Consider the following 57671-nt stretch of genomic DNA (forward strand, 5'->3'; position numbering starts at 1 on the left):
GGGCAGGTTGGAGGCCAGTTGCAGGTCGAGCCGGATCGAACTGCGGATCGCGCGCCGCAGCACCGCCTCGAAGCTGTTGATGGCGCGGTTGACGCCCACCCGTTCCGGTTTCAACGGCTGCTGGCGCGCGAACGCCAGCAGCTGCTGGGTGAGGCTGGCGCCACGCTTGGTGGCACGCTCCATGCTGTCGATGGTCTTGTTCTGCACTTGCCGGTCGTTGACCACGCGCAGCAGGTCGAGGCCATTGCTGATCACGTTGAGCAGATTGTTGAAGTCGTGGGCGATGCCGCCGGTGAGTTTGCCGATGGCTTCGAGCTTTTGCGACTGGAACAGCGCATCCTTGGCCTGCGCCAAAGTTTCGTCGGCGCGGCGCCGCTCGGTGACGTCGCGCGTGATCTTGGCAAAGCCGATCAGCGTGCCGTCGCTGCCGCGCACCGGGTCGATCACCACGCTGGCCCAGAACCGCGTGCCGTCCTTGCGCACGCGCCAGCCCTCGTCCGCGAAGCGTGCCTGCGCGGCCTGGTGCAGCACCTGCGCCGGGCGCCCGGCGGCGCGGTCCTCATCCGTGTAAAAGCAGGAAAAATGGCGCCCCAGGATTTCCGCTTCCGTATATCCCTTGAAGCGCTGGGCGCCGGCATTCCAGCTGCACACGATGCCGTCGGGCGAGAGCATGTAGATGGCGTAGTCGCTGACGCTGGAGATGAACAGCTTGAACTGTTCGGCCTCGGCGGTAATGGGGAGAGGGAGCGCGGTGGTCATAAGCAGCAGTATATTTTTTTTGCAGCCGCACGGCGAACATTATCCAGACGTAATTGATAATGATTCCTATTACCTATAGAATGTCGGTATCCCCCTTTTTGTCTGCCTTCCATGCACCAGCCGCTCCGCCTGATCCTCGCCCTTTCCGCCGCTTTTCCTGTTGCTGCCATGGCACAGCAAGGTGCGGATACTGCCCTGCAAACCGTGCTGGTAACTGCCGCCCGCGCCGACGGCTTCGTGCCTGCCACGGTGGAAGCGGGCAGCTTCCGTGGCGCCGACATCATGGACGTGCCGTCCACCGTCAACGTCATCACGCGCGAGGTGCTCGATTTGCAGGCCGCCGCCGGCCTGTACGACGCGGTGCGCAACACGGCCGGCGTCACGCGCCAGCAAAACGGCGGCGAGACCTGGGACCAACTGGTCATCCGTGGCATCGCGGTGGAAAACCGCACCAATTATCGCTTGAACGGCGCGCTGCCGATCATGAACTTCGGCCAGGTGTCGCTGGAAGACAAGGAGCGGGTGGAAGTGCTCAAGGGCGCCACCGCGCTGTACTACGGCTTCACGTCGCCGGCCGGCGTGGTCAATTTTGTTACCAAGCGCGCCGGCGCCACGCCGGTGACCACGGTGGGCATGACGGTGGACCAGAACGGCACGGCCGTGGCCAGCGCCGACGTCGGCCGCCGCTTCGGCGAGAACCAGCAAGTGGGCGTGCGCGTCAACGCCGCCGGCGGCACCCTGGGCACGTATCTCGATGACGTCGGCAACGGCAATCGCGCGTTTGTCTCGGCCGCGCTGGACTGGCGCGTGAACGCGCGTTTGCGCCTGGCCGCCGACCTCGAATTCGACCGCCGCCGCGTGACCGAGCAGGTCGGCATCCAGCTGCCCACGGCGGTGAACGGCGTGATCACGCTGCCGGCCACGGTGGACCCCAAGCGCCTGGTGGGCCCGGACTGGGCCACCTTCCGCACCGAATCGAAAAACGCGCTGCTGCGCGCCGACTATGCGCTGGCCGACAACTGGGCGCTGACGGTCGAAGGCGGCCACGCCGAAACCGCGCGCGACCGCGCCCTGCCGATCTTCCGCTTCACCAACAACGCCGCGATCGCCTCCGGCGCCGGCCGCATCACCGGCAACTTGCAGCACAGCGTGGTCGATTCGACCATGCTGCGCGCCGAGCTGGCCGGCGTGTTCAACACCGGCAGCATCAAGCACGACGTGACGCTGGGCGCCAACCGCACCGACAAGGGGCAAGACCCGATCTACCAGTCCACGTACACCATCGCCGCACAAAACCTGTACAACCCGGTGCCGGTGACCAGCTACACCGTCTCGGCGCAGCCGACCACGCCCACCACGGCGGGCCTCGATACGCGCGACACCGGCCTGTATGCGATCGACCGCCTGACGTTCTCGCCGCAATGGCAGGCGATTGCCGGCGTGCGCCGCGTGAAGTACAAGAGCGACCAGGGCGCCGCCCACTACGACGTGAGCAAGACCACGCCGATGGCCGCGCTGATCTACAAGTACACCGACGACCTGTCGTTCTACGTCTCCGGCTCGCAGGGGCTGGAAGAGGGCGAAACCGCGCCGCTCACCACCGCCAATGCCAGCGAGCGGCTGGCGCCCGGCGTCAGCCACCAGCAGGAAATCGGCGCGCGTTGGCGCGTCCCTGGCGGTGCCGGGATGCTGGTGCAGGCGGCGGTGTTCGACATCGACCGCCCCGGCTACTACACCAACGCCGCCAACGTCTACACCGCTGACGGCGAGCAGCATTTCAGAGGGCTGGAACTGTCCGCCCAGGGCAAGCTCACGCGCCAGCTGTCGTGGCAGGCCTCGGCCCAGTTCATCGATCCCGAGTTCCGCGACATCGGCGCCGCCTACAACGGCAAGCTGCCCGAGAACGCCGCGCGCCGCACCGGCAGCGCCTTCCTGTCGTACGACGTGGCGGCGGTGCCGGGCCTGTCGGTCAACGGCGGCGCGTACTACACCGGTGAGCGCCCGGTCAACGATCTCAACCAGGCCATGCTGGGCGGCGTGACGCTGTTCAGCGCCGGCGCGCGCTACGTCACCCGCGTGATGGGCCAGCGCACCAGCTTCCAGCTCAACGTGGAAAACGCCGGCGACAAGCAGTACTGGGCCGGCGCCGGCACGCGCCTCAGCTCCGGCATGCCGCGCCTGGTCAAATTGGGCGTGAAGGTCGACCTGTGAAAAAGCTCTGGTTCCAGCTGCACTGGTTTGTCGGCATCACCGCCGGCACCATCCTGATCCTGATCGGACTGACCGGCTCGATCCTGTCGTTCCGCGAAGAGCTGCTGGACTTTCTGAACCCCGGCGTGCGCAACATCGCGGTGCAGGATGCACCAGTACTGACGCCACCGCAGATCGCTGCCGCCGCCAAGGTGCTGCACCCGGAGGCGCGCATCGCCAGCATCATCATTTATTCGGAGCCGGGCAGCACCGCGCGCGTGGGCCTGGCGCCCGCCAAGGGCGAAACCCGCGGCGAAGCGATCTTCCTCAATCCGTACACCGGCGCCTTGCTGCCGCCGCTGCACTACGACGAAGTGTTCGAGTGGGTCGATTCGCTGCACCGCCACCTGCTGCTGCCGCGCGACGCCGGCCGCATCGCGCTCGGCATCCTGGCCCTGTGCTTGCTGGGACTGTCGCTGAGCGGCTTGTACCTGCGCTGGCCGCGCCGCGTCGGCGACTGGCGCGCCTGGCTCAAGCTCGACTTCCGGCTCAAGGGCCGCTCGTTCCTGTGGGGCCTGCACTCGGTGGTGGGCACCTGGGTGATGCTTGGCTACGTGATCTTCACGCTCACCGGCATTTACTGGAGTTTCGACGTGGTGCGCAGCACGGTCGATGGCTGGCTCGGCGTCTCGCGCGTGGTGCGCGAAGCGCCTGCCCCCAAGCTGCCCAAGGGTGTCAAGCCGCCACCGGTGGACCTGGCCGCCAGCTGGGCCACCTTTGAAGGCGCCGCGCCCAACTGGCGCATGGCGTTCCTGCGCATCCCCGAGCGCGCCACCGCGCCGCTGCAAATCGTGTGGACCGCGAAAGATGCGCCGCACGTACGCGCGCGCGGCCGCATGTCCATCAACCAGCAGACCGGCGCCATGCTCAAGAACGAGCCGTATGCGCAGATGACGGTGGGCGGCCAGGCGCAGGCGTCGTTCTACGCGCTGCACGTGGGCAGCTTCTTCGGCATGCCGGGCCGGATCGTGATGTTCCTCTGCAGCCTGGCCTTGCCCGGCTTTGCGATTACCGGCTGGATGTTGTACCTGAACCGGCGCAAACAAAAACGCAGCGCCGCGGCCGAGCGCAAGAAGTTTGCCGCAAGCGGCGCGGTGACTGCGGATGCCGACCCCGTGCTGCTGGCCTACGCCAGCCAGACCGGTTCGGCCGAACGGCTGGCGCTGCAAAGCGCGGCCGCCTTGCAGGCGGCCGGCGTGCCGGTGCACGTGCACTCGCTGGAAAAACTCACGCCGCCGCAGCTGGTCAAGTATCGCCGTGCGCTATTCGTGGCCAGCAGTTTCGGCGAAGGCGAACCGCCCGACGCCGCACGCCGCTTCAACCGCCTGCTGCACACGGCGGCCGAAGAGCTGCAGCACATGCAGTACGCGGTGCTGGCGCTGGGCGACCGCAACTACGCGCAGTTCTGCGGCTTCGGCCACGCGCTCGACGCGCGCCTGCGCACCATGGGCGCGCAGGCGCTGCATCCGACTATCGAGGTCGATAATGGCGATACGGGCGCGCTGGCGCGCTGGTCGGGCACGCTGCACGCACTGATTGGCGGCGACGCTGCCAGCGCCCCGGAAATGGCCCTGTCGGCCGCCGTGGCCGATAACGACTACACCAACTGGCGCATCGTCGGCCGCACACTGCTCAACCCGGGCAGCGTGGGCGATGGTTTGTACGAGATTACCTTGTCCGGCGACCCGGCTGCCGACTGGCGCCCCGGCGCGCTGGCCGATATCTGGCCCGGCCATTACACGCCGGCCGACGCACCGCCGGCGGCGCAGACACCGTCGGTGCCCGCCGCGCCGCCACGGACGCAGGCAACGCTGGCACCCGCTGTCATATCGCTTGCGCCGCGCCGTTATTCACTGGCCTCGCTGCCTGGCGACGGCGGGTTGCAGTTGCTGGTGCGCCAGGTGCGTTACGAGAGCGCTTCCGGTCCGGCACTGGGCCTGGCGTCAGGCTGGCTCACCAACGATGCGCAGGTCGGCGACGAAGTGCGGGTGCGGCTGATCGCCAATCCGGCGTTCGACATGTACACCGAGGCGCGGCCATCGATTTACATCGGCAACGGCTCCGGCATGGCCGGCTTGCGTTCGCACCTGCGGGCGCGGGTACGGGCCGGTGAACGGCGTAACTGGCTGATTTTCGGCGAGCGCCAGCGCGACTTCGACAGCATCTGTGCGCAGGAGATTGCCGGCTGGCGCGCGGCAGGCATGTTACCGGAACTGGACCTGGTGTTTTCGCGCGACGTGACCGGCGGCGAATATGTGCAGGACCGCATGCGCGTGCGCGCCGACGTGCTGCGCGACTGGATCGCCGACGGCGCGGTGCTGTACGTGTGCGGCAGCTTGCAGGGCATGGCCGCTGGCGTGGATGCGGCGCTGGAAGAGATGATCGGGCGGGCCGCGCTCGATGACCTGATCGAAACCGGTCGATATCGTCGCGACGTATATTGACACCATTGACATAAATTCCGTCATCCCCGCGTGCGCGAGGATGACGGATCGGGCGGTGGGTTCACAGCGCCGTCTCGAACCCTTCGAGCACGTTGACCACGTTCACGCCCAGTTCCTTGACCGCATAGCCGCCTTCGAAAATGAACGCGGTGGGCAGATTCAGGTAAGCGAGCCGGGCGCCGATCTTCAGGTAATCCGCGCTCTGCAACGCAAAGTGCGACAGCGGGTCGCCCGCAAACGTATCGACTCCCAGCGACACCACCAGCGCATCGGCGCCAAAGCTGCCCAGGCGGATGCAGGCCGTTTCCAGCGCCGCGAACCACGCGTGCGCCGAGCTGCCCTGCGCCAGCGGCAGGTTCATGTTGAAACCGTGGCCGGCGCCTTCGCCGCGTTCGTCGGCGTGGCCCAGGTAGAACGGGTAGTCGCTGCGCGGGTCGGCGTGGATCGAGATGAACAGCACGTCGCTGCGGTCGTAGAAAATGCTCTGGGTGCCGTTGCCGTGGTGGTAGTCGATGTCGAGGATGGCCACCTTGCGCGCGCCGTCATCGAGCATGTGCTGCGCCGCCAGCGCAGCGTTGTTGAGGAAGCAGTAGCCGCCGAAAAAATCCTTGCCGGCGTGGTGGCCGGGCGGGCGGCTCAAGACAAAAGCGCCGCGTTCGCCCAGGCGCAGCGCGTGGGCGGCGTTGACGGCGCAGTCGGCGCCGGTCTTGGCGGCGGTCCAGGTGCCGGCCGTGAGCGGCGTGCCGCTGTCCATCGAATACAGGCCCATGCGGGCCGTGAAATTGTCGGGCTCGATGTCGTGGCGCAGCGAGCGCACCGGCCACACCGACGGCAAGGCGTCGCGCCCGGCGTTGGCCGGGTCGAGCGCGATCCACTCGCTCCAGGCGGTGCGCAGGAAATGCAGGTAGCGCGGGGTGTGGATGCGTTCGAGCGACATCAGCGGCACGCCCTGCGGCGTGACGATGCGGCCCAGCCCGCGCCGGCCCAGTTCGGCCAGCACCGAGTCGGCCCGTTCCGGCTTTTCGAAGCATGGCACCAAAGCGCCCCGGAAAAATTCGTGGCGACCGCGGTGCTGGGCGTGCAGCTCGTTGTAGAAAGTTAGCACGCGCAGGCCTCGTGGCGGTTCAGTCGCAGGTGGGGGTGGAGTGGCACAGGTTGCTGTTGCGGTAGGCGGCCACGTAGTCGTCGAAACTGGTGCGCGGCGCCGCTTCCATGGCGGCCTGCTCGGCCAGCGATTCGGCCGCCATCCGGTCCAGCGCGGCGGCATCGGCGGCGCTCGGAGGCGCGCTGCGGAAGTACGCCGCGTGTTTTTCGCTTTGCGCGAGACCAAAAGCGGCAAACGAGTTGCCGTGCTGGCGCAAGGCCAGCAGCACCTGCGCCGACGGCGTGAGCGACGGGTCGGCCAGCTTGGCCGCCTGCCCGCGCAGGGTGTCGGCGTGGACGGTGTCGCCACGCAGGCTGTCGAGCAGCTCGGCGGCCGGGCGGATGCGTTCCAGCAGATCCGCACCCAGTTGCGTCAGCGCGACCGGGCCGTTGTCGCCGTCGAGCAGCAAACCGGGGCGGCGGCCTTCCTTGACCGTGCGGGCAAAATTGGCGGTGTGGCGCGCGCCTTCTTCCGGCGTGATGGCGGGGCTGTCGTCCAGCGCGCAGAACAGCAGGAAGGCGTCGAGCAGGCGACCGGCCGCCACGCTGATGCCGACCGGTTCGAACGGATCGACATCCATGCACCGCACTTCGATGTATTGCACGCCGCGCGCGCACAGCGCCTGGATCGGCCGCTCGCCGGTCTGGATCACGCGCTTGGGGCGGATGGTGGCGTAGTACTCGTTTTCGATCTGCAGCACGTTGGTGGAGAGCTGTATCCATTCGCCGTCGCGCTTGGTACCGAGCTCGGCATATGGTGCGTAAGGCTGGTTGACCGCCCGGGTCAGGGCCGCCACGTAGCTGTCGAGGCAGTTCTCGTGCGGCTGCAGGCCGGACTGGGCGTCGTTCTGGTAGCCGAGGTCGCTCATGCGCAGGCTGGTGGCGTACGGCAAGTACAGGGTATCGTCCGACAGTTGTTCGAGCTGGTGCGGGCGGCCGCGCAGGAAGCCGGCGGCCAGCGCCGGCGAGGCGCCGAACAAGTACATCAGCAGCCAGCTGTGGCGGCGGAAGTTGCGGATCGTCGCCAGGTAGGCTTCCGACTGGTAGGCTTTCGCCCCCAGCTGCTTCGGGTTCGGTTCGTTCTCGGCCAGCACGCGCCACAGCCGCTCGTCGAGCGAGTAGTTGTAGTGGATGCCGGCGATGCATTGCATGGCCTTGCCATAGCGCAGCGCCAGGCCGCGCCGGTAGACGTGCTTGAGCGTGCCCAGGTTGGACGTGCCATACCAGGCGATCTCGATATCTTTTTCCGCCGGCAGCGCGCACGGCATCGACTGGCTCCACAGCAGTTCGTCGCCGAGCTTGCTGTAGGCGTAGCGGTGGATGCCGTCGAGGCTGGCGATCGTGGTGCCGATGTCGGACTGGGCCGGGGTGATGAATTCCAGCAGGGTTTCAGCGTAGTCGGTGGTGATTTGCGGGTGCGTCAGGGCCGCGCCGAGGGCGACCGGGTGGCGCGTTCGGGCCAGCTGGCCGGCGCTGTCCACGCGCAAGGTTTCCCGCTCGATGCCGCGCAAACCACCAGCGAGCACGGCGCGGTGCTTTTCATCGGCCAGCAGGGCCAGGCGTCGTGTCAGTTGGGTTGCCAATTTGTAATCCTTTTAAGCAGTGCGATGCGCTATTTGGGTGCTGAGAGTAACCGAAATTGGCCAAACCCGCCGAAGCCACCGAAAACCCCGGGAAAAGAAGAGCATTTTAACAAAATGCGTAATAGAAATGATGTGCGCCAGCGGACGCTGACATTTGCTGCACCGGACAAAGTGTTTGGCAAACAGGAAAATTTCGTGATCGCCATGAAGCTACCCATAATCGTTCCTGTAGCGTAACTTTTTGGAGCAGCATCATGAGCCAGCGTCAGTACCATTCGGTCCTTTTCATCGATGCCCGCGTCGCCGACGCCGGGGTTTTGCTGGCCGCAGCAGCCGACGGGGTGCTGGTGGTGCAACTGGCGCCGGACGGCGACGGCGTGCAGCAGATCGCCGCCGCGCTGGCAGGACTCGAGGGCCTTGACAGCATCCAGATTGTCTCGCACGGCGCCAGTGGCCAGTTGCAGGTCGGCGCCACCGTGCTTGACGCCGCCGGCCTGGCTATCCATGCGGCCGCGCTGGCCCAATGGGGCGGGGCGCTGCGCGAGGGCGGCGACCTGCTGTTGTACGGCTGCGACGTGGGCCAGGGCGACGCCGGCATGGCCTTCATCGATGCGCTGGCCGACCTCACCGGCGCCGACGTGGCCGCCTCGACCGATGTGACCGGCAGCGACCTGCTGGGCGCCAACTGGGTGCTGGAAGCGGCCACCGGCAGCATCGAAGCGGCCAGCGCCGTCTCGGTGCAGGCGCAGCAGGACTACGCGCACACGCTGGCGCTGGTCAACAATGGCAATCCCGGCACGTTCAACTTCGGCACCAACAGCAATGTCACCCTGCTCAACGCTACCGGTCTTGCCGCCGGCACCGTGGTCAATGTCGTCAATATCCTGAATACCGGCCTCGACCTGTACGCCCAGAGCGGCGTCCTCAACAACAGCAGTGTCGTGGTTGTCAACGCCAACGGTACCAGCGTGCTCGGCATTCCGGTCAACGACGACCGCCTGACCGTCAACGGTTCGCTGCTCGCCCCGGTGAGTTACGTCGACCTGCGCGCCAACAACGGCGTGTTCGACCTCACCAGCATCAAGATCGGTACCGGCAACGCGGTCGGCAACTTGCTCGGCAACGTGGTGTTTACGGTGTATGCGCTCGACGCCAACTTCCAGCCCACCGGCGGCGGCCAGTCGGTCACCGGCCTGATCATCAACGAAGATGGCTTGCTCAACCTGGGGGCGGCGGCCAACTTCAAGGGCATCTTTGGCGTGCGCATCGTCAATCCGCTCGGTTTCGAGATCAGCATCGACGACATCACCGTGGCCAATCCGCGCGTGGCGCCATCGATCACGTCGGCCACGTACGATGCCGCCACCGGTACGCTGCTGGTAACCGCCGCCGGCATCAACGCCGGCGACAGCATCGATACATCCAAGCTCAGCATCACCGGCCAGGGCGGCAGCTACACGCTTACCTCGCCGCAGGTGACCGCCGCCAGCGGCACCGCGTTTTCAATCAGCCTGAATGCCGCCGACAAGCTGGCCCTCGGTGGCGTGCTCAACAACAACGGCGCCAGCGCCGTCAGCGGCGCCGCCTTCAACCTGTCGGCCGCGCTGAACTGGGACGCCAGCCGTCCGAGCGGCCAGGACCTGGCCGGCAACCCGGTCACCGTCAGCAATGTGCAAGCGCCCAGCATCACCGGCGCCACCTACGACGCCACCACCCATGTGCTCACCGTTACCGGCAGCAACCTGGTGGCCACGCTGGGCGCGGCCAACGACATTACCGTCGCCAAGCTCGCGCTGCGCGGCGAGGGCGGCGTCAGCCACACGCTGGTTACCACCGGCAACGTCGAAGTGACCAGCGCCACCTCGTTCTCGGTCACCCTGGCCGGCGCCGACGTGGCGGCAATTGCCGCGCTGTTCAATCGCAACGGCACGGCCTCGAGCGGCGGCGCAACGTACCAGCTGACCGCCGGCGACGACTGGAACAGCGTCATCGGCAACACCAACACCGGCGTGGCCGGCGTCGCCGTGGCGGTGTCCAACGTGGCCAACAGCCCGCCGTCGATCACCGGTGTGGCGGCTGGCGCCGTCAACGACAACGCCACCATCAACCCGTTCGCCAACGTCACCGTGGCCGACGTCAATGGCGACAACGTCAGCCTCACCATCAGCTACACCGCTGCCAACGGCGTGCTCTCGGGCGCCGGCCTGTCCGGCAGCGCCGGCAACTACACCTTGAGCGCAACGTCGCCGGCGGCGCTGAGCGCGCAACTGAAAGCGCTCACCTTTACGCCGACCGACAACCAGGCCGTGGTGGGCGCCACCGTCAACACCACGTTCTCGCTCACCGCCGTCGATGCCAACGGTCTGGCCAGCGCGGTCAACACCGGCACCGTGGTCAGCGCGCTGTCGGTCAACGATGTGCCCATCGTCAGCGGCACGGTCGGCGGCCAGGCGGTGGCGGCCGGCGGCACCGTGCGCCCGTTCGCCAATGTCGTCATTGCCGACCCCGACGTGGGCGGCTCGGTGATCCTGACCATCACGATCACCAACACCAACAGCAGCCTCGGTTCCTTTACCGCCGCCTCGGCCGCTGCGGCCGGCTTTGTCACCCTCGATGGCGGCCTGACCTATACCCTGACGTCGTCCGCGCCCGGCGCCGCCCAGGCGGCCTTGCAGGCGCTGGTGTTCCAGTCCGCTTCCGGCCAGGCCGGCGCCACCACGCTGGCCATTGGCGTCAACGACGGCCACGTCATCGTCAGCAACAGCGCCACCACGATCCAGGCCACCGTGCCCAGCGCCACCACCGCGCTGTCGGTGGCGTTCTCCAACGATAGCGGCATTAGCAATACCGACCTGGTCACCAACGTGGCCGCGCAAACCATCAGCGGCACCCTCTCCTCCGCTCTGCAAAGCGGTGAGCAGGTGCAGATCTCGCTCGACAACGGCGCCACCTGGACCAATGCCGCCGCCAGCGTGGGCGGCTCCGCCTTCAGCCTGGCCGGCCAGACCCTCACCGCGGCCGGCGTGCTGCAAGTACGGGTGACCAATCCCGGCGGCAGCAACACGCCGTACAGCGTGAATTACAAGCTCGACACCAGCGCGCCCGCCACCACCGGTGGTGCCGTGGTGTTCTCGTCCGACAGCGGCGCCAGCAGCACCGACCTGGTCACCCGCACCGCCCAGCAGACTGTCAGCGGCACGCTCACCGCCGGCCTCGGGGCCGACGAGCACGTGGAAGTCTCGTTCAACAACGGCATTACCTGGACCACCGCCAGTTCCAGCGCCGGCAGCAGCGCCTGGAGCCTGGCCGGCGTCACACTGGCCGGCAGCAACACCATGCAGGTGCGCGTGGTCGATGCCTCTGGCAACACGGGCGCCGCCCACGGCACCGCCTATGTGCTTGACGTGACGGGACCGACCGCCACCCTGAGCACCAGCGTCAACGTGATGGGCGCCGGCCAGACCAGCGCCATCACGGTGTCGTTCTCGGAGGCGCCGTCCGGCCTGTCGCTGGCCAGTTTCAGCGCCGTCAACGGCACCGTGTCGAACCTGCAGGCGACCAGCGATCCGCGCGTATACACCGTGGACTTCTCACCCAACGGCGGCCTCGGCGGCGTGCAGGGCGGCGTGCAACTGGTGGCTGGCACCTACACCGACATCGCCGGCAACGCCGGCGCGGCAGCGGCTGCCACCGGCATTTCCATCACGCTCGGACCGACGGTGGTGATCGCTAGCGACAAGGCCAGCCTGAACGCCAGCGAGTCTGCCAACCTGACCTTCACCTTCAGCAGCGTGCCGTTCGGCTTTACCAGCAGCGACATCGTCGCCAGCGGCGGCACCGTCAGCAACCTGGTCAACCTGGGCGGCGGCGTGTACACGGCCTTGTTTACACCCGGCGCCAACGTCAGCGGACCGGCCTCGGTGACGGTGGCCGGCGGCAGTTACACCGATTTCCTGGGGCTGGCCGGCGGCAGCGGCATCACGCCGGTGATCGCGGTCGATACCGTGGCGCCCACGCTGGCCATCACCACCCAGTCCACCGCGCTCAAGCTCGGCGACGCCACCGTCGTGGTGTTTACGTTCAGCGAAGCACCGCTGGGCTTTGCGGTCGGCGACGTGCAGGTCACCAACGGGGTGCTCAGCAATTTTGCCGCCACCGCCAACCCGCTGCTGTACACGGCCCTGCTCACGCCCGCCAGCGGCGTGGCTGCGGGCGCGGCCACCGTGAGCGTCAACGCCGGCACCTGGACCGACGCGGTCGGCAACGCCGGCGTGGCTGCCGTCTCGGCGCCAGTCGCCATCGACACCGTGGTGCCGCTCACCACCGGCGCCGGCGTGTCGTTCTCGGCCGACAATGGCGCCAGCAGCACCGACCTGGTCACCAACGTCGCGGCGCAAACCGTCAGCGGTACCTTGAGCGCCGCGCTGGCCGCCGGCGAGACCGTGCAGGTCTCGTTCGATAACGGCGTTAGCTGGGTCAACGCCGCCGGCACCGCTGGCAGCAACGGCTGGAGCCTGGCTGGCGTCAACCTGGCCGGCAGCGGCGTGGTACAGGTGCGGGTGGCTGATGCCGCCGGCAACCACGGCCTGGCAACCGGCACCGCGTATGTGCTCGACACCACCGCGCCTGCCGTGACGGTGACCAGCAGCACGGGCACGCTGGCGCTGGGCCAGACCGCCCTGCTGACCTTTACGTTTACCGAGGCGCCGTTCAACTTCACGGCGGCCTCGCTGGCCGTGGCAGGCGGCGCGGTGTCGGGCTTTACCGCCACCGCCAATCCGCTGGTGTACACGGCGGTGTTTACGCCGGTGGCCGGCCAGTCGGGCGCGGTGGCCAGCGTGGCGGTCAACGCCGGCAGCTACATCGACAATGCCGGCAACCCTGGTCAGGCCGGCACCCCGGCCACGTTTGCGGTCAACACCAGCGTGCCCACGCTGGCCATCACCAGCACCGACAGCGCCCTGGCGCTGGGCGAAACCGCGCTGATCACGTTTACCTTCAGCAGCGCGCCTGCCGGCTTTACGGCAGCCAGCGTGGCGGCTGGCAACGGCACGCTGACCAACTTCACCGCCACCGCCAATCCGCTGGTCTACACCGCCCTGCTGACGCCGGTGGCTGGCCTGGCAGCGGCCACCGCTTCGGTGGTGGTGGCCGCTGGCGCCTACGCGGACGCTTTCGGCAACCTCGGCAGCGGCGCCGTGTCGGCGCCGATGGCGGTCGATACGCTGGCGCCCACGCTGGTCATCAGCAGCGGCAGCGCCGCCCTTGGCGTCGGCGAGACCACGCACGTCACGTTCACCTTCAGCGAGGTGCCGGTCGGCTTCAACGCCGGCGCCATCATCGCCAGCGGCGGCACCTTGAGCGGCCTGGCCGCCACCGCCAACCCGCTGGTGTATACCGCACTGTTTACCCCCACTGCCGGCATCCAGGGCGTGGCTGCCAGCTTCGCGCTCACCGGCGCCGTCACCGACGCCGCCGGCAATGCGGTTGCCGCGCCGGTGCAGCCTACCCTTGCCATCGATACCTTGGCTCCGGTGGCCGTGGCCGACAGCGTGGTGTTCTCGACCGATAACGGCGCCAGCGCCACCGACCTGCTCACCAACGTTGCCGCGCAAACCATCAGCGGCACGCTGGGACAAATCCTGGGCGCAGGCGAGACGGTGGAAGTCTCGCTCGACAATGGCAATACCTGGAGCGCTGCCACCGCCGCCGGCGCCGCCTGGACCCTCGCCGGCCAGACCCTCGCTGGCAGCAATGTGCTGCAAGTGCGCGTGATCGACGCCGCCGGCAACCATGGCCCCGCCTATGCCCGCTCGTACGTGCTCGACACCAGCGCCCCTGCCGCCAGCGTCGGCACCAGCGCCACCGCACTGAAGGCCGGCGAGACCGCCACCATCACGCTCAGCTTTACCGAAGCGCCGGTAGGCCTGACCAACGCCAGCCTGGCCGTGACCGGCGGCACCCTGGGCGCGCTGACCGCCACTGCCGATCCGCTGGTCTACACGGTGGTGTTGACGCCCCTGCCCGGTGTGAACGGCGGCAGCGGCGTGGTGCAGATCATCGCCGGCAGCTATACCGACAGCGCCGGCAATGCCGGCCAGGGCTCCAGCATGGCGGCGATCGCCATCGACACCCTGCCACCGACCACCATCGGCAGCGCGGTGATCTTCTCGAACGATACCGGCGCCAGCGCCAGCGACCTGGTGACCAGCGTGGCCGCGCAGGACATCAGCGGCAACCTGAACGCCAGCCTGGCTGCCGGCGAGACGGTGCAAGTCTCGCTCGACAACGGCGCCACCTGGGTGGCGGCCAACGCGGTTGGCGCGAACGGCTGGAGCCTGGCCGGTCAGACCTTGTCGGCTGGCCCCGGCCAGCAGGTGCAGGTGCGCGTGTCTGACGCCGCCGGCAACCACGGCGCTGTGACCGGCTTCGGCTACACGCTCGACCAGTCCGCGCCGACGGTGCAGATCACCAGCAGCCTGACCGCGCTCAACAGCGCCGACCGGCCATTGATCACGTTTACCTTCAGCGAAGCGCCGGTCGGTTTCAGCAATGCCAGCCTGGCCGTCACCGGCGGCGTGCTGGGCACGCTGACGCCCACCGCCAATCCGCTGGTGTTTACGGCGGTGTTGACGCCCACCGCCGGCCAGGCCGCCGGCACGGCCTCGGTCGCGCTGGCCGCAGGCAGTTATACCGACGCCGCCGGCAACAGCGGCATCGGCGCCAGCACCCCGACCATCAGCTACAACACGCTGGCGCCCGGCGTGGCGATCAGCAGCAGCGCCGCCACCCTCAAGGCTGGCGAGACCGCGCTGATCACCTTCAAGTTCAGCACCGTGCCCACCGGTTTTACCGACGGCGACCTGGTGGTCACCGGCGGCGCCTTGGGTTTGCTGACCGCCACCGCCGATCCGTTGGTGTTTACCGCCGAGTTTACTCCCGCCGTGGGCGTCACCGAGGGCGCGGTGGCGATTGCCAACGGCGCCTATACCGATGTCTCGAACACGCCCGGCCTGGGCGGCAGCCTGGCGCCTATCGTCATCGACAACCTGGTGCCCACCCTGGCCATCACCAGCAGCGCTACCACGCTCAACGCCGGCGCCACCGCGCTGATCACGTTCACCTTCAGCGAAGCGCCGCTCGGCTTTACCCTGGCCAGCCTGGGCGCGGCCAACGGCGCCTTTGCCAACCTGGTGCAGACTGCCGATCCGCTGGTATTCACGGCAGTGTTTACCCCCGCCGCCAACGTGGCGGGCGACAGCGCCCAGATCACGGTGGCGCCGTTTAGCGACCTGGCGGGCAATGCCGGCGCGGTCGGCGCCGTGCCGGCCATTGCCATCGACACCGTCGCGCCGCTGCTCACCGGTGGCAGCGTGCAGTTCTCTGCCGACCATGGCGCCAGCAGCACCGACCTGGTGACCGACACCGCGCTGCAGGACATCGCCGGCACCCTGTCCGGACCGCTCGCGGCAGGCGACGTGGTGCAAGTGTCGCTCGATAACGGCGCCACCTGGCAGGATGCAGTAGCCGCGCCGGGTGCCAGCACCTGGCTGCTGGCCGGCCAGACCCTCGGCGCCGGCAGCGGCGCCGTGCAGGTGCGCGTGACCGACGCCGCCGGCAACCACGGCGCCGTGACCGCGCGCGCCTATACCATCGACACCACCGCCCCCACGGTCACCATCGCCACCGCCGACACCAGCCTGCGCGACGGCCAGTCGGCGCTGGTCACCTTCACGTTTACCGAGGCACCCAGCGGCTTCACCCAGGCCGACCTGGTAGCCACCGGCGGTACCTTGAGCAACTTCACCGCCACCGCCAACCCGCTGGTCTACACCATGTTGCTGACGCCGGTGACCGGCCAGCTGGGCGGCGCCAGCGTGAGCCTGGCCAATGGCCTGTACACGGACGCCGCCGGCAACCTGGGCACCGGTGGCGGCCTGGCGTCGATCGCGGTCGATACGGTGGTGCCGGTGCTGACCATCGACACCAGCGCCAGCAGCCTCAAGGTGGGCGAGACCGCCACCATTACCTTCACGTTTACCGAAGTGCCGGCCGGCTTCACGCTGGCCGATATCAGCGCGCTCAACGGCACGCTGGGCAACTTCACCGCCAGCGCCGACCTGCTGGTGTACACCGCCACCCTCACGCCGCAGCCGGGCCTGGCCGGTGGCAACGCGGTGGTCAGCGTGGCCGCCAGTGCGGTCGCCGACGCCGCCGGCAACCTGGGCGTTGGCGCCAGCAGCGCGCCGATTGCCATCGATACGCTGGCGCCGGCCATTACCGGTGCCTCGATCGCCTTCTCGACCGACAATGGCGTCAGCAATACCGACCTGGTCACCAACGTCGCCGCCCAGGTCATCAGCGGCACGCTGAACGGCGCGCTGGGCGCCGGCGAACAGGTCGAAGTCTCGCTCGACAGCGGCGCCACCTGGCTCACCGCCGTGCCGACGTCGGCCACGCAGTGGGCGCTGGCGCTGCAGGTATTGCCCGACAGCGGCGGCGCCGTGCAGGTGCGGGTGCGGGTGGCCGATACGGCCGGCAACACCGGTCCGGTATTCTCGGCCAGCTATGCGCTCGACGTCACCGCGCCGACCGTCGCGGTGACCAGCAGCGCCACCAGCCTGCGCGCCGGTGAAGCGGCCACGCTCACGTTCACCTTCAGCGAAGTGCCCACCGGCTTCGACCTGGCCGACCTGGTGGCCGTCAACGGCACCCTGGGCGGTTTTGCCGCCACCGGCGACGCGCGCGTGTTCACGGTACAACTGACCCCGGCCGCCGGCCTGGCCGGCGCCAGCGCCTTTGTCACCCTGGCGCCGGGCGCCTACACCGACGCCGCCGGCAACGCTGGCGCCGGCTTCACGTCGCCGTCGATCACGGTCGACAGCGCGCCGCCGGTGCTGCAAATTACCAGCAGTGCCGGTAGCGGCGGCGTGCTGGCGCTGGGCGAGCAGGCGGTGATCCGCTTCAGCTTCAGCGAACTGCCGGTGGGCTTCGATGCCGCCGACATCGTGGTGGCCGGCGGCGTCCTCAGCGGCTTTGCCCAGACCGCCAACCCGCTCGAATACACTGCCATCCTGACCCCAGACCAGTCGGTGGCCAACGGTGTGGCCACCGTCAGCGTGGCCGGTGGCTACGTTGACGCTGCCGGCAACCCTGGAGCGCCGGCGTCGATGGCGCCGATCAGCTACAGCACCCAGGCGCCCACCACCACCGGCGCGACGCTGGTGTTTTCCAACGATACCGGCATCAGCAGCAGCGACCACCTCACCAATAATCCGGTGCAGACCATTGGCGGTACCCTCACCGCCAACCTGGCCGTGGGCGAGACGGTCGAAGTGTCGCAGGACGATGGCGTGACCTGGAGCACCGCCGTGGCGCCCGCCGGCGGCGCCATCTGGGCGCTGCCCACGCCCGTGGTGCTGGCCTTCCAGGGCTTGCTGCTGGTACGCGTGACCGATGCCGCCGGCAACCACGGCCCGATCGCGTCAACCGCCTACGCGGTCGATTCACTCGCACCGGCCGTGACCATGACCAGCGACGCCGCCACGCTGGCGGCCGGCCAGAGCGCCAACCTGACCTTTACCTTCAGCGAAGCGCCGCAGGGCTTTACCGCTGCCAGCCTGACGGTGGCCGGCGGCATCGTCAGCGGCCTGGCCGTCACCGCCAATCCGAACGTCTATACCGCCGTGTTCACCCCCGCCGCCGGCTACCTGGGCGCAGCCGGCGTGTCGCTGGCGCCGGGTAGCTACAGCGATGCCGCCGGCAACGCCGGCCTCGGTGGCGCCCTGCCAGCCATCTCGGTCGATGCGCAGGCCCCGGGTTTGGCGATCACCAGCAGCAGCACCCAGCTCAAGGCCGGCGACACGGCGGTGATCACCTTCACCTTCAGCGAGGCGCCGGTGGGCTTCGATCTGGGCGCCATCAACGTCTCCAACGGCGTGCTGTCGAACCTGGTCGCCAGCGCCGATCCGCTGGTGTACACGGCGCTGTTTACCCCGAGCGCCGGCGTGGCCGGCGCCAGCGCGGCCATCGGCGTGGCGACCGGCGGCTACCGCGACCTGGCCGGCAATGCCGGCGTGGCCGTGGCCGGCCCGCAAATTGCGCTCGACACCCTGGCGCCGGCCGCCTCGACCGTCGGCTTCCCGCGCTTCTCGGCCGACACCGGCGTCAGCAACGCCGACCTGGTGACTGCAGTAGCGGCGCAGACCGTGAGCGGCGTACTGTCGCTGCCGCTGGCCACCGGCGAAAGCGTGCAGGTCTCGTTCGACAACGGCGCCACCTGGGAGGTTGCCACCGTCAATAACCTGACCTGGTCGCTGGCCCACACCCTGACCGGCAGCGGCGTGCTGCGGGTGCGGGTGGCCGACGCCTTTGGCAATCTCAGCGCGGAAACTTTCAACACCTACGCGCTCGACCAGAGTGCGCCCACGGTGGTCATCAGCAGCAATGTGGCGGTGGCCAACGGCACCGATGGCGCCATCATCACGTTCACCTTCTCCGAGCCGCCCACCAGCTTCTCGGCGGCCAATCTCACCGTGAGCGGCGGCGTGCTGGGCGCGCTCACCGCCACCGCCGATCCGCTGGTGTACACCGCCGTCTTCACGCCGCAGGCCGGCGTGGCGGCAGGCACTGCCAGCATTGCCGTCACCGGCGGCTACGCGGACGCCGCCGGCAACAGCGGCCTGCCCGGCAGCATCCCGGCGCTGCAGATCGACACCGTGCCACCAGTGGCCAGCGTCACCGGTGGCGTGCTGTTGTCCAACGATACCGGCACCCCGGGCGACCTGATTACCAACAATCCGCAGCAGACCCTGAGCGGCACGCTGTCGGCGCCGCTCGCTGCCGGCGAGTTCGTGCAGGTGTCGGTCGATGGCGGCCAGACCTTTACCGCCGCCACCGTCAACGGCACCGGCTGGACCCTGGCAGGCCAGACCCTGGCCGCTGCCGGCAACCTGGTGGTGCGCGTGGCCGACGCCGCCGGCAACGCCACGGCAGCCATCACCACGCCCTACACGGTTGATACGGTGGCGCCCACGGTGGCTATCGCCAGCAGCAGCGCGGCGCTGTTGCCGGGCCAGAGCACCACGCTCACCTTCACTTTCAGCGAGGCGCCGCAAGGCGTGTCGGCCGCCAGCCTGGCGGTCACCGGCGGCGCCCTGAGTAACTTTGCTGCCACCGCCAATCCGAATGTCTATAGCGCCGTCTTCACGTCCGATCCGGGTTATACCGGCGCCGTCGGCGTGACCCTGGCTGCCGGCAGCTACAGCGACAATGCCGGCAATGCCGGCATCGGCGGTGCGCTGGCCGGGCTGGTGGTGGACGGCACGCCGCCCACCCTGGCCATCACCAGCGACCTGGCCGCGCTCAAAGCCGGCGACACCGCGCTGATCACATTTACCTTCAGCGAGGCGCCGCAGGGCTTTAGCGACGCCGACGTCGTGGTCATCAACGGCGCGCTGTCCGGCTTTGCCGCCACCGCCAATCCGCTGGTGTACACGGCGTTGTTTTCCCCTGGCGCCGGCGTGGCGGCGGGCGTGGCTGGCATCAGCGTGGCTGCCGGCGTCTATACCGATCTGGCCGGCAACGGCGGTCTGGCCGCCGTTGGCCCGCAAATCGCCATCGATACCGTGGCGCCGCTGGCCGTTGCCAGCGGTGCGCCCGGCTTCTCGGCCGACACCGGGGTCAGCAGTACCGACCTGGTGACATCGGTTGCCGCGCAAACCGTACGCGGCAACCTGTCGCAGCCGCTCGACGCCGGCGACCGCGTGGAAGTCTCGTTCGACAATGGCTTCAACTGGCAAACCGCCGCCGTCGACAACACCGGCGCCGCCTGGACGCTGGACCATGTGCTCACCGGCAGTGGCGTGCTGCAAGTGCGCGTGGTCGATGCTGCCGGCAACACCGGCATCGCCAGCACCACCGCCTACGCGCTCGACCAGGGCGCGCCGACCGTCACCATCAGCAGCGATGTGGCTGCCGTCAGCGTCGCCCGCCCGGCCGTGATCACGTTCACCTTCTCCGAAGCGCCTGCCGGCTTTGGCGCCGCCAGCCTGACGGCCACCGGCGGCAGCCTTGGCGCCGTGGCCGCCACCGCCAATCCGAACGTATACACCGCCACCTTTACGCCGGTAGCCGGCTACGAAGGCGCCGCTGGCGTGGTGCTGGCCGCCGGCAGTTACACCGACCTGGCCGGCAATGCCGGCACCGGCGCCGTGCTGGCCGGCCTGGTGGCCGATGCAACAGCGCCCACGCTGGTCATCGCCAGCAGCACCGCCGCCGTCAAGAGCGGCGACACTGCCCTGATCACCTTCACCTTCAGCGAGGCGCCGCAAGGCTTTGGCGCCGATGATGTGACGGTGGCCAACGGCGCTCTGTCCGGCTTTGCCGCCACCGCCAATCCGCTGGTGTACACGGCGCTGTTCACCCCCGCCGCCGGCGTGGCGGCGGGCGTGGCCGGCATCGGCGTGGCTGCTGGCGTCTACACCGACCTGGCCGGCAATGGCGGCCAGGCCGCCGTTGGTCCGCAAATCGCCATCGATACGCTGCCGCCCCTTGCTGTTGCGACCGGCAGCCCGCGCTTCTCGGCGGACACCGGCATCAGCAGCACCGACCTGGTCACGGCGGTGGCGCAGCAGACCGTCAGCGGCAACCTGTCGCAGCCGCTGGCTGCTGGTGAAACGGTGCAGGTCTCGTTCGACAACGGCGCCACCTGGCAGGCTGCCGTTATCGACAACACCGGCGCCGGCTGGTCGCTCGACCACACGCTGGCCGGTAGCGGCGTGCTGCAAGTGCGCGTGATCGACGCCGTGGGCAACGCCAGCGCCGCCACTGCGAACGCTTACGTGCTCGCGCAGGAAACGCCCACCGTCGCCATCACCAGCAACGTGGCGGTGGCCAATGGCGTGGCGCCGGCCACCATCACCTTCACCTTCTCGAGCGCCCCGGCCGACTTTACGCCGGCCAACGTGGCCGTCACCGGCGGCACCCTGGGTCCGCTCACGGCAACCGCCGACCCGCTGGTGTACACCGCCACCTTCACGCCCCCAGCCGACGTACCGGCCGGCACCGCCACCATTGCCGTCGCGGGATTCAGCGATGTCGCCGGCAACACCGGCGCCAGCGCCAGCCTGCCGGCGCTGCAAATCGACACCGTGGCGCCGCCGGCACCCACCGGCGCCGTGCTGTTTTCCACCGATACCGGCACCCCCGGCGACCTGGTCACCAACAACCCGCGCCAGTCGCTCAGCGGCACGCTGTCGGCGCCGCCGGCCAGCGGCGACGTGGTGCAGGTCTCGATCGACAATGGCCTGACCTTTATCCCGGCCATCCTGCGCGGCCAGGCCTGGAGCCTGGACGGCCTGACCCTGCCCGCCAACGCCAGCGGCGCCTTGCTGGTGCGCGTGGTCGACGCTGCCGGCAATGTCAGCGCCGCCCAGAGCGTGCCCTACGTCGTCGATACCATTGCACCCACCGTGACCATCGCCAGCAGCGCCGCGCTGGTGGAGGGACAAAGCGCCACGCTGACCTTCACCCTCAGCGACCCAGGTGTGCTCAACCTGTCGAACATCGTGGTCAGCGGCGGCACGCTGTCCAATTTCAGCGGCAGCGGCACCACCTACACCGCCACGCTCACCCCGACCGGCGCCGCGTCGGTCTCGATCGGCGTACCGGGCCAGCTGTTTACCGACGCAGCCGGCAATGCCAACAGCGCCACCGCACCGCTGGTGCTGCCGGTCGGCAGCGGCCAGCTGGGCACGGTCGATGGTGTCGGCATCGTCACCGAGACCGGCGTTGACGATCGCACCGGCCTGGTCTCGCGCACGGTGACCGTGCCGCTGGTGGCGATTGGTCGCGACGACGTGGCGGGCACGCCTCACCCCACGCTGGCCGATATTCCGCTCGGCATCGCTGCCAATGCCGACGGCGTAGGCAGCACCCTGACCGTCAGCTTGCCGGCGGGCACGGGTTTCCAGTCCACCGGCCCCTCGGCGCTGCTGGGCGGCGCCATGGCGGCTACCGACCTGATCGGCCGGATCGACGACCACACCATCGTCAGCGATACCCGCACCGCGATGGAAGCCCAGGCGCGCGAATTCCTGGCGACGCAGGATGCCAATGAGCTGCAACAGAACGGCACCCTGCGCGTCTCCGGCAACAGCACCATCGACAATACCTTGCTGCTGATCGCCGGCGACACGTCGGTGCAGGCCGGTACCCTGGTCACCGCGCAGGGGCTGCGTGCCAGCGCCCTGGCCGGCGTGACTGCCGCAGTCGATCCCGATACCGAGATCGCGCTGGTGATCGACACCCGCAGCCTGTCCGGCGTGGGCCTGCAGATCGACAACCTCGACTTCGGCGCCATCATCGGGACGGCGCGGGTGCAGGGCGGGCAGGGCAGCAACTTCCTGATCGGCGACGACGCCGCCCAGCACATCACGCTCACCGTCGGCCTCGACAACGACACCCTGTACGGCAACGGCGGCAACGACATCCTAGGCACGGCCGGCGGCAACGACCACCTCGACGGCGGCGACGGCGACGATATCCTGTTTGCCGGCGCCGGCAACGACGTGCTGGTGGCAGGCGCTGGCAACGACGTGCTGCAGGGCGGCCGCACCGACAGCGGCCAGTGGCGCTTCATGCTCAAGGCCGACGGCACGGTGCAGGGCACTCACCAGGCGGCCCTGCTTGGCGCCACGCAAACCATCGCCACGTCCGAGCTCAACCTGAATATCGACCGGCTCGGCTTTGTGGCCGCCGACGCGGTGCGCCTGGAAACGCTGTCGCTGCTGTACCACGCCGCGTTCGACCGCGCGCCCGACCTGGACGGCCTGACCAACTGGAGCAAGCTCGCCCTGACGGCGCCGCAGTATGCCGCCGGCTTCCTGGGTGAGGTCGAGGCGCGCAATGGCGTGATGAAGCTCGGCAATGCCGACTTCGTCGCCACGCTGCTGCGCAACACCCTCGATCGCGAACCGACCGCCAGCGAACTGTCGGGCTTCGTGGCGCGGCTGGACGCCGCGCCTGGCGACCTCAACCTGCGCGCCGCGGTGTTGTCCGATATCGCCCAGAGCGCCGCCCACAAGGCCGCCTGGTGGACCGCCGACGGCATGGCGCTGGGGGGCCAGATGCTGACCGCCGAGCAGGGCTGGATCGCCGGTTCCGGCAACGACCGGCTGGTGGCCGGCACCGGCGCCAACCTGCTGGTGGGCGGCGACGGCACCGATACCGCCGTGTTTACCGGCACCGCCGCCAGCTACAAGGTGGTGCTGGGCAACCAGGTCAGCGCTGGCGCCAACGGCGCCGACGTGATGGTGGGCCAGGGCGCCGGCAGCATGAACACCGTGCGCCAGGTCGAGCTCGGCGAGTTCGACGGCAAGGTGGTGGACCTCGGCTTTACCCAGGCCGCCACCGCGAACCTGCGCGAAATCGGCATGTTGTACCAGCTCACGCTCGACCGCGCGGGCGACTTGCGCGGCTTCCAGGAGTGGCTGGGCACCAACCTTACCGGCGCGGCGCTGGCCAGGGGCTTTACCGAGTCGGTCGAGTTCAAGCAGCTGTATGGCGCCCTCGACGATGCCGCATTCGTGACCCGGATCTTCCTCAATGCCACCGACAAGGCGCCCGACGCCGCCACGCTGGCGCGCTGGGACACCTACCTGGACAACCACAGCCGCAGCGACATGGTGGCGCAACTGGTGGTCGATGCGACCCTGGTCGGCGTCCAGAGCGGTGGCGACGGACTGACCCTGGTCGGTTACTGGTAGCTTGATATTTTGAACCAGGAGACAAAACTTTTGCTGGAAGAGACAGACGCGATAAATGCGACAACGCTGGTGAAATTCGCCAGGCAGGCTGTGTATAATCGGCGCGTATTCCCCACCGGGAGCGCGCCATCTACTCCGTTACCGCCTCAGAAAAAGTACGGCCTAGTATCCTGATCGTCGACGACGAGCGGGAGGAACTACGCGTACTGACCGACCTGCTGCGGCGCCAGTCTTACCACGTGCGCAGCGCGGCCGATGGCGCTGCCGGCTACCAGAGCGCGCTGGCCCAGCCGCCCGACCTGATCCTGCTCGACGTGCGCATGCCGGTGGTGGACGGCTTTGCCGCGTGCCGCCTGCTCAAGGCCGACCCGGTCACGCGCGATATCCCGGTGCTGTTCCTCAGCGCCCTCGACGATCCCGACGAACGGGTGGCCGGGCTGGCCATCGGCGGCGTCGATTTCATCACCAAGCCCTATCATCCGGCCGAGGTGTTCGCGCGTGTGCGCATCCACCTCGAGCTGGCCGGCATGCGCGCCGCCGCCGCCGTGGCCGTGGTGGCCGCCACGACGGTCCAGCCGGCCCCGGCTCCCGCTTCCAACGTTTCCCAGCTCCATCCCGAACCGCATTTTCACCCGCATCCCGACGCCGTCGTGACCGATGCCGCCATGCGCCTGATCGACGACAACCTGGCCGCGCCGCTCACCCTGGCCGGCATTGCGCGCGCGCTGGGCACGTACGAAAAGCGGCTGTCGCAGGCATTCCGCCAGCAGGCCGGCATCACCGTGTTCGCCTACCTGGCCGAGGCGCGCATGATGCGCGGGCGACAGTTGCTGGTCGATACCGACATGACCGTGCAGCAGATCGCCGAGCAGACCGGTTTTCGCAGCGCCGCCAATTTCGCCACTGCCTTCCGCGAACACGCCGAGGCCACGCCCACCGCCTACCGGCAGTCGGTGCGGCGCGCGGTGGGGGATGCATGAGGCCTGCCGCTGTATCTGATCCTGCCCCTGATCCTGATCCTGATCCTGGCGCCGACGCGCCGCTGCGGGCACGGGCCAGCATTCTGGCGCGTCTGAACCACGACCTGCGCACGCCGCTGGCGCAGATCGCTGCGCGCGCCCGCGGCGCCGGACTGGACGACATCGTGGCGCTGGCGCAGCGCCAGCTGGCCTGGCTGGGCGACTTGTGCGCGTGCGCCCGCTACGAAGTGACGCCGCCCGAACTGGCGCCGGCGCCGGCCTACCTGCACGCGCTGATGCAGGCCTATGGCGTGCGCCATGACCCGCAGTCGCTGCCGGGCCTGGCGCTGCTCGATGCGCGTTTGCTGGCGCAGGTACTGGAGCGGGTAGCGCTGCACGCTGGCGTGCCGCTGGCGCTGGAGGTCGAAGCGGCCGGCGATGGCGCGCTGGTGCTGGCTTTCCGAACCTGCAATGGCGCTGGCAGCGACAGCGAGACAGTCGCCCATGACGACGTAGCCGACAGCGGCGCCCGTGCTCATCGTGGCAGCGGCACTGTCATTGCAGGTGGCGCCGGGCAGGCCGTGATGTGGGCCGATGTATCAACCACGCTCGAGCGCGACGACATCGCACCGGGCCTGGTGCTGGCGGCGCAGCTGGTGCGCGCCATGGGCAGTTGCCTGCAGCAGGCTGGCGCCGCGCTCAGGTTCGTGATCATCGCCGCGCCGGCAGATGAAGAGCTAGCCATGCCCACGCCGCCGTTTTCCGCGCGCGACGAACCGCCATTGCCGTTCGGCGACGGCCTGACTGTACTGTTGTGCGAGCCGCACGATGCCATGCGCGATTACCTGACCGAAGTATTCGACAGCGCCGGCTTCACGCTCTGTTACGACGCCGCAGAACTGAACGGCGCCTTGCCGGCGCTGGTGGTCTGCGCCGATGCCGACGTTGACGACGCGTCGGCGCACGCGCACTCGCACGAGCGCGCACCGCGCCTGCTGCACGCACTGTTGCCCCCGGCGCGGCCGCAAGCGTTCGATGTTGTGTTGTTCAAGCCGGCGCCGGCACAGCAATTGCTCGATGCCGCGCGTCGCCTGGTGGCGCGAGGGATGGCTACAGCTGCCGGCGACCGCCGCTGACGCGCTCGATATCGGCGATATCGCGCCAGCTTTGCACCTCGGTGTAACCGGCCGCAAGCAGCAACTCGCGCACAGCATCGGCCTGGTCGTAGCCATGCTCCATCAGCAGCCAGCCTTGCGGTGACAGGTGCGCCGGGGCGCCGGCCACCAGGATGCGCAAGGCCGACAGGCCATCGGCGTGGTCGGTCAGCGCGCCCACCGGTTCGAAGCGCAAGTCGCCCTCGGACAGGTGGCGGTCGCCGCTGGCGATATACGGCGGATTGGACGCGATGATATCGAACGGCGCGTTGTCGGCCAGGGCCGCAAACCAGTCGCTGTGCAGGAACGTCACGTGCGCGCCGTTGGCCTCGGCGTTGCGGCGGGCAACCGCCAGCGCGTCGGCGCTGACGTCGAGCGCGGTGACGTCGGCATCGGGCCGCGTGTGCGCCAGCGCGACGGCAATCGCGCCGCTTCCGGTGCCCATGTCGAGCACGCGGCCGCCTCGCGGCAAGCGGTCGAGTGCGAGCTCCACCAGCAGTTCGGTATCGGGGCGGGGGATCAGTACTGCGCCGCTCACTGCGAACGGCAGGCCGAAGAATTCGCGCTGGCCCACCAGGTAGGCCACCGGCTCGCCAGCCAGGCGGCGCTGCACCAGGGCGCCGAAGCGCTGCGCTTCGTCATCGGTCAGGGTGCGCTCGGAGCCGGTGATCAGGCCCACCCGGTTGGTGTTCAACGCATGGCACAGCAGCACGCGCCAGTCGAGCGCGTCGAGTAGCGCTTGGCGCTGCAAGGCGCCGACGGTGACGCCGGCGGTGATGTCTGCAACCGTTGCGATCATGCGCGGCTGCGGCGGATCAGCGCCCAGACCAGGGCGATGGTAAACAGTGCGAACCACAGGAACGCCCATTGCGGTATCGACAGGCCGAACCATGGCGCGGTGGCGTCTTCGCACAGGCCATCAGCGCGGAACAAAAACGGCAAATAGGTGGCAGTCGGGATTTTGTTGAGAAAAGTTTCGACCGGATCGATGCCGCACGACAGGCCCGGGTTGGCCAGCACGTACAGGTGCTTGCCGGCGGTGTACAGGCCGCCGAGCGCAGCGAGCAAGGCCACGCCGGCGGCGAGCTTGGGCCTGCTGATGAACGCGCCGACCAGGGCGGCGATACCGATCGCCAGGAACAGGTAGCGCTGGATCACGCACAGCGGACAGGGCAGCATATCGAGCCCGTGCTGAAGGTACAGGGCAACGCCGATCAGGCCGAAGCTGGCGGCGGCGATGGACAACAGCAGGGGGCGGGATTGGTGCATGGTGGTTCCGGTGAGGTCGTGCGGTGGCAGAATCGCAGATTCTCGCACAAAGTTGCTGGTTTGGCCTTAGCAGGCTCTTAAACGATTGCAGAGATAAAAACCAACGATAGCCGCGAACATAGCGGCAACGGACAAGCGCCAGCGTGTCAACGGTCAACCCGTCAACCTGTCAACCGTCAACAGTCAACCGTCAACCGTCAACCGTCAACCCGTCAACCCGTCAACCCGTCAACCCGTCAACCCGTCAACCCGTCAACCGTCAACCGTCAACCGTCAACCGTCAACCGTCAACCCGTCAACCGTCAACCGTCAACCGCCAACCGTCAACCGCCAACCGCCAACCGTCAACCGCCAACCGCCGACCGCAAATCCGTCATTCCCGCGCAGGCGGGAATCCAGTTTCGTGGCGCCGCCAACACGGTTCGCAAAAATTGGATTGCCGCCTGCGCGGCAATGACGGATTCTCGGCTAACGGCTAACGGCTAACGGCTAACGGCTAACGGCTAACGGCTAACGGCTAACGTCTAACGTCTAACGTCCAATGTCCAATGTTCAATGTCCAACCCTCAATCCCCCAGCGCCGCCAGCAGCTCGGCCTGGTGCTCCGCGGCCAGTGCGTTGGTCAGTTCGGTCAGGTCGCCGTCCATGATGAAGTCGAGCTTGTACAAGGTCAGGTTGATGCGGTGGTCGGTCATGCGGCCTTGCGGATAGTTGTAGGTGCGGATCCGTTCGCTGCGGTCGCCCGAGCCGATCAGGCTCTTGCGGGTGGCCGCTTCCTTCGATTGCTGCTCGCGCAACTGCACGTCCTTGATGCGGGCGGCCAGCACCTTCATCGCCTGCGCCTTGTTCTTGTGCTGCGAGCGGTCGTCCTGGCACTCGACCACGATGCCGGTGGGCAGGTGAGTCAGGCGCACGGCCGAATCGGTCTTGTTGATGTGCTGGCCGCCGGCGCCCGACGCGCGGAAGGTGTCGATGCGCAGGTCGGCCGGGTTGATGTGCACGTCCTCGACCTCGTCGGCCTCGGGCATCACCGCCACCGTGCAGGCCGAGGTGTGGATGCGGCCTTGCGTTTCGGTGGCCGGCACCCGTTGCACGCGGTGGCCGCCCGATTCGAATTTCAGTTTCGAGTACACGCTGTTGCCCACCAGCCGCACGATCACTTCGCGGTAGCCACCGAGGTCCGAGGCCGACTCCGACACCACCTCCACCTGCCAGCGGTTGCGCTCGGCAAAACGCGTGTACATGCGCAGCAGGTCGCCCGCGAACAGCGCCGATTCGTCGCCACCGGTGCCGGCGCGAATTTCCAGGAAGATGTTGCGCTCGTCGTTGGCGTCTTTCGGCAGCAGCATTTTCTGCAGCTCCAGTTCCAGCGTTGCCAGCCGTTCCTTGGCCGCTTCGATCTCGTCCTGGGCGAACTCTTTCATTTCCGGATCGGACAGCATGTCTTGCGCCGCCACCAGGTCGCCCTGGGCGTCGCCATACGATTTATAGAGCGTGACCAGCGGGCCGAGTTCGGCGTGTTCGCGCGTCATCTTGCGGTAGGCGTCCATATTGGCGGTGGCGCCTTCGGACATCAGCAATTCATCGAGTTCGACCAGGCGGTTCGCCAGTTGGTCGAGCTTGGCCAGCATGGATGGTTTCATAGCGTATTTCTGTGTGAGGTGGTACGGAAGCCGCATCGATCGACGCGGCAGCAAAGCGGAGGCAGGGGAGGGGCGCTAACGACGGCCGCGGAACAACTGTGGCAGCAACTGTGCCAGGTGGGCGCGTTCTTCGCCCTGGGCGCGGTGCAGCGCCTGTTGCGGACCGTGCATGAACTTGGCGGTGAGGCCGCGCGACAGCGCTTCCAGCACTGCGTCGACATCTTCACCCTTGGCCAGCATCTTGCGCGCACGGTCGAGTTCGAGCTGGCGCAGGGCTTCGCCGTTTTCGTGCAGGCTCTGGATGACCGGCACCACGGCGCGGTCGTCGATCCAGTGCATGAACGACTGCACCCGGGTTTCGATGATGGCTTCGGCTTGCGCCACGGCGGCCTGGCGGTTTTCCATGCCGGCCTGCACCACCTTGCCGAGGTCGTCGACGGTGTACAAGAACGCGTCGTTCAGGCGCGCCACTTCCGGCTCGATATCGCGCGGCACGGCCAGGTCCACCATGAAAATCGGCTTGTGGCGCCGCGCCTTGATGGCGCGCTCGACCATGCCGAGACCGATCAGCGGCAGCGACGAGGCGGTGCACGAGATGACGATGTCGAACTGGTGCAGCTTGTCCTGCAACTCGGCCAAGCGCATGGCGCGGCCACCGAAGCGGTGCGCCAGCGCTTCGCCGCGCTCGAGGGTGCGGTTGGCGATGGTGACACTGCGCGGGTTTTGCGCGGCAAAGTGGGTGGCGCACAACTCGATCATTTCGCCGGCGCCGATGAACAGCACGTTCTGCTCGGAGATCTTGTCGAAAATGCGCTGCGACAGGCGCACGGCAGCGGCCGCCATCGACACGCTGTGGGCGCCGATCTCGGTGGTGCTGCGCACTTCCTTGGCCACCGAAAAACTGCGCTGGAACAGCTGGTGCAGGTAAGTGCCCAGGCCGCCGGCTTCGTCGGCGGTGCGGATGGCGTCCTTGATCTGGCCGAGGATTTGCGTTTCGCCCAGCACCATCGAATCGAGGCCCGATGCAACGCGGAAGGTGTGGCGCACGGCGTCGTGCTGCGGCAGCATGTACAAGTGCGGGCGCAGGTCGGCGTAATTGAGCTGGTGGAAATCGGCGAGGAAATGGGCGCCGGCGTCGAGCGGATCTGGCACCTGGCTGGCCGCGTAGAGCTCGGTGCGGTTGCAGGTGGAGAGGATGGCCGCTTCGTCGGCGCCACGATGGTCGATGCGTTCGAACCACGAGCGCGCCGCCACCACCGCCTGGCCCAGTTGCTCGGGGGCGAACGCCAGCTGCTCGCGCAGCGAGACGGGGGCGGTGTGGTGATTGAGGCCGACGGCAAGCAGCTGCATTTCGGTTCCGGGCATTGAGTATGCGGTCATTATACCGTGATGTCCCTACTGCTGCCGGGGTGACTGCCTAATGGGAGGGCAACGGGTCGGGCAACAGCCCCGCCGGATGTCAGGCACCCAGCTTTTCCAACCGGTAACCGTAGCTGTACACCGGCACCAGCCGGAAACCGTTTTCCGGCTTCAACTGCAACTTGTTGCGCACGCGGGAAACGTGGGTGTCCATGGTGCGCGACGGCACGGCGGTCTCGCGTATCCACACCGCCTCGTGGATGTAGGCGCGCGACAGCGGTCGACCGATGTTGCGGAAAAATAACAGCGCCAGGTAGAACTCCTTGTGCGTGACATCGAGCACGATGCCATCCATCAGCAAGCGACCGGGACGGGTCTCGAACACGTATTGACCGAATTGCAACTGCTCGGCGCCGTTCTGCGCCGGGTAGGCGCGCCGCAGCAGTGCCTGCACGCGCGCCACCATTTCACTGCGGCGCAGCGGCTTGATCATGTAGTCGTCCGCGCCCGCACCGAGGCCGGCGACGATATCGTCTTCGCCGGAACTGGTGGTGAGGAACAGCACCGGCGCGGTATCTGGCAGCTTTTCACGCACCCGGCGCATGACTTCGGCGCCAGTCATGTCGACCACCTGCCAGTCGAGGATGAGCATGTCGTAGCTGTCCTTGCGCACCTGGGCCAGGACATCCTTACCGGTCTGAAAACTATGGCAAATATGGCCGGCGGAGGTCAGCACCTGGCATATCAGGTCGGCCTGGCTGCGGTCGTTATCAAGTACAGCGATTCTCATACTGCTGCCCGTGGGAAATAATTGTTAAAGAGTTGACACTGGGTAATATACCAGAGATTTACAATTGCTCCCCAGAATAGCAGATATTATTTTCCATGGAACAACAACTATTGCCAAGAAAGTGACAGATTCTATCGTGTAATACTGGCTGTCCAATACAAGGTACACTGTAAAAACTGTGAATTCAATGAAGAAGTTGAATTTTGGAAAGAAACTTCAATTTCCTGCCCGGGGGCCAGAATGGGTTTGAAAAAAGACACAAATTGGATCTTGGTGCCGGGCACGGCACGCGATCTCGACGCCGTGCGCGAGCGTTGCCGACAACTGGTGCGGCGCCGGGCCATGGTCTCGGCCGGGGTGGCGGCGGTGCCCATTCCGGGGCTCGACATCATTTCCGACATGCGCCTGTTCGCCAACCTGATCGAAGACGTCAACCGTCACTTCGGCTTGTCCGAGGAACAAATCGAGCGCATGCATCCACGCTTTCGCATGATCGCGTACCAGGCGGCAGTCGGCATTGGCAGCATGCTGGTTGGTAAGGTGGTCACGCGCGAGGTGGTGATGCACGTGTTGCGCCGCATGGGCGTCAAGACTGCCGCCAAACAGGCGGGCAAGCTGGTGCCGCTGGCGGGCCAGCTGGCGTCGGCGGGAATCGGATTTTTCGCGTTTCGCCAGATCGGCTATGCGCATGTGGAGGCGTGCGTGACGGTGGCGCAGCAGCTGCAACTGGCCGGGATAGCGGACCCGGGCAACTCGGCCCACCCCGCAGGGCAGGCCGAAGTGCCGCTGCACAAAACTTAAGCGTCCGGCAGTACCACGTTGACGTCGAGCACTTCCAGGTTGCCCTGGCGGTCGAGCGAGATCTTGATATCGTCGGCGTTGACCTTGGTGTACTTCGAGATCACGTCGATCAGCTCTTTATGCAGCGCCGGCAAAAAGTCGGGCCCGGTGCGGCCGTTGCGCTCGCGCGCGATGATGATTTGCAGCCGCTCCTTGGCCGCGGTCGCAGTTTTCTGCTTTTGCGGGAACAGGAAAGAAAGCAGGGCCATGGTCACTTACTCCCGAAAAGTCGCTGCAGGAAGCCCGGTTTTTCGTAGTTGACGAAGCGCAGGGGACGTTCTTCACCGAGGAAGCGCGCGACCACGTCCTCGTAGGCTTGCGCCACATCGGTGCCCTTGAAATGAATCGCCGGGTTGCCCTGGTTCGATGCATGCAGGACCGATTCCGATTCCGGAATGATGCCGATCAGCGAGATGCGCAGGATTTCCTTCACATCTTCGTGCGACAGCATTTCGTCCGCTTCCACGCGCTTTGGCGAGTAGCGGGTGATCAACAGGTGTTCCTTGACCGGCTCGCCACCGCTCTGGGCGCGGCGCGACTTCGCTTGCAGGATGCCGAGGATGCGGTCCGAATCGCGCACCGACGACACTTCCGGGTTGGTGACGATGATCGCTTCATCGGCAAAGGTCAGCGCCATCAGCGCGCCATGCTCGATACCTGCCGGCGAATCGCAGATGATGTACTCGAAGCCCATGTTGACCAGTTCGTTGAGCACCACTTCCACGCCTTCTTCCGACAGCGCATCCTTGTCGCGCGTTTGCGAAGCCGGCAGGATGAACAGGTTGTCGCAGTGCTTGTCCTTGATCAGGGCCTGGTTCAGGGTGGCTTCCTTGTTGATCACATTGATCAGGTCGTACACTACGCGGCGTTCGCAACCCATGATCAGGTCGAGGTTACGCAGGCCGACGTCGAAGTCGATCACCGCGGTCTTGTGGCCGCGCATGGCCAGGCCAGTGGAAAAACTGGCGCTCGTGGTCGTCTTACCGACACCGCCCTTACCGGACGTTACAACAATGATTCTTGCCACAGATAATCCTTTTCAGAAAGAGGTACGGCGGCTACTCAGGCGCGGGTTGCAGAATTGACAGATAGTATATCGATTCGGTCGCCCATCAAGCGGATTTGCGCGGGGGAGCGCGCAAATTCGGCCGGGAAGCCGTCTTCAAAAGTACGGTACACGCCGGCAATGGAAACCAGTTCCGGCGACATATTCAAAGCAAAGATACGGGCGTCGGCATTGCCGGACGCGCCGGCCAGCGCACGGCCGTTGAGCGTGTTGTACACGTGGATGCTGCCGTCGGCGATGATTTCGGCGCCGTTGTTGACCACGGCGGTAACGATCAGGTCGCAGCCGCGCGCATAAATGCGCTGGCCAGCGCGCACCGGGGTGTCGATGATCATCACGTTCTGGCCGTTGGGCAGTGGTTCGGCGGTGCTGGAAATGGTGGGTGAGGCCTTCACCGGTGCTGGCGCCGGCGCCACCGGCGTTTCGTCGTCGCGCGGTTTGCTGGCGGTTTCCAGGGTCAGGCCGTGCGAGGCGATCTCGGCGGCCATGGCGGCGGGCGCATTGCGCACGGCGACCGGTTTCAAACGGTACTTGGCCAGCACGGCGATGATGGCAGTCCAGTCGATCGCCGTGCCATCCGGCAAGGCCGCGATGTCGATCACAGTGAGGTCGTCTTCAAAAAAGTCGGCGCTGCCGCCGGTCATCCTGGCAAGCGCCGCGTCGAGCGCGGTGCCGTCCGCCGTGGTAAGGATGGCGGAGACGGCGACGACAGTGGATATCTTGATTTCGATCGGCTTTTGAAACAGGCTCTTGGACATGGGCGACAGTATGAGAGGGTTGCAACCGCGCGCGCATGCGCAGGTGCTGGCATTCTACTGTGGAAAACCGCCGATGGGGAGACGCGCACGGCTGATACCGTGGAAAAATGCGGGGGCGCGGCGCCCGGTGGCGCCGCGTTGCGGACCGGTCAGGCTGCGTGGCGCTGACGCAGTTCGCGCGCCGCTGCCACCATATTGCGCAGCGCCACCTCGGTTTCGGCCCAGTCGCGGGTTTTCAGGCCGCAGTCCGGGTTGACCCATAAATTGCCAACTGGAATGACTGCGCTGGCCTTGTCCAGCAGGCGCACCATTTCCGCCCGGCCCGGCACCCGCGGCGAGTGGATGTCGTACACGCCGGGGCCGATCTCGTTGGGGTAGCGAAACGCACCGAAACCGCGCAGCAGCTCCATGTCCGAGCGGCTGGTTTCGATGGTGATCACGTCGGCGTCCATGGCGGCGACCTGCGGCAGGATGTCGTTGAACTCGGCATAGCACATATGGGTGTGGATTTGGGTGCGGTCGGCCGCCACGCTGGCCGCCACCCGGAACGCCCGCGTGGCCCAGTCGAGATAGCCATCCCAGCCGCCCCGGCGCAGCGGCAAGCCCTCGCGCACGGCCGGCTCGTCGATCTGGATGATGCCGATCCCTGCCTGTTCCAGGTCGGCGACCTCGTCGCGGATCGCCAGCGCGAGCTGCAGCGCGGTGTGGGCGCGCGGCTGGTCGTCGCGCACGAACGACCATTGCAGCATGGTGATCGGCCCGGTCAACATGCCCTTCATCGGCAGCGCAGTCAGGCTCTGCGCGTGCGCGGTCCAGTCCACCGTCATCGGTTTCGGCCGGCTGACGTCGCCAAAAATCACCGGCGGCTTCACGCAGCGCGAGCCGTACGACTGCACCCAGCCCAATTTGGTGAACACGAAGCCATCGAGCTGCTCGCCGAAGTATTCGACCATGTCGTTGCGCTCGGCTTCGCCGTGGACCAGCACGTCGAGGCCGATGTCTTCCTGGCGCTGCACAGCGTCGGCGATTTCCGCGCGCATCGTGGCGGCGTAGCCAGCCGCATCGAGCGCGCCGCGCTTGTGGGCGGCGCGCGCGGCGCGGATCGCCGCCGTCTGCGGGAACGAGCCAATGGTCGTGGTCGGGAATGCCGGCAACTGGAACCGTTGTCGTTGCTCGGCCTGGCGCCGGGCGAACGGTGACGCGCGGCGGTCGAGATCGTCGGGCAGCGTTGCCAGCCGTTCGCGCACGGCAGCCTGGTGCACGCGGACGCTGGCGCGGCGGCTGGCGATGGCGGCGCGTGAGATGGCCAGCGCTTTGCTCACCTCGGCTGCCACCTCCGTCACCTCGGCCACACCGGCCAGCGCCGCTTTCAGCAGCCGCAGTTCGTCGAGTTTTTCGGTGGCGAACGCCAGCCACGAGCGGATCTCTGCGTCGAGCCCGTCTTCGGCCGCCAGGGTGAACGGCACGTGCAGCAGCGAGCATGACGCCGACAACCACAGCTTGCCAGCGCGCTTGGCGACCAGCGGCGCCAGCACGGCCAGCGCCGCGTCGAGGTCGGTGCGCCAGATATTGCGGCCATCGACGATGCCCACCGACAGCACCTTGTGCACCGGCAGCCAGTCGGCAATGCTGGTCAGCTCGTGGGGCGCACGCACGCCATCGACGTGCAGGCCGGCCACCGGCAGCCGGCACGCCAGGCTCAGATTTTCTTCCAGCGGCGAAAAATAGGTGGCCAGCAGCAGGTCGATGCCGACCTGGTTCAGTTGCCAGTAGGCGGTTTCGAACGCGCTGCGCCAGGCGCCAGGCAGGTCCAGGCCCAGGATCGGCTCATCGACCTGCACCCATTGCACGCCCAGCTGTTTCAGGCGGTCGAGCACGGCCCCGTACACGGGCAGCAGCCGGTCGAGCAGGGACAGGCGCTCGAACGCGGCCTTTTCCTTGCCCAGCCACAGGAAGCTGAGCGGTCCCAGCAACACCGCCTTGACCGCGTGGCCGAGCGCCTGGGCTTGTTCCACCTCGGCGAACAGGCGCTCGCAGGCCAGCGAGAAGACGGTTTCGGGCGCGAATTCCGGCACCAGGTAGTGGTAGTTGGTATCGAACCACTTGGTCATTTCCAGCGCGGCGCCTCGATGGGCCTGGTCGCAGCCAGCATGCTCGGCGAGATCGGCGTGATCGGCATGAATGCAGCCGGCCTGGCCGTCGCTATTGACGCTGCTGTGACCGTTATCGTTGGCGTCGGCGTTCGCGCCGTTGGCAAGTCCGCGCGCCATGGCGAAGTAGCGGCGCAGTTGCGATTGTTCAGGCGTAAAACCGAAGCGCGCCGGCTCGCAGCCGAGCAGCTGGACATGGTTGGCCACCTGGTCGTAAAACGCGAAGTCGCCCACGGTGACGAAGTCGAGGCCGGCATCGCGTTGCAAGGCCCAGTGGCGCGCACGCAGGTCGCTGCCCACCTGCTCGAGGGCGGCGTCGGACAACTCTCCGCGCCAGTTGGCCTCGAGCGCGAATTTCAGCTCGCGGGCAGCACCCACGCGGGGCAGGCCGAGGATGTGAGTCTGGATGAATGTTTTTACGGTAGTCATGGCGTTTGTCATAAGGATTTCATATCGATGCGGTAAAGTTTGCGGCATTCCGATCTATAATTCAAACGAAAGATTTTGCGGATTCACATGAAAAAGATTAATAGATGTTAGAGATACGCCACCTTCGTACCCTGAGCGCCTTGCGCTCGGCCGGCAGCCTGGTACGGGCTGCCCAGTTGCTCAACCTGACCCAGTCGGCGCTGTCGCATCAGATCAAGTTACTGGAAGATCGCTACGGTGGGCCGCTGTTTGAGCGAAAATCGGTGCCGATCGGGTTTACTGCCACCGGCGCCCGGCTGCTCAAGCTGGCCGACCTGCTGCTGCCGGAAATCGAAACCGCCGAGCGCGAAGTGGCGCGCCTGACCCAGGGCGACACTGGCCAGTTGCGCGTGGTGCTCGAATGCCATACCTGTTTCGACTGGCTGATGCCGGTCATGGACGAGTTCCGCAAGCGCTGGCCCGATGTCGAAATCGACCTGGTGTCGGGCTTTCATAGCGAACCGGCCGAGCTGCTGCGCACCGGCGCTGCCGACCTGGTGATCGGCTCGCCATACGGCCCGGACTTTGCCACGTTCCCGCTGTTCCGCTTCGAGATCCTGGTGGTGATGGCGCAAAAGCACCGGCTCGCTGCCCAGCGCCGCCTGCACGCGGCCGATTTCACCGGCGAGACCCTGATCACCTACCCGGTGCCGGAATCGCGCATCGACCTGATCCGCGAAGTGCTGGTGCCGGAAAATATCCAGTTCGAGCGCCGCACGGCCGAACTGACCGTGGCCGTGTTGCAGTTGGTGGCCAGCCGGCGTGGTATCGCCGCGCTGCCCAACTGGGCCATCAAGAACTATGTCGATTACGACTACGTCATCGCCAAGCCGGTGGGCGAGCAGGGCTTGTGGAGCGACCTGTTCGTGTCGGTGCCACCGGCCCAGCAGCACAAGGCTTACGTGCTCGACTTCGTCAAAGTGATACGCGAGCAGTGCGCTGCCACGCTGGACGGTATCAAATTATTGTCGTGACAAATAAGCATGTCTTATTCAGAATGGTTGCCGGGTAATTGAGCCAGATCAAATGGGCGGACATTTGCCGCCCTTACGATAAGTTCCCGATTGATGATGACGGTTGACACGGCAAACCTTGCGCAAACTGCGCAGCAGTTTTCGCGGCAACGCAGCATCGAAAGCCGCCACGCCCCGGGCGTGGCAGGCGTATGATCGAGTTGATCGAAGTTCGCTTTTTGCTAACCATGCCGGCGATACACCGGCGCTTTGGAGAATCACATGGATGATGTAGTAATCGTGGCCGCAGGCCGTACTGGTGTGGGCAAATTCGGCGGCGCCCTCGCCAAGACTCCGGCGTCCGAACTGGGCGCACACGTCATCAAGGGTTTGCTGGCCAAGACCGGCATCGATCCCAACCTGGTCAGCGAAGCGATCCTGGGCCAGGTACTCACCGCCGGCGTCGGCCAGAACCCGGCGCGCCAGGCTGTCATCAAGTCGGGCCTGCCAAACTCCATCCCCGGTTTTACCATCAACCACGTGTGCGGCAGCGGTTTGAAAGCCACGCACCTGGCCGCTCAGGCAATTAAATGCGGCGATGCACAAATCGTCATCGCCGGCGGCCAGGAAAACATGAGCGCCTCCCCGCACGCGATGCCGGGTTCGCGCGACGGCTTCCGCATGGGCGAGATCAAGATGGTCGATACCATGATCGTCGACGGCCTGTGGGACGCATTCAACCAGTACCACATGGGTGTGACCGCCGAAAACGTCGCCAAGAAATACGAGATTTCGCGCGCCGAGCAGGACGAGTTCGCGCTGCAATCGCAGCTGAAAGCCGAAACTGCTCAAAAAGAAGGCAAGTTCAAGGATGAAATCCTGCCACTGGAAATCGTCCAGAAAAAAGGCAGCATCGTCTTCGACACCGACGAATACATCAAGCCGGGCTCCACCCTGGAAGGCCTGGCCGCCCTGCGCCCTGCGTTCAACAAGGAAGGCACTGTTACCGCCGGTAATGCATCGGGCCTGAACGATGGCGCCGCTGCCGTGATCATGATGTCCGCCACGCAAGCGAAGGAACTGGGCTTGCCGGTGCTGGCCAAGATCAAGGCCTACGCCTCGTCCGGCCTGGACCCTGCCTTTATGGGCATGGGCCCGGTCAGCGCTACCCGCCTGTGCCTGAAAAAGGCCGGGTGGACCCCTGACGACCTCGACCTGCTGGAAATCAACGAAGCGTTTGCCGCCCAGGCCGTGGCCGTCAACAAGGAAATGGGCTGGGATACCAGCAAGATCAACGTCAATGGCGGCGCGATCGCCATCGGCCACCCGATCGGCGCCTCGGGCGCGCGCATTCTGGTCACCCTGATCCACGAGATGATCCGTCGCGATGCCAAAAAAGGCCTGGCGTCGCTGTGCATCGGCGGCGGCATGGGCGTGGCGCTGGCGATCGAGCGCGCATAACCACAACAAAATGATAGACCCGGGCCGTCCGCCGTGCGCGGCGGTCTGTTATTCACGTTACTTGAGAGGGGACACAACATGGCACGAGTTGCATTGGTTACCGGCGGTATGGGCGGGTTGGGCGAAGCGGTGTGCTTCAAGTTGTCGGCACTTGGCTATTGCGTGGTCACCACGTATTCGCCGGGTAATACCAAGGTCGAGCAATGGCTGGCGACGACCCGCGACCAGGGCTTCAACTTCCGCGCCTATCCATGCGATGTGGCCGACTACGATTCGGCCCAGGCGTGCATCGCCGCCATCGAAAAGGACATCGGTCCGATCGACGTGCTGGTCAATAATGCCGGCATCACCCGCGACATGACCTTCAAGAAGATGGACAAGCCGAACTGGGATGCCGTCATGGGCACCAACCTGGACTCCGTGTTCAATATGACCAAGCCGGTGTGCGATGGCATGGTGGAACGCGGCTGGGGCCGCATCATCAATATCTCGTCGGTCAACGGCCAGAAAGGCGCTTTCGGCCAGACCAACTACTCGGCGGCCAAGGCCGGCATGCACGGCTTCACCAAGGCGCTGGCGCTGGAAGTGGCGCGCAAGGGCGTGACCGTCAACACCATCTCGCCAGGTTATATCGGCACCAAGATGGTCATGGAAATCCCGACCGAAGTACTGGAAACCAAGATCGTGCCGCAAATTCCGATGGGCCGCCTGGGCAAGCCGGAAGAAGTGGCCGGCCTGGTCGCCTACCTGTCGTCCGATGAAGCTGCTTTCGTTACCGGCGCCAATATCGCCATCAACGGCGGCCAGCACATGTCCTGATCGCCCGCCGGCGTGACGACAAGACAAGCCGGGATCGTTCGCGATCCCGGCTTTTTTACGTACAATCGGCTATCGTCACCTGAAGGATCGCCATGTTCGACCCCCATTCCCCGCTGTTCCCTCCAATTGAACCCAGCCGCTACGGCATGTTGGCGGTGGACGACATCCACACCATTTACTGGGAAGAGGTCGGCAACCCGGATGGCATCCCGGTGATCTTCCTGCACGGCGGCCCCGGCGCTGGCCTGTCACCGCAGCACCGGCGCTTTTTCGATCCCGAGCGCTACCGCGTGATCCTGTTCGACCAGCGCGGCGCCGGCAAGTCGGTCCCGGTCGGTGAGTGCCGTCACAACACCACCCAGTTGCTGATCGAGGACATCGAGCGGCTGCGCCGCCAGTTCGACATAGAGCAGTGGCTGGTGTTCGGCGGCTCGTGGGGTTCCACCTTGGCGCTGGCGTATGGCCAGGCGCATCCCGAGCGCTGCCTGGGGTTTGTGCTGCGCGGGATTTTCCTGTGCACCCAGCCGGAAATCGACTTTTTCCTGCACGGCGTGCAATGGTTTTACCCGGAGCTGTACGAAGAATTCGTCGCGCCTATCCCCGAAACTGAGCGTGGCGACCTGCTGGGCGCGTACGTGCGCCGCATCATGAGCGACGATCCGGCCATCCACTGGCCGGCCGTGCGGGCCTGGAGCCGTTTCGAAGGCCGCCGCGTATTCCTGCTGCCGCAGCCCGAGGACGAGCCGTGCGATGCGCTCGACCTCGGTGTCGGCCGGCTGGAGTCGCATTACATGGCCAACCTGGGCTTTTTCAGCGACGACCAGCTGGTACGCAACATCGGCCGCATCGCCCACTTGCCGGCCGTGATCGTGCAGGGCCGCTACGACGTGATCTGTCCGCCGCTGTCGGCGTGGCGCCTGCAGCAGGCGTGGCCGGGCTCGGTGATGCGCATGATCCCGGACGCCGGTCATGGCGCCATGGAACACGGCATCTCGCGCGCCCTGGTGGCAGCTACCGAGCAGTTCTGGCGCCTGCGCGCCTTCGACTAGGGCGCGCTTGATCGGTTGCGCTTAATTTGGCCGGCAGCGTGCCGGGCTGCTACACTAGCAACTCCCAGCAAGGACCGCCCGAAGAGGCCCAGTATCATTTTCAGCGTACCGTCATTTATGAATATTCAGCTCGGCGATATCGGCCACCTTATCCAGCTGGCCATTGCGCCGGTGTTTCTGTTGTCGGGCGTGTGCACCAACCTGATCGTGCTCACCAACCGCCTGGCGCGCATCATCGACCGCTCGCGCGTGCTCGAGGACCGGCTCGATATCGCTTACAGCGAGATGTATATCAACGAGCTCGACGTGATGTACCGGCGCTCGCACCTGATCAACTATTCGATCGCCCTCTCCACCGCATGCGGGCTGATGGTCTGCCTGGTGATCGCCATGCTGTTCTTCAGCGATATCAGCGACATCGCCCTGGAAAAATACATTGCCGGCATGTTCGTGTTTTCGGTGTTCTGCCTGATCGGCAGTTTCTGCTACCTGCTGCGCGAAATCTTTATCGCTTCGGCCGCGATGCGCGCGCTCCGTCACGTGCGCCGTCCGCCAACCAAACAACCTGATTAGAATCGAGTTTCATATGCATGACTACCAACGTCCTCCGACCCTGTACCGCTATGGCGTGCGCGAAGACCTGGAACTGGCGCTGACCCAAGGCCAGTTCATCCTGCGCGCGGCGCCGCCATGCCTGGCCCTGAGCTTTTCGCAAGTGTGGGACCGCAAGCTGTTCGACCTGTTTTCCGCCGATAGCTGCCTGGTGATCCATAACAGCGAAGAATTCGGCGAGCGCCTGCACCGGGCGGTGCAGCGCACCCTGCCCAACTGGGCCGGCATCGATGGCGTGGTGGAATACGGCGTGCGCGCCGCGCTGGGCGCCGCCTTTACCAAGACGGCAGCCGAGGCGCAGGAGCAGGAGTGGTTGTTTGCCTGGCGCGCCATGCAGCACGCCAGCCTCAACCCGGTGATGATCAAGATCGGCAGCCTGGAAAACTTCGCCGAACTGCGCGACCGCGATACCCAGCTGTCTTGACTATTTGGCGGGCGCTGGTGCAGGCGCTGGTGCAGGGGTAGCCTGCGGCGGGATCAGGATCGAATTGACGCTGGGCTGGCGCTCTTCGCGGCGGTCCAGCCGGGTGAGCACGGCGCGCATCATGTGCTCGACGTCCGACCGTATCATCTTCGAGCCGAACAGGCTGGGCACATAGAAATTCGGCATCATGCGGCCCTTGTACACCACCTTGGTGCCGCCGGTCTCGGGCATGGGGATCAGTTCCCAGCGCGCTTCGTAGTGCTTCATGTCGCCCGACACCAGGGCGATATCGATGGCCGACATCGGCTGCTCGGTGGCGCGCACGATCAGGTGGATCGGCCGCGTCATGAACAGCAGCCGGGCCACGCCGAATTGCTCGATCAGCACTTCATTGCCATTGCGCGAGAGCACCTTGCACGACTCGAGGTCGGGCACGAATTCGGTCATGCGTTCGTAGTTGGTGAGGATGCGCCACACGCGCGGCAACGGCGCGGCTACGACACCGCTGGCGTCGAGTTCGTACATATGCTGCCCTTCCACCTCCACCCGGTTGACCGACACCTCCAGCCGGGACGTGTCCGGCTTCGGTGTTTGCGCCATCGACAGCGGGGCGGTGACACCCAACAACAGTAACAGAAGGAATCGCATCATTTTTCCAGCCTACGGCAAAGGTTGGCAGAATACAAGGACAACACTCTCCCGTTACCAAACCGTAACCTTCGTTAACCCTCAGTTAATCCGCACCTAACTCGCACCCAACCATTCAGGGCAGGCACACAGCATGTCATCGCCACACCATCCGCATTTGCTCGCGCCGCTCGACCTCGGCTTTACGACCCTGCGCAACCGCGTGATCATGGGCTCGATGCATACCGGGCTCGAAGACCGTTTCTACAACTACAGCAAACTTGCCGCATTCTATCGCGAACGTGCGCGCGGCGGAGTCGGATTGATCGTTACCGGCGGCATCTCTCCCAACCGCGCAGGGTGGCTGCTGCCCTTTGGTGGGACCCTGAACTGGCGCGCAGATATCTTCAACCACCGCAAGGTGACCGGCGCCGTGCACGCGGAGGGCGGCAAGATCCTGTTACAGATCCTGCACGCGGGCCGCTATGGCTACCAGCCGCTGGTGGTGTCGGCGTCGGCCAAAAAATCGCCTATCTCGCCGTTCAAGCCGCGCGCGCTCACCGAAGCCGGGATTGCCGCCACCATCGGCGACTACGCGCGCTGCGCCCGGCTGGCAAAAGCGGCAGGCTAGGACGGCGTGGAAATCATGGGCAGCGAAGGCTACCTGCTTAACCAGTTCCTGTGCGCACGCGCCAACCTGCGCACTGACCGCTGGGGTGGCGACATCGAGCACCGCATGCGCCTGCCGGTCGAGATCGTGCGCCGCGTGCGCGCCACCGTGGGCCCTGACTTCATCGTCATGTACCGCCATTCGCTGCTCGACCTGGTGGAAGGGGGCAATACCTGGGACGAGGTGGTGACAGTTGCCCAGGCATTGCAGGGCGCGGGCGTGAATATCCTCAACACCGGCTACGGCTGGCACGAGGCGCGCGTGCCCACCATCGTCACGTCGGTGCCGCGCGCCGCATTTGCCGGCCTGGCCGGCCGGCTGCGCCAGGCCGTGTCGATCCCGGTGGTGGCCTCGAACCGCATCAACATGCCGGCCACAGCGGAAAGCATCCTCGCGCGGGGCGACGCCGACCTGGTCTCGATGGCACGGCCGTTCCTGGCCGACGCCGAGTTCGTCAACAAGGCGGCGCAGGGCAGGGCAGACGAAATCAACACCTGCATCGGCTGCAACCAAGCTTGCCTCGACCATACTTTTGCCAACCAGCGCGCCAGCTGCCTGGTCAACCCGCGCGCCTGCCACGAGACCGAGCTGGTGTATGAGCCTGTCGCGCGTCCGCGCCGCGTTGCGGTGGTCGGCGCCGGGCCGGCGGGCCTGTCGGCGGCAACGGTGGCAGCGCAGCGCGGCCACCACGTGACGCTGTTCGAGGCCGGTGACGCCATCGGCGGCCAGTTCCGCATCGCCATGCAAATTCCCGGCAAGGAGGAGTTTGCGGAGACCATCCGCTACTTCGGGCGCCAGCTGGCCCTGCTGGGCGTGGTCGTAAAGCTCGGCGTGCGCGCCACCCGTGAACAACTGCTGGCCGACGGTTACGGCGAGGTGGTCATCGCCACCGGCGTCAAAGTGCGGCTGCCGGCCATCGAGGGCATCGCCCATGCCAAGGTGCTGACGTACCTGGACGTGCTGCGCGACAAGGCCCAGGTGGGCAAGCGGGTGGCGATCATCGGCGCCGGCGGCATCGGTTTCGACGTGGGCGAATTTTTGCTGCACGATCCTGCGCACCCACTGCCGCAGCCGGTTGCCGCCTGGGCCGGCGAATGGGGCGTGGATCTGCACGGCGGCGCCCGTGGCGGCCTGGTGGCGCCAAGCGACCCGGCGCCGCTGCGCCAGTTGTACCTGCTGCAGCGCAAGTTGTCGAAACCAGGTGCGAGCCTCGGTAAAACCTCGGGCTGGGTGCACCGCGCGGTGCTGGCCCGTAACGGCGTGGTGATGCTGGCAGGCGTGCAATACGATCGCATCGACGACCACGGCCTGCACATCACGGTCGGTGGCGAACAGCGCCTGCTGGCGGTCGATCACGTGGTCATTTGCGCCGGGCAGGAGAGCCTGGCGGAGTTGATGCCGGCAGCAGCGGACCCACGCTTCCACAAGATCGGCGGCGCGGCGCTGGCCTCGGAGCTCGATGCCAAGCGGGCGGTACGCGAAGGGGCAGAACTGGCGGCGCGGCTTTAATATGGCTGACAAAACCATCGAGTTGCTCTACTGGCAACGCCCGGGTACACTGAGCTGTGCCGTTCAGATCACTTCTTTTATGTTTGGAGCATCGACTTGGAAAATCTGGTGATATTGCGAATTGTCGACAATGACGGCGTAGACTTGAATGGTGTCAAACTACGATCAGCCAGCGAGGTGACGCAAGCTCTTGAAAAAATCGCCGCCGATAAAGCGGACATGATCATTTCTGTCGAGGCCACCGATTCCAAATGGTACGAGTCTATCGGCATGGCGATTTACGGTAGCCAACGCGGCGGGTTTTTAGATGGGCGATTTCGCGTACTCATCGATGGCCAGCCGCTGGAACTCTGACCTCCATGAAACGCCCTTCGTGCTCCTGTAAAGAACCACCGTTTCACTGCGATGCTTCTGACTAATGTGATCGGACAATACACCGACCTTTTGCTTTAATGCAAATTGGCGCTCTGGGGCGGTATTGTCGAACGGCTTTACCAGGCGTTCCTAGTGTCCGCCGCCACCTTGCTTGCGCTCGAAATTCTTGATCACGAAGTCGGTCATGCCGTTGGCCAGCTCTTCCTCGCCCATGAAAATCTTGGCCGGCAGCTCGCTGCGCAGCAACTCTGCTTCCTCGTCGCTGTGGGTGCGTACCACCGACTTGATATTCGGATTGAGCAGGCGCGCCGTTTCGACCATGGCGCGGACGTGGAAGGTGTCGGGCGTGGCGATCACCAGCATGCTGGCGCGCGCCACGTGGGCCTGGATCAGCACGGCAGGCTCGCCGGCATTGCCGGCCACCGCGTGGATGCCCTGGCGCCGCAGCTGGTCGACGACTTCGCGGTTCTGCTCGGCCACCACGAACGGGATGCTGTGCTTGAGCAGCACCTCGGCGATGCGGCGGCCCACGCGACCGTACCCCACCAGCACTACCTGGCCGTCCAGGTGTTCGTGCGGCACCGACATCGGCAGCTCGGCCAGCGGATCGGCCGCGCGTTCGAAGTTGGACATCACCGAGCCGTCACGGGTGAGCCAGCGCTCGAGCGGCTTGGTCGCGCTGAATACCAGCGGGTTCAGGGCGATCGAGATGATGGCGCCTGCCAGGATCAGGCTCTGGCCCTCGGCCGGCATCAGGCCCAGCGACATGCCCAGCGCGGCCAGGATGAACGAGAATTCGCCGATCTGCGCCAGGCTGGCCGACACCATCAACGCGGTCTTGGCCGGGTAGCGCAGCAGCACCACCAGCAGGAACGCGGCCACCGACTTGCCGAACACGATGATGGCGACCACCGCCAGCAGCTTGAGCGGCTGCTCGGTGACAATCGACGGCTCGAACAGCATGCCCACCGAGACGAAGAACAGCACGGCAAAGGCGTCGCGCAGCGGCAGCGACTCTTGCGCGGCGCGGTGCGCCAGTTCCGATTCGCGCAGCACCATGCCGGCGAAGAATGCCCCGAGCGCGAACGATACGCCGAAGAAGTGGGTGGAACCGTAGGCGATACCGACCGCAGCGGCGATCACGCACAGGGTAAACAGCTCGCGCGAACCGGTACGCGCCACCTGCCACAGGATCCAGGGAAACAGCTTGCGGCCGACGACCAGCATCAGCGCGATAAAGGCGCCGACCTTGCCCAGGGTGATGGTGAGCGTGCTCAGCAGGTCGACTTCGCCGGCAGGCACGGCCACGCCGTGGGCGTCCATGGTGGTGCCGCCCAGCGAACCGGCCACGGCCGGCAGCAGCACCAGCACCATCACGGTGACCAGGTCTTCCACCACCAGCCAGCCGACCGCGATGCGGCCATTGAAAGTATCGAGGATGCCGCGCTCCTCGAGCGCGCGCAGCAGCACCACGGTGCTGGCCACCGACAGCGCCAGGCCGAAGACCAGGCCGCCGCCAATGCTCCAGCCCCACCAGTGGGACAGCGCCATGCCCATGCCGGTCGCTACCGCGATTTGCAGCACCGCACCGGGCAGCGCCACCTTACGCACCGCCCACAGGTCGTCGAGCGAGAAGTGCAGGCCCACGCCGAACATCATCAGCATGACGCCAATTTCGGCCAACTGCCCGGCCAGCGCGGCATCGGCCACGAAACCCGGTGTTGCTGGTCCCAACATGATGCCTGCAGCCAGATACCCCACCAGCGCCGGTAATCGCAGGCGCGTTGCTATATAGCCAAGAACTAACCCGAATCCGAGTGCGGCGGCAATGGTGGTAATCAGACTGATGTTGTGGGGCATGCGTGGGGGACTCCTCTGGAAGATTGTTACAGACCAACCAAAGAGTAGCACATCAGCTGACAATTGCTGCCAAAAAATGCAATCAAGCCGTCAATTTGTGGGAACTTCCGGCATCCCCGGGAGTGGTGAATGCTGTAACCACCAATTGATTAAACTTTTCGTAGGACGACACAACCGATCGAGTAACCAGCGCCGAATGAGCACAACACGCCCAACTGGCCCGGCGTCATGTCATCTGAGTATTTGTGGAAGGCAATCACCGAGCCGGCCGACGAGGTGTTGGCATAGCTGTCGAGGATGACCGGCGCCTCGCCCGGTTCGGCGTCGCGGCCCAGCACCATGCGGCTGATCAAGAGGTTCATGTTCAGGTTGGCCTGGTGCAACCAGTAACGACTCACCTGCGGTACTTCGAGCCCGGCGTGAGCAATCGTGTCCTTGATCATCTCGGCCGCCATCGGGCACACGTCCTTGAAGACCTTGCGGCCTTGTTGGCGGAACAGTTTGTCCGGCTGGCCCACGCCCGCTTCGTCGAAGCGGTTGAGAAAGCCGAAGTTGTTGCGGATATTGTTGGAGAAGCTGGTTTTGAGCTTGGTATCGAGAATTTCCCAGCGGTGCGCGCCCTTGGCGGTCTCGGCCAGTTCCACCACCACGGCGGTGCAGGCGTCGCCAAAAATGAAATGGCTGTCGCGGTCGCGCCAGTTCAGGTGGCCGCTGGTGATTTCGGGATTGAGGACGAGTACTGCGCGGGCCTGGCCGCTTTGCACAGCCGCCACTGCCTGCTGGATGCCGAAAGTGGCCGACGAACAGGCTACGTTCATGTCGAAGCCGTAGCCGTCGATGCCGAGCGCGGCCTGCACTTCCACCGCCATGGCCGGGTAGCCGCGCTGCAGGTTCGAGCAGGCGACCAGCACCATGTCGATATCGGCCGCAGTGCGGCCGGCGCGGTCGAGCGCCTGGTGCGCCGCTGCCACGCAAATCTCGGCCTGTAGCGACAGCTCGTCGTCGCCGCGCTCGGGGATGTGCGAGACCATGCGCTGCGGATCGAGGATGCCGGCTTTTTCCATCACGAAGCGCGACTTGATGCCCGACGCCTTTTCGATGAAGGCCACGCTCGACGGCTCGAGCGCGGTGACGGTGCCCGCCTCGATGGCGGCGGCGTTGTCAGCGTTGAACTGCGCCACGTAGGCGTTAAAACTCTCGACCAGTTCTTCGTTGGAAATCGATTGCGCTGGCGTGTAAAGACCGGTACCGCTGATGACGGCTTGTTTCATGATTAAGCTTTCAATTAGGGCAATGGCGAGTGCCAATAGTGGAGCAAATTCTACACAATGGCTACACGTTACGGCCAAATAAAAGCGGCGCCCGAAGCGCCGCTCTAAAACCCCGGGCTGATGAGGTTATTTGTTCAGGCTGGCCTGCACCACGGTGGTCTCGGGCTTGGCGAACTGCACCGGCTTGCCCTTGAGGCGGTTGAGCGCCTGCGCCAGCTGGAAATCGTCGCTGCTGCCGTATTCGAGCGGCTTGCGCTGCTTTTCCAGGGCGATCACGCGCAACTGCTCTTCCAGTTCGTCGCGCTTGGTCTGCGCGCCTTCCTGTTCGCGGTCGTTGGACAGGTGCTTGGCCAGGTCGGCCTCGCGCGTGCGCAGCGCGTTCACGCCATCGCCATCGGCGTACTCGTCCACCAGCAGGTCGGGCGTGATGCCCTTGGCCTGGATCGAGCGGCCCTTGGGCGTGTAGTAGCGCGCGGTGGTCAGCTTGACGGCGGTGTCGGCGGTCAGCTGGCGGATGGTTTGCACCGAGCCTTTACCAAAAGTTTGCGTGCCCATGATCTCGGCGCGCTTGTAGTCCTGCAAGGCGCCGGCGACGATTTCGGAAGCCGACGCCGAACCGGTATTGACCAGCACCACCATCTTCACCTGCTTGAGCGCCTCGGGCAGCTTGGCCAACGCATCGGTGTCGGCGTGGAACTGGTAGTACTCGGGGCGGCCGTAATACACGGTTTTCTGTTCTGCCAGCTGGCCGTTGGTCGAGACGATCGCCTCATTTTTTGGCAGGAAGGCGGCAGCGACGCCGATCGCGCCTTGCAGCACGCCGCCCGGATCGTTGCGCAAGTCCAGCACCAGGCCCTTGATGTTCGGGTCCTGCTTGTACAGCTCGGCGATTTTTGCAGCCATGTCGTCCACGGTCGGCTCCTGGAACTGCGAGATGCGCAGCCAGGCGTAGCCCGGTTCGATCAGCTTGCCTTTTACGCTCTTCTGGATGATTTCCTCGCGCGTGATATTGAACACCAGCGGCTCCTGTTCACCCTTGCGCAGCACCGTCAACGCCACTTTCGAGTGCGGCTCGCCGCGCATCAGCTTGACCGAGTCGTCGAGCGGCATGCCCTTCAACGGCGTGTTGTCGAGCCGGCTGATCAGGTCGCCCGGCTTGATGCCGGCGCGCCAGGCTGGCGAATCCTCGATCGGTGCGACGATCTTGATGTAGCCGTCCTCGCTGGGGCCGATCTCGATGCCCAGGCCCACGAACTTGCCTTGCGAGCCTTCGCGCAATTCGGCATAGGCCTTCTTGTCCAGGTAGGCCGAGTGCGGATCGAGCGAAGCCACCATGCCGGAGATGGCTTCGGTCAGCAGCTTCTTGTCTTCCACTGGTTCGACGTAGTCTGACTTGATGAGGCCGAAGACATCGGCCAACTGGCGCAATTCCGCCAGCGGCAGCGCCGGCACGGCCGGCTTTTGCGCCATGGCGGAAAACTGCAGCGACAGCGCCACGCCGGCCACCACGCCCAAGCCGATCAACCCGGAATTCTTTAGTTTCTTGCCCATGTTTCACCCGAAAGAGAGAGCAGCGTGCGCCTGCATTGAATCGAGTATAAACCTGATTCCCAGCAAACGTAGTAGCCCTGCCGAAATCATTTATAACTTTACGGCGATTTACAACGCGGTGCGTTGACATTTAAAGTAGCCCAATTCCCAACTGGTCAAACGTTAATTGTGCCAGTTTGTATGCAGTGTATCCCCCACGTTGACGGCGGTAAGCATTTGTAAGAATTTCGTGCACAGTCAATTTCGCGGCCTACACTGGACTCGTATTTCTCTCTACCCTGAAGTGGTTTTTGCCTGCGCCCCCAAAGCGCAGGCTTTTTTTTGCCCGGAGATCCCCATGCGTTTGCCCCTGCCGTTTTCCCTGCGCCGCGTAGCCGCCGCGCTGGCGCTTGGCGCCCTGCTGTCGCCTGCGTTTGCCGTGCCCGTGATGGACATGCGCGCCGAAGATTTTTTGCCGCTGGCCGCCGACCTCAAGCAGCAACTCAAGCTCAACACCAACCAGCAGACACTGTGGCAGCAAACCGAAAGTCGCACCCGCGCCCTGCTGCGTGAGCGCAAGTCGCGCCGTGAACGCCTGCAAGCGGCGGCGCAGACCGCTGCGCAAACGCCCGGCGTGGAACTGCGCGACGTCGCCCGCGCGGTGGAAGCGGAAAGCGCCACGTCCTCTGCCGAAGAAAAGCAACTGCGCGAATGGTGGCTGATGGTCAACGACGCGCTGGACGAAACCCAGCGCGGCATCGTCGCCCAGCAAGTAAACGAACACCTGCTGCGGGTGCCCGACAACGGCGGCCCCGGCCCCGGCCGCAGCGAACGCCGCGAGGAGGGCAGCGAGCATCGCGGCGGCGGCCGCAAGGGTGGTGGCCAGGGCGGCATGGGTATCGGCGTCGGTGCCGGCGGCGCCAGCATGAGCTTGCCCGGCGGCGGGTGACCCACCCCCTTTGTACCGCTCGCTGTGTATCGTAAAGTAACTGAGCGGTAACATACGTCCTGTGGCGTTAGAATATTCGCGCAGCAACCCGGCGCTGCCCATGCAGCGGCCGGGTTCGCTTTCGGATGTGACGACCTAAAGGACATGTAGTGAAAAAATATATGCTGAGCACCCTGGCACTGAGCCTGGTCACCGCCTTTGCCGGCGCTGCCGACACCCCGGCGCCTGCCGCCGCATCTTCCGGCATCGAGCTGAAAAACATGGACACCAGCGTGCGTCCGCAAGACGATTTTTACGCTTACCAGAATGGCAGCTGGGTCAAGAACACCGAGATCCCGGGTGACCGCGCACGCTGGGGCTCGTTCATCCAGCTGCAGGAAAACACCTTGCCGCAGCTGCGCGCGATCATCGAGGCGGCCGAGAACGACAAGACCCGCAAGGCCGGCAGCAATGCGCAAAAGCTCGGCGACCTGTACGCCGGCTACATGGACGAGCAAAAACTGGATACGCTCGGCATCAAGCCGCTGGCCGGTGAACTGAACCGCATCCGCGGCGTCAAGGATAAAAAGGCGTTCCCGATGCTGATCGCCCACCTGGACCAGATCGGCGTGACCGTGCCGTACAGCGTGTATGTACGCCAGGATGCGCGCGAATCGACCAGGTATGCGGTCGGTATTTCGCAAAGCGGCCTGGGCTTGCCGGACCGCGATTACTACCTGAAAAAAGACGACGCCAAGCTGGCCGCCATCCTGGTCAAGTACGAAGCGCACGTGGCAAAAATCCTGCAACTGGCCGGCGCGCAAAATCCGCAGGCCAGCGCCAAGGCCATCGTTGCGCTGGAAACCGCGCTGGCCGAAGCGCAGTGGACCAAGGTGCAAAACCGCGACCCGGTCAAGCGCTACAACAAGGTACCGTTTGCCAAGCTGGCCGAACTGGCGCCAGGCTACGACTGGAACCACGCGCTGGCGTCGTCGGGCGTGGGCAGCAAGACCGATTACGCCATCGTCAACCAGCCGAGCTTCCTGACCGGCTACGCCGCCGTGCTGGAACAGACCGACCTGGCCACCTGGAAAGCATATTTTGAATGGCAGCTGCTGCGCAGCGCGTCGCCTTATCTGTCCAAACCGTTTGCCGATGCCGACTTCGATTTCTACAGCACCGCGCTGACCGGCGTCACCGCCAAGCAGGACCGCTGGAAACGCGGCGTGGGCCTGGTGGAACGCGCGCTCGGTGAGGCGCTGGGCCAGGCCTACGTGGCGCAGCAGTTCCCGCCCGAGCGCAAGGCCCGCATGGACGCCATGGTGCAAAACCTGATGGCGGCCTATAAAACCAGCATCGACGGCCTGGACTGGATGGGCCCGGAAACCAAGCGCGAAGCGCAGGATAAACTTTCGAAGTTCCGTCCCAAGATCGGCTATCCGAGCAAGTGGCGCGACTACTCGTCGCTGGTGATCGTCAAGGGCGACCTGGTGGGCAATGTATTGCGCGCCTCGAGCTTTGCCCACCAGCGCATGGTCAATAAACTCGGCAAACCGATCGACCGCGAAGAATGGAGCATGACGCCGCAAACCATCAACGCCTATTACAGCTCGACGATGAACGAGATCGTGTTCCCGGCGGCGATCCTGCAACCGCCGTTCTTCGACGTGAACGCCGACGATGCCGTCAACTACGGCGCCATCGGCGCGGTGATCGGCCACGAAATCAGTCACGGTTTCGATGACGGCGGCAGCCAGGCCGACGGCGACGGCAACCTGCGCGACTGGTGGACTGCCGCCGACCGCGCCAACTTCAAGGCCAAGGCCGATGCGCTGGTCAAACAGTACAACGGCTATAGCCCGTTGCCCGGCTACCACGTCAACGGCGCGCTGACCCTGGGCGAAAACATCGCCGATAACAGCGGCGCGGCGATCGCCTTCAAGGCCTATAAATTGTCGCTCGGCGGCAAACCGGCGCCGGTGATCGACGGCTTTACCGGCGAGCAGCGCTTCTACCAGGGCTGGGCGCAAATCTGGCGCGCCAAGGCGCGCGAGGCGCAGCAAATCCTGATGATCAAGACCGACTCGCACTCGCCCGGCGAATTCCGCGCCAACGGCACCGTGGTCAACCAGCCCGGCTTCTACGAAGCGTTCGGCGTCAAGCCGGGCGACAAGATGTACGTGGCGCCGCAAGAGCGCGTCATCATCTGGTAAACGTGGTAAACCATTTCCGGCAGCCCAGCGGCCTGTCGCATACCGCTTGCCGGGCATGGTGTTTTTGTATATAACTGCATGGCTGGCCAAGTGCAGACTTGGCCTTTTTGTATTCTTCATTCCAAAGGACTTTCTGTGAAACGTCATCTCGTAAGTGCACTGATGCTGAGCCTGATCGCAGGCCTGGCAGGCGCTGCGGACAACACCACCAGTGTGACTCCAGCCAGCACCCAGCAAGCCAAAGCGCCGACCTCCGGCATCGCCGTCGAATACATCGATCCGGCCGTGCGCGTCCAGGACGACCTGTTTACTCACATGAACGGCAAGTGGCTGGCCACGACTGAAATCCCGGCCGACAAGGCCAGCTGGGGCAGCTTTGCCAAGCTGCGCGACGACATCCAGCCACAGCTGCGCACCATTATCGAAAACGCCGCCAACAGCAAGGACAAGGCGGCCGGCACCGATACCCAGCGTATCGGCGACTTCTACGCCAGCTTCATGGACGAAGCCAGGCTCGAGCAACTGGGCGTGGCCCCGCTCAAGGGCGAGTTCGCCCGCATCGCTGCGCTGAAAGACAAGAAGCAGCTGCCGGCCCTGGTCGCCCACTTCAACAAGATCGGCGTGAGTGCCCCTTACGGCTTTGCCATCCACCAGGACAACAAGGATTCGACCAAGTACGTGGCCGACCTGTACCAGGACGGCCTGGGCCTGCCGGACCGCGACTACTACCTGAAAGCGGACGACAAGAAACTGGCCGACACCCTGGCCAAGTACGAGCAGCACATGGCCAAGATGCTGACCCTGGCCGGCGACAACAACGGACCGGCAAGCGCGCGCGCAGTGGTGGACTTCGAAAAGCAACTGGCCAAGCTGCAATGGACCAAGGTCGAATTGCGCGACCCGATCAAGGCCTATAACAAGGTCGACGTCGCCAAGCTGAACACCATGGCGCCAGGCTACGACTGGAAAACCTACCTGGCCGACGCCGGTATCGGTGGCAAGGTCAACTATGTGATCGTCAGCCAGCCCAGCTACTTCAAGGGCATGACCGCGCTGCTGAACAAGACCCCGGTCGAGACCTTGCAAGCCTACTTCCGGTTCCATACCGTGCACGCATTCGCACCGTACCTGAACAAGTCGATCGTCGATGAAAACTTCGCCTTCTATGGCACCGTACTGAGCGGCGTGACCGAGCAGCAGCCGCGCTGGAAACGCGGCGTGTCCGTGTCGGAAGGCGCGCTGGGCGAAGCCGTGGGCAAGCTGTACGTCGCCGAGCAATTCCCGGCCGACCGCAAGGCGCGCATGGAAAAGCTGGTGAACAACCTGCTGGCGTCGTACAAGACCAGCATCGACACCCTCGACTGGATGAGCCCGGTCACCAAGAAGCAGGCGCAAGCCAAGCTGGCCAAGTTCACCACCAAGATCGGCTACCCGAACAAGTGGCGCGACTACTCGGCGCTGACCGTGTCGAAAGACGACCTGGTGGGCAACGTGATGCGTTCGCACGAGTTCGAGTACAACAAGGAAATCAATAAGCTCGGTAAACCGATCGACCGCGACGAGTGGGGCATGACGCCGCAAACCGTCAACGCTTACTACAATCCGGAAATGAACGAGATCGTGTTCCCGGCCGCCATCCTGCAAGCGCCGTTCTTTGACGCTGCCGCCGACGACGCGGTCAATTACGGCGCCATCGGCGGCGTGATCGGCCACGAAATCAGCCACGGCTTCGACGACCAGGGCGCCCAGTATGACGGCGACGGCAACTTGCGCGACTGGTGGACCAAGGCCGACCACAAGAACTTCGCTGCCAAGACCAAGATGCTGGTCGAGCAGTACAACCAGTTCAGCCCGCTGCCTGGCTACCACGTCAATGGCGAACTGACCCTGGGCGAGAACATCGCCGACAACAGCGGCATCGCGATCGCCTACAAGGCCTATAAATTGTCGTTGAACGGCAAGGAGGCCCCGGTGATCGACGGCCTGACCGGCGACCAGCGCTTCTACATGGGCTTTGCCCAGGTATGGCGCATGAAGATGCGTGAAGCGGCGCAGATCCAGCAGATCAAGACCGATCCGCACTCGCCAGGCCAGTTCCGCGCCAACGGCCCGATGCGCAACCAGCCGGGCTTCTACGACGCCTTCGGCGTCAAGCCGGGCGACAAGATGTACCTGGCGCCGAAAGACCGCGTGATCATGTGGTAAGCAGGTAGTGTGATGTCACGGGCGGCGTTGGCGACAACGCCGCTTTTTTTATGCCCGAAACGGTAAAACCGTCATTCCCGCGCAGGCCGGAATCCAATTGCTGTCCAACGTACTGTAAACTACCGCATCGTTCTCACACCGGAAGCCGAACCCATGCGTATGCGTGCCTTACTCCCCCTGACCGCCATGCTCGCCCTGAGCGCCTGCGGCGACTCCTACAAGCCGGTCGACGTCTACATGGCCGCCACGCCCGAGTGCAAGGCCTGGCAGGAAGGCTCGCGCTTCGACCTGCCGCGCGGCATCAGCGTCTCGACCACACCACCGGTCACGCTGGAGGGCGGCGGCGCCGAGTTCACGTTTGTTTATTTCGTACCGCGCGGCCAGCGCGCCCGTTTCCTCTCGCGCGAGTACCACGTCACCGCGCCGCGTGGCCCGCTGATCGCCAAGGCCGAGCTGGTCACGTTCTACCAGCGCGCCATCAACTCGCGCGCCGAGATCGTCGACGTCATCCCCAAGGTCCCCGACATGCTGGTCGCCGGCGCCACCGCCGACGAGACCATCTGGCGCGTGCGCCTGCGCGTCAAAGACAAGCTGCCCGAACGCTTCGACGTGGTGCCGCCAGCGTTTGAAATCGCGCTGACCGAATACCCGATGCGCACGTTTACGTACCGCTACTTCCCCGAGCGCAAGGCCTACGGCCTCTGCCGCTAACTCCGACTTCGGGGTCAGTGCCGACATTCGGACACGGACTGAGCCTCGTAGCTGTTGGGCTTGTGTCTGAATGTCGGCACTGACCCTAAAGTGGGGAGCTGAAGCGGAGCGTAAAAAAACCGGTCGCGATGGACCGGTTTTTTTTATGCGCCGACTGGTTTATTTAGCGGGTTCGGCCGGGGTTTCGGCGGCGGCTGGGGCAGCCGGCACTTCAGGTTCCTTGAACTTGGCGCCCGACTGGTTGGCCATGAAGACCACCGCGCGCGCCACTTCGACGTCGTCGAGATCGGGGTTGCCGCCCTTGGCCGGCATGGCGCGCAAGCCTTCGATGGCGTGCTTGACCAGGGTGTCGTAGCCCGCGGCGATGCGGGCCGACCAGCTGGCGGCGTCGCCCACCTTGGGGGCGCCTGCCACGCCGGCGCCGTGGCAGGCTGCGCAGGTGGAATTGTAGATGGCGTCGCCCGCTTGCAGCACCTTGGGCGCGTTCACGTCCTTGAAGGTAAAGCCGGTGTCGGCCACCGGCGCGATGCGGGTGGCGATTTCTTCGGGGGCCTGGCTGTTGGAGCCGGCGCCGGTCAGCTTGTCGGCGGTCACGTACTGGACCAGCAGGATGATGCCGATCACCGTCACCAGGAAGAAGCCGACCACGGCTCCCACCAGTTGCTTGGGCGTTTTAATGATGGATTCGTTGTGTGCGTCGCTCATGATGTCCTTGAAGTCTGTGCCGGGTTGCGTGCCAAATTACCGATCGAGCTGCCTTGCAAAACCTTTATCAAACTGCCGATTATAGGCTCAAAAATCGGCGCAGGGAAACTTCAACATGGTTAAAACGACACGCGCCGATGGACGTACGCCAATAAAACCGGTATCCTACGGCACACCTTCAAGGTTCCCCCCGCGCGGCTGTAGCTCAGTGGATAGAGTATTGGCCTCCGAAGCCAAGGGTCGCTGGTTCGATTCCAGCCAGCCGCACCAGAATTTCCCGTAAAATCAACCGCTTGCGTAAGTCTTGCAAGTCTCTCCAAGTTTCTTTGATCTGGTTTTCATCATGGCATGCCTGTGCCAAAACGCCTGAGCCGCTGCTGCAGTCGGTGCTCTGTCACGACCGTGCGCCATGTTATCGCCTTTGTTTTCTTCAGCAATGGCCGGCTACAGCAACTTTCATGGCCTTATGAGCAGAAAATTTTCCGAGCTTTTTGATTTGAATCAAAAGCCCTGAATATAGTGGACTGGACAGTGAGACCGTGCAGGAGAATTTCATGTGGCCCGTCGTAGGCCGGTAGAGGAGGGCGCGCAAAATCCGAGCTAACCCGGTGCTGGCGGTGCCAGCGGATCGCTACCGGTTCCGGATGCAAACCGCTGGCAGAACAACGATTACTTCGCCTGCGCCGCTTCTTCGATCAGGCTGGCCACGGCAGCCGGGTGCGAGGTCATCACCACGTGCGAGGCGCCTGGCACTGCGACGGTTTTTTTCGACTGCGCCCGCTCGGCCATGAATTTCAGTGCCGCGGCCGGGATGTTCTTGTCGCCAGTACCGTAGATGAAGTACGACGGCAGCTGCTTCCAGGCCGGGGCGCCGGCCGCTTCGGTCAGGGCCGCTTCGGCGATCGGGCGCTGGCCGAAGGCCATCAGCGCGGCCTGGGCCTTGGGCACGTCGGCGGCGAACTGCTGGTGAAACTTGTCCTGCTGGATGTAGAAGTCCTTGCCGCCACTGGTCAACACCACCGGTTCGGCCAGGGCCTGGCCCAGCGTGCCGCCGGGATAGCGACCAGACAGTTCAAGCGCGGTTTCGCCCTGGTCCGGGGCAAACGCGGCCACGTACACCAGGCTTTTCACGTTGGGGTTGCCGTTGGCGGCGGTGGAGATGACGGCGCCGCCGTACGAGTGGCCCACCAGCACCACCGGTCCCTTGACGCTCTTGACGATATTGGCCACCACTTCGGCATCGCCCTTGACGCTGCGCAGCGGGTTGGCAGCACCGATCACCGGGTAGCCGTCGGCCCGCAACTTGGCGGCCACACCATTCCAGCTGCCGGCGTCGGCAAACGCGCC

At 65.5% G+C, this 57671-nt stretch carries 35 protein-coding genes, 1 tRNA gene and 1 pseudogene (2 of these 37 only partly in view); 19 read left to right on the forward strand and 18 right to left on the reverse strand.

The annotated features are described in order from the left end of the window. Positions 1–759, reverse strand: partial view of an ATP-binding protein gene (locus J2X54_RS01750; RefSeq protein ID WP_310177074.1) — the 5' portion only. It extends 729 nt beyond the left edge of the window; only the first 759 of its 1488 coding nucleotides appear in the window; its start codon is at positions 757–759; the stop codon falls past the left edge of the window. Between the two features lie 111 nt (positions 760–870). Here J2X54_RS01750 and J2X54_RS01755 point away from each other — a divergent pair, with 111 nt between their 5' ends. Next, complete coding sequence (locus tag J2X54_RS01755; RefSeq protein WP_310177076.1) at positions 871–2970, forward strand: TonB-dependent siderophore receptor; 2100 nt, start codon at positions 871–873, stop codon at positions 2968–2970. Beyond that, positions 2967–5453 (forward strand): sulfite reductase flavoprotein subunit alpha, encoded by a 2487-nt coding sequence (locus tag J2X54_RS01760; RefSeq protein ID WP_310177078.1) that lies wholly within the window; start codon positions 2967–2969, stop codon positions 5451–5453. The genes J2X54_RS01755 and J2X54_RS01760 overlap by 4 nt, the downstream gene beginning before the upstream one ends. A 61-nt stretch (positions 5454–5514) precedes the next feature. Here J2X54_RS01760 and J2X54_RS01765 read toward each other — a convergent pair whose 3' ends face one another. Both J2X54_RS01765 and gshA read right to left on the reverse strand, forming a co-directional pair. After that, entirely contained in the window at positions 5515–6558 is a 1044-nt protein-coding gene (locus J2X54_RS01765) for a histone deacetylase family protein (protein ID WP_070251100.1), read from the reverse strand. Positions 6559–6577: 19 nt separating this feature from the next. Next, a complete protein-coding gene (gshA, locus tag J2X54_RS01770) occupies positions 6578–8179 on the reverse strand; it encodes a glutamate--cysteine ligase (protein ID WP_310177083.1) in 1602 nt (533 codons plus the stop codon). A 254-nt stretch (positions 8180–8433) separates the two neighbouring features. On the opposite strand from gshA, the gene J2X54_RS01775 reads away from it, so the two are divergent. The 3 genes from J2X54_RS01775 to J2X54_RS01785 all read left to right on the forward strand — a co-directional run bounded on the left by J2X54_RS01775 (position 8434) and on the right by J2X54_RS01785 (position 26041). Next, positions 8434–23946 carry an Ig-like domain-containing protein gene (locus tag J2X54_RS01775; protein WP_310177085.1) on the forward strand — a complete coding sequence of 5171 codons (15513 nt, stop codon included), beginning with the start codon at positions 8434–8436 and terminating at the stop codon, positions 23944–23946. 173 nt (positions 23947–24119) lie between these two features. Continuing rightward, positions 24120–24926, forward strand: coding sequence for a response regulator (locus J2X54_RS01780; RefSeq protein ID WP_310178389.1), 807 nt, complete (start codon positions 24120–24122; stop codon positions 24924–24926). After that, complete coding sequence (locus J2X54_RS01785) at positions 24923–26041, forward strand: hypothetical protein (protein WP_310177087.1); 1119 nt, start codon at positions 24923–24925, stop codon at positions 26039–26041. The genes J2X54_RS01780 and J2X54_RS01785 overlap by 4 nt, the downstream gene beginning before the upstream one ends. Here J2X54_RS01785 and prmC read toward each other — a convergent pair. From prmC to J2X54_RS01810, 5 genes are all read right to left on the reverse strand, one after another. Continuing rightward, positions 26016–26858, reverse strand: a complete 843-nt coding sequence (gene prmC / locus J2X54_RS01790) for a peptide chain release factor N(5)-glutamine methyltransferase (protein ID WP_310177089.1) — start codon at positions 26856–26858, stop codon at positions 26016–26018. The genes J2X54_RS01785 and prmC overlap by 26 nt on opposite strands. Next, positions 26855–27328: a disulfide bond formation protein B gene (locus J2X54_RS01795; RefSeq protein WP_310177091.1), complete on the reverse strand. Its 474-nt coding sequence runs from the start codon at positions 27326–27328 to the stop codon at positions 26855–26857. The genes prmC and J2X54_RS01795 overlap by 4 nt, the downstream gene beginning before the upstream one ends. A 566-nt stretch (positions 27329–27894) precedes the next feature. Continuing rightward, positions 27895–28971 carry a peptide chain release factor 1 gene (prfA, locus tag J2X54_RS01800; protein WP_310177093.1) on the reverse strand — a complete coding sequence of 359 codons (1077 nt, stop codon included), beginning with the start codon at positions 28969–28971 and terminating at the stop codon, positions 27895–27897. Between the two features lie 75 nt (positions 28972–29046). Further along, entirely contained in the window at positions 29047–30321 is a 1275-nt protein-coding gene (gene hemA, locus J2X54_RS01805) for a glutamyl-tRNA reductase (RefSeq protein ID WP_070251534.1), read from the reverse strand. A gap of 109 nt (positions 30322–30430) precedes the next feature. Next, entirely contained in the window at positions 30431–31120 is a 690-nt protein-coding gene (locus J2X54_RS01810) for a response regulator transcription factor (RefSeq protein WP_019923970.1), read from the reverse strand. 273 nt (positions 31121–31393) lie between these two features. On the opposite strand from J2X54_RS01810, the gene J2X54_RS01815 reads away from it, so the two are divergent. Beyond that, positions 31394–31921, forward strand: coding sequence for a hypothetical protein (locus J2X54_RS01815; RefSeq protein WP_310177098.1), 528 nt, complete (start codon positions 31394–31396; stop codon positions 31919–31921). On the opposite strand, the gene minE is transcribed toward J2X54_RS01815, so the two are convergent. The 4 genes from minE to metE all read right to left on the reverse strand — a co-directional run bounded on the left by minE (position 31918) and on the right by metE (position 36363). Further along, entirely contained in the window at positions 31918–32169 is a 252-nt protein-coding gene (gene minE, locus J2X54_RS01820; RefSeq protein ID WP_026637661.1) for a cell division topological specificity factor MinE, read from the reverse strand. The genes J2X54_RS01815 and minE overlap by 4 nt on opposite strands. A 2-nt stretch (positions 32170–32171) precedes the next feature. After that, complete coding sequence (minD, locus tag J2X54_RS01825) at positions 32172–32987, reverse strand: septum site-determining protein MinD (protein ID WP_026637660.1); 816 nt, start codon at positions 32985–32987, stop codon at positions 32172–32174. Positions 32988–33022: 35 nt separating this feature from the next. Beyond that, positions 33023–33784 (reverse strand): septum site-determining protein MinC, encoded by a 762-nt coding sequence (gene minC / locus J2X54_RS01830; RefSeq protein WP_070251532.1) that lies wholly within the window; start codon positions 33782–33784, stop codon positions 33023–33025. 149 nt (positions 33785–33933) lie between these two features. Further along, positions 33934–36363, reverse strand: coding sequence for a 5-methyltetrahydropteroyltriglutamate--homocysteine S-methyltransferase (gene metE / locus J2X54_RS01835; RefSeq protein ID WP_310177101.1), 2430 nt, complete (start codon positions 36361–36363; stop codon positions 33934–33936). Positions 36364–36467: 104 nt separating this feature from the next. Here metE and J2X54_RS01840 point away from each other — a divergent pair, with 104 nt between their 5' ends. The 6 genes from J2X54_RS01840 to J2X54_RS01865 all read left to right on the forward strand — a co-directional run bounded on the left by J2X54_RS01840 (position 36468) and on the right by J2X54_RS01865 (position 41720). Then, positions 36468–37376, forward strand: coding sequence for a LysR family transcriptional regulator (locus tag J2X54_RS01840; RefSeq protein WP_070251531.1), 909 nt, complete (start codon positions 36468–36470; stop codon positions 37374–37376). 261 nt (positions 37377–37637) lie between these two features. Beyond that, positions 37638–38816: an acetyl-CoA C-acetyltransferase gene (locus tag J2X54_RS01845; protein ID WP_310177105.1), complete on the forward strand. Its 1179-nt coding sequence runs from the start codon at positions 37638–37640 to the stop codon at positions 38814–38816. A 78-nt stretch (positions 38817–38894) separates the two neighbouring features. Continuing rightward, positions 38895–39635 carry an acetoacetyl-CoA reductase gene (gene phbB, locus J2X54_RS01850; RefSeq protein ID WP_070251529.1) on the forward strand — a complete coding sequence of 247 codons (741 nt, stop codon included), beginning with the start codon at positions 38895–38897 and terminating at the stop codon, positions 39633–39635. 92 nt (positions 39636–39727) lie between these two features. Beyond that, a complete protein-coding gene (gene pip, locus J2X54_RS01855) occupies positions 39728–40684 on the forward strand; it encodes a prolyl aminopeptidase (protein ID WP_310177108.1) in 957 nt (318 codons plus the stop codon). Positions 40685–40801: 117 nt separating this feature from the next. Further along, positions 40802–41257 (forward strand): DUF2721 domain-containing protein, encoded by a 456-nt coding sequence (locus J2X54_RS01860; protein WP_070251527.1) that lies wholly within the window; start codon positions 40802–40804, stop codon positions 41255–41257. Positions 41258–41270: 13 nt separating this feature from the next. Continuing rightward, on the forward strand, positions 41271–41720 hold the full coding sequence (locus J2X54_RS01865) for a hypothetical protein (protein ID WP_070251526.1): 450 nt from the start codon (positions 41271–41273) through the stop codon (positions 41718–41720). On the opposite strand, the gene J2X54_RS01870 is transcribed toward J2X54_RS01865, so the two are convergent. Next, positions 41721–42371 (reverse strand): SRPBCC family protein, encoded by a 651-nt coding sequence (locus J2X54_RS01870; protein ID WP_310177111.1) that lies wholly within the window; start codon positions 42369–42371, stop codon positions 41721–41723. It lies immediately after the preceding gene. Between the two features lie 130 nt (positions 42372–42501). Between J2X54_RS01870 and J2X54_RS01875 the strand changes: the two are divergent. Both J2X54_RS01875 and J2X54_RS01880 read left to right on the forward strand, forming a co-directional pair. Beyond that, positions 42502–44526, forward strand: a pseudogene (locus J2X54_RS01875) (FAD-dependent oxidoreductase). A 96-nt stretch (positions 44527–44622) separates the two neighbouring features. Then, positions 44623–44880, forward strand: coding sequence for a hypothetical protein (locus J2X54_RS01880; RefSeq protein WP_310177114.1), 258 nt, complete (start codon positions 44623–44625; stop codon positions 44878–44880). 150 nt (positions 44881–45030) lie between these two features. Here J2X54_RS01880 and ybaL read toward each other — a convergent pair whose 3' ends face one another. From ybaL to J2X54_RS01895, 3 genes are all read right to left on the reverse strand, one after another. After that, entirely contained in the window at positions 45031–46761 is a 1731-nt protein-coding gene (ybaL, locus tag J2X54_RS01885; RefSeq protein ID WP_310177116.1) for a YbaL family putative K(+) efflux transporter, read from the reverse strand. 149 nt (positions 46762–46910) lie between these two features. Then, on the reverse strand, positions 46911–48032 hold the full coding sequence (locus J2X54_RS01890; RefSeq protein WP_310177119.1) for a beta-ketoacyl-ACP synthase III: 1122 nt from the start codon (positions 48030–48032) through the stop codon (positions 46911–46913). A gap of 126 nt (positions 48033–48158) precedes the next feature. Continuing rightward, entirely contained in the window at positions 48159–49583 is a 1425-nt protein-coding gene (locus J2X54_RS01895; RefSeq protein ID WP_310177122.1) for a S41 family peptidase, read from the reverse strand. Between the two features lie 337 nt (positions 49584–49920). Between J2X54_RS01895 and J2X54_RS01900 the strand changes: the two genes are divergently transcribed. The 4 genes from J2X54_RS01900 to J2X54_RS01915 all read left to right on the forward strand — a co-directional run bounded on the left by J2X54_RS01900 (position 49921) and on the right by J2X54_RS01915 (position 55619). Further along, the gene (locus J2X54_RS01900; RefSeq protein WP_310177124.1) at positions 49921–50511 is read left to right on the forward strand and encodes a hypothetical protein; all 591 of its coding nucleotides are present in this window, start codon (positions 49921–49923) and stop codon (positions 50509–50511) included. A 161-nt stretch (positions 50512–50672) separates the two neighbouring features. Further along, entirely contained in the window at positions 50673–52703 is a 2031-nt protein-coding gene (locus tag J2X54_RS01905; RefSeq protein WP_310177127.1) for a M13-type metalloendopeptidase, read from the forward strand. A gap of 162 nt (positions 52704–52865) precedes the next feature. Beyond that, positions 52866–54908: a M13-type metalloendopeptidase gene (locus J2X54_RS01910; RefSeq protein WP_310177130.1), complete on the forward strand. Its 2043-nt coding sequence runs from the start codon at positions 52866–52868 to the stop codon at positions 54906–54908. 159 nt (positions 54909–55067) lie between these two features. Next, complete coding sequence (locus J2X54_RS01915; protein WP_310177132.1) at positions 55068–55619, forward strand: hypothetical protein; 552 nt, start codon at positions 55068–55070, stop codon at positions 55617–55619. Between the two features lie 159 nt (positions 55620–55778). On the opposite strand, the gene J2X54_RS01920 is transcribed toward J2X54_RS01915, so the two are convergent. Beyond that, positions 55779–56324, reverse strand: a complete 546-nt coding sequence (locus J2X54_RS01920) for a cytochrome c5 family protein (protein ID WP_070251511.1) — start codon at positions 56322–56324, stop codon at positions 55779–55781. A 194-nt stretch (positions 56325–56518) separates the two neighbouring features. On the opposite strand from J2X54_RS01920, the gene J2X54_RS01925 reads away from it, so the two are divergent. Further along, positions 56519–56594 (forward strand) — tRNA-Arg (locus J2X54_RS01925). Positions 56595–56993: 399 nt separating this feature from the next. On the opposite strand, the gene J2X54_RS01930 is transcribed toward J2X54_RS01925, so the two are convergent. Then, positions 56994–57671, reverse strand: the 3' portion of a protein-coding gene (locus tag J2X54_RS01930; RefSeq protein ID WP_310177134.1) for an alpha/beta hydrolase. It continues 117 nt past the right edge of the window; only the last 678 of its 795 coding nucleotides appear in the window; its start codon lies beyond the right edge, outside the window — the gene reads right to left on this strand; the stop codon is at positions 56994–56996.

The organism is Duganella sp. 3397, from assembly GCF_031456625.1.
GTDB lineage: Bacteria > Pseudomonadota > Gammaproteobacteria > Burkholderiales > Burkholderiaceae_D > Rugamonas > Rugamonas phyllosphaerae.

Bases quoted from the DNA above. Each gene is read 5' to 3' on its own strand.
- minE (WP_026637661.1), bottom strand. From the start codon at position 32,169: ATGGCCCTGCTTTCTTTCCTGTTCCCGCAAAAGCAGAAAACTGCGACC.
- J2X54_RS01865 (WP_070251526.1), top strand. From the start codon at position 41,271: ATGCATGACTACCAACGTCCTCCGACCCTGTACCGCTATGGCGTGCGC.
- pip (WP_310177108.1), top strand. From the start codon at position 39,728: ATGTTCGACCCCCATTCCCCGCTGTTCCCTCCAATTGAACCCAGCCGC.
- J2X54_RS01900 (WP_310177124.1), top strand. From the start codon at position 49,921: ATGCGTTTGCCCCTGCCGTTTTCCCTGCGCCGCGTAGCCGCCGCGCTG.
- J2X54_RS01795 (WP_310177091.1), bottom strand. From the start codon at position 27,328: ATGCACCAATCCCGCCCCCTGCTGTTGTCCATCGCCGCCGCCAGCTTC.
- prmC (WP_310177089.1), bottom strand. From the start codon at position 26,858: ATGATCGCAACGGTTGCAGACATCACCGCCGGCGTCACCGTCGGCGCC.
- J2X54_RS01915 (WP_310177132.1), top strand. From the start codon at position 55,068: ATGCGTGCCTTACTCCCCCTGACCGCCATGCTCGCCCTGAGCGCCTGC.
- ybaL (WP_310177116.1), bottom strand. From the start codon at position 46,761: ATGCCCCACAACATCAGTCTGATTACCACCATTGCCGCCGCACTCGGA.
- prfA (WP_310177093.1), bottom strand. From the start codon at position 28,971: ATGAAACCATCCATGCTGGCCAAGCTCGACCAACTGGCGAACCGCCTG.
- minC (WP_070251532.1), bottom strand. From the start codon at position 33,784: ATGTCCAAGAGCCTGTTTCAAAAGCCGATCGAAATCAAGATATCCACT.
- J2X54_RS01785 (WP_310177087.1), top strand. From the start codon at position 24,923: ATGAGGCCTGCCGCTGTATCTGATCCTGCCCCTGATCCTGATCCTGAT.
- J2X54_RS01840 (WP_070251531.1), top strand. From the start codon at position 36,468: ATGTTAGAGATACGCCACCTTCGTACCCTGAGCGCCTTGCGCTCGGCC.
- metE (WP_310177101.1), bottom strand. From the start codon at position 36,363: ATGACTACCGTAAAAACATTCATCCAGACTCACATCCTCGGCCTGCCC.
- J2X54_RS01845 (WP_310177105.1), top strand. From the start codon at position 37,638: ATGGATGATGTAGTAATCGTGGCCGCAGGCCGTACTGGTGTGGGCAAA.
- J2X54_RS01905 (WP_310177127.1), top strand. From the start codon at position 50,673: ATGCTGAGCACCCTGGCACTGAGCCTGGTCACCGCCTTTGCCGGCGCT.
- J2X54_RS01775 (WP_310177085.1), top strand. From the start codon at position 8,434: ATGAGCCAGCGTCAGTACCATTCGGTCCTTTTCATCGATGCCCGCGTC.
- J2X54_RS01860 (WP_070251527.1), top strand. From the start codon at position 40,802: ATGAATATTCAGCTCGGCGATATCGGCCACCTTATCCAGCTGGCCATT.
- J2X54_RS01755 (WP_310177076.1), top strand. From the start codon at position 871: ATGCACCAGCCGCTCCGCCTGATCCTCGCCCTTTCCGCCGCTTTTCCT.
- J2X54_RS01920 (WP_070251511.1), bottom strand. From the start codon at position 56,324: ATGAGCGACGCACACAACGAATCCATCATTAAAACGCCCAAGCAACTG.
- J2X54_RS01910 (WP_310177130.1), top strand. From the start codon at position 52,866: ATGCTGAGCCTGATCGCAGGCCTGGCAGGCGCTGCGGACAACACCACC.
- J2X54_RS01890 (WP_310177119.1), bottom strand. From the start codon at position 48,032: ATGAAACAAGCCGTCATCAGCGGTACCGGTCTTTACACGCCAGCGCAA.
- phbB (WP_070251529.1), top strand. From the start codon at position 38,895: ATGGCACGAGTTGCATTGGTTACCGGCGGTATGGGCGGGTTGGGCGAA.
- J2X54_RS01895 (WP_310177122.1), bottom strand. From the start codon at position 49,583: ATGGGCAAGAAACTAAAGAATTCCGGGTTGATCGGCTTGGGCGTGGTG.
- hemA (WP_070251534.1), bottom strand. From the start codon at position 30,321: ATGCAGCTGCTTGCCGTCGGCCTCAATCACCACACCGCCCCCGTCTCG.
- J2X54_RS01870 (WP_310177111.1), bottom strand. From the start codon at position 42,371: ATGATGCGATTCCTTCTGTTACTGTTGTTGGGTGTCACCGCCCCGCTG.
- J2X54_RS01810 (WP_019923970.1), bottom strand. From the start codon at position 31,120: ATGAGAATCGCTGTACTTGATAACGACCGCAGCCAGGCCGACCTGATA.